Origin of the sequence: Desulfovibrio aminophilus DSM 12254, assembly GCF_000422565.1 — a bacterium.
Taxonomy (GTDB): Bacteria; Desulfobacterota; Desulfovibrionia; order Desulfovibrionales; family Desulfovibrionaceae; genus Aminidesulfovibrio; species Aminidesulfovibrio aminophilus.
Window position 1 is genome coordinate 1 of the sequence record NZ_AUMA01000007.1, and the last position, 55949, is coordinate 55949.

Sequence of the window (55949 nt, forward strand, 5' to 3'; positions counted from 1 at the left end):
GGTTCGATTTCTACAACAACCGCCGCCCGCATAAGACCTTTGACGGCAGAAAGCCGATGGAGATATATCAAGTGCTCAAGCCAGAGGGGGTACCCCCTCTGGCTTGCCCAGAAAAGGCGGCATAGCCCATGAACCTGTCCACCTTAGTTTTGCCGCCGAGTGGTCCAAAAACCGGACCCACTTCTCCTGACTCCGGGCAAGTTCCCCCTGAGCAGCGTGCTTGAGCTGCCGGGCGTGGCCCCCAGCGCCGAGTGCGGTTCCATGGTCATGTGGGAGCTGTACAAGACCCACCCCGAGATCCAGGCCGAATACAAGGACATCCAGCTGCTCTGGCTCTGGGCCAGCGCCACTTACCAGATTCACACCACCAAGAAGCAGGTGAAGACCCTGGAGGATCTCAAGGGCCTGAAGATCATCGCCTGGAACCGCGCCGCCGCCGACATCATCAAGGCCTTGGGCGCCAATTCCGTGCAGATCAGCCCCACGGACAGTTATCTGGCCCTGGAGCGCGGCATGGCCGACGGCGTGCTCTGCCCCCTGGCTCCCCTGGTTTCCTTCAAGATCAGCGATGCGGTCAAGAACACCACGGTCTGCGACATCCTGCTCACTTCCTTCTGGGCCGGCATGAGCCACGACGCCTGGAAGAGCTTGAGCGACAAGGACCGGGACGCCTTCGGGAAGACCACCGGCGAGGTCATGGCCAAGCGCAGCGGCGTGAGCCTGGACAAGGGGGCCGTGTCTGACGCGGCCAAGCTGCGGGCCCAAGGGCACAACTTCTATCTCCTGCCCGACGCCGAGCGCGATCGCTGGGTGGCCGCCACCGCGCCGTTGCGCGAGGCCTGGGTCAAGGACATGGAGTCCAAGGGCTTCAAGGACGCGCGCAAGCTTCTGGACGAAACCATGGGCCTGAGCGCCAAGTTCGCCAAGACCACCGGCCGGGGCTACGAGAAGTAAAATAACGGACCCGGGGGACGGCTCCGCCGCCCCCCGGGGTTCTTTCGAGGGAACCTGTCAATGAGCAATGCCACCGAGTTGCAAATGCCGCCGCACAGCTGCGTGGCCGAGGGTGCCCCCCAAGAGGGGAGGAACATCTTCGACGCGCTCGCCGACGGCCTGGACGCCCTGTTGGAGCCCGTGCTGAACAAGGCGTTCCTGGTGAGCTTCATCGCCGCGGGCATCATGGCCATCCCCATCTTCTGCGACGTTCTGGCCCGCTTCATCTTCTCGGACTCCCTGGAGGGCATCATCGAGACGGAGGAGTACTTCATGGTGCTCATCGTCTTCCTCGCCCTGGGTTGGGTTCAGAAGAAGGGCGGCGGGCACATCAAGATCGATCTCATCACCTGCAAGATGCCTCAGAGATTCGTCCGACTGTTGGATACGTTTCACAACGTGGTCAGCACCGCCTTCTTCGGGCTGGTCTTCTGGCGCACCTGCGTCACGGCCATGCTCAAGATGGGCGAGCACAGCATCATGCTCAAGATTCCCTTGAGCATCTTCATCACCGTGGCCGCCGCCGGCCTGCTGCTTCTGGTCTTCACGCTTCTGAGCCAGACCCTGCGCGGCATCTCGGACAACCTGAAGGACAAGGCAGTGATCGGCCTGCTGGTGGCCGTCGCCCTGGCAGTGGCCTTCCTGGCCTTCCCGTTCTGGTACAAGATGCTGCCGGACCAGCTGAGCCGCCTGGGGCTCGGCATGGTCGGCATGACCACCATGATCTCCCTGCTGCTCCTGGGAATGCCCATCGGTTTCGCCATGGCCGTGGTCGGCTTCCTGGGACTTTCGGCGATCGGCTTCAACATGACCCCGGCGCTGAACACTCTGGGCGTCGGTCCCTATTCCACCACGGCGAGTTTCATCCTGGCCGTGGCGCCTCTGTTCATCTGCATGGGCCTGCTTTGTTCGGAGTCGGGCATCAGCAAGGATCTCTTCGACTCCGCCGACAAGTGGATGGGCCACCTTCCCGGCGGACTGGTCATGGCGGCGCTCTCGGGCTGCGCGGGCTTCGCCGCGGTCTGCGGCGACTCCATGGCCACGGCCGTGACCATGGGCTCCGTGGCCTTGCCCGAGATGCAGCGCAAGAAGTACAACGCCAGCCTGGCCTGCGGCGCGCTGGCCGCCGGCGGCACGCTGGGCATTCTCATTCCCCCGAGCATGGGCTTCATCTTCTACGCCCTGGTCACCGAGGAGTCGGTGGGCAAGCTGTTCGTGGCCGGCATCGTGCCGGGCGTGGTGCTGACGCTCATGTACATCCTGAGCGTATACGTCATCGCCAAGGCTCGCCCCGAATGGGCCCCGCGCGGCGAGCGCGCGTCCCTGAGCGTCCGCCTGCTCTCGCTCAAGGGCATTGTCTGGATGATCCTGCTCTTCGTGCTCATCCTCGGCGGCATCCTGGTGGGCGTTTTCAGCCCCACCGAGGGCGCGGCCGTAGGCGTGGTCGGGGCCTTCGGCATCCTGGTCCTGCGCGGGCGGGTGACCCGCAAGGTGATGAAGGACGTGCTCACCCAGACGGCCAACATCACCACCAAGCTGCTCATGATCCTCATCGGCGTGGGCATCCTGGGCTACTTCCTGGCCGCCAGCCGCCTGCCGGACGAGATGGCCGCGCTCATCACCGGGCACGGCTACAACCGTTACGTGGTGCTCGTGGGCATCCTTGGCCTTTACGCCATCCTCGGCTGTCTCATGAACGTGATTCCCATGATCCTCCTGACCCTGCCGACCATCTTCCCCACGGTCAAGGCCCTGGGCTTCGACCCGATCTGGTTCGGCGTGATCACGGTCATCATGATGGAGATGGGGCAGATCACCCCGCCGGTGGGCGTGAACGTCTTCGCCATGTCCAGCGTGGCGCCGGACGTGCCTATGGGGGCGATCTTCAAGGGCATCCTGCCCTTCATGTTCTGCATGGTGCTCATGCTGGCCCTGCTCATCTTCTTCCCGGGCATGGCCACCTGGCTCGTGGGCATGCTGTTCTAGGGAGGTGTGGTCGCCCCGTTCCGAGGGGCAAGTTCGACAGTTCCAAAACCCGGGCGCAAACGCTTGCTGCTTGAGTGAATTTGTAATTATTACAAGATATTACAAATTCTCAACGGGGAGTCTTGCGCCCAAAACCTGGAGGGAGAAATGAAACGTCTGAGGCTAGGAATCACTGTACTGGCCGTGCTGGGGCTCCTGGCGTCGGCCGCCTGGGCGGCCGACGAGGCGGCGCAGAAACCGGCGCCCGCGCCGAGGCCGTGGGCGCCGATGGCGGCCAACTTCGGCCCGTCCGGTTCGGCCATCCCCGCAGGCTTGCTGGCCGTGGGAGGCAACTTCCAGTACGGCGAGAGCGAACACGTGCGCAAGTATGGCGACGAGCTGAACCGCAACGCCGAGACGCAGAAGTACCTGGAAGTGGTCAAGGTGCGGTACGGCATTCTGCCGGGCTTCGACATCCGTACCGCCACGCCGGTCTACAACATCCACATCGACAGCAAGACGGGGCCGGATCGGACCAACTACGGCATCGGCGACACCACGGTCCTGCTGCACAGCGTGATCCTGAACCAGGACAAGGGTGATCCCTTCTACCTGGCGGTGGACTACGGCGGGGTCGTGCCCACGGCTTCCGTCGGCGACCATTCCGTGAACGCCATCGGCAACGACGCCTGGGGCCTGGTCGGCGGCATCGGCGCCACCTACTTCCTGGATTCCCACCGCTTCGACATGGAGGCCAACTACTCGACCTTCACCGAGGGCGCCCACAACTTCACCAAGGGCGACCGTGTGCGTTGGAACGCCGGTTACGCTTACGCCATCAACAAGATGTGGGACATCGGCGTTGAGTCCTGCTTCGAGTGGAACGACGAGACCGAGCTGAACGGCGCCAAACAGAAGGACGCCAGCTACGAGTGGTATGCCGGACCCAAGGCCGTGTTCAAGTACCAGCCCTGGGGCGTGAATGTCGCCGTGGCCGGCATGCTCCCCGTGGACCGCTGGTATCAGAACACCAAGGTCGGCTCCGACGACTACCGTTTCGAACTGAAGATCATGAAGTTCTTTGACGTGGGAACGTTCTTCGACTAGAGGACCGCTTTCCCGGCGGCCGGCCCCATGGGGACCGGCCGCCTTCATTTCCGACCATCGCTTGACCGTGGCTGTGAATCGGTCGAGAATATTCGCCCAGGAGGGAGGATGACGGCCCTGCCACCAGTGATTCGGCCGAAACCGGAAAGGATCATGGAGACGTTTCTCGGTGACATGAGCCTCGGGCAGATCGCCCTGGACAAGGCGCACGTGATCGTCCGTTGGAATGCGGGCGCCGAGCGCATGACCGGACTCGCGGCTGCCGACATGCTCGGCACCCGCAAGCATTGGCGCGCCTTCCTTCCCAAGCAGCAGCCCGTGCTGGCCGACTGGTTCCTGAGCGGCGACTTCGACGCCGCCGTGGCCTACCATGGCTCAGCGAACCTGCGGCGCATGGAGCCTGGCGGCGAGTGGGTGGCCGTCTGCAACTATCTGGATACTTCTGGGGAGTTGCGCCCCCTGCTCACGCGCGTGGCCGCCGATCCTCACGGTGACGGCGTGATCCAGGATCTCTACGACCTGGAGCGCATCGCCAACTGGATGCAGGCCAGCACCTCCATTCTCGACGGCATGAGCGTTCTGGCCGAGCACGTGCCCGCCGGTGTCTGCCTCTTCGTGGACAGCATCATCGTCATGGCCAACAAGACGTTCTGCAACATGTTCGGCTATGAATCCCTCGGCGAGTTGCTGAACAATCCGGCCTCGTCCCTGCTCGTGGAGCAGGAGCGCGAACGTCACGCCGCCTTGCTCAAGAGCCTGAACAAGCAGAACGCCGGAGCCCGCTACCAGTGGACCGGCCTGGACAAGAACGGCCGCAAGGTCTGGTTCGAAGGCCGCCCAACGCCCATTGAGCTGGGTGGCCGTCCGGCCGTGCTCTCCTTCGTCATGGACGTCACCGAGTACAAGCTCCGCGAGGAGTTGATGGAGCGGGAGTCGCGGGAACTGCGGGTGGAGCGCGACCGGCTCAAGGCCTCGGTCGACTGCCGCATGCGGCTCAGCAACATCATCGGCCGGAGCCAGAAGATGCAGGATGTCTACGAGTCCATCCTGCGGGCCGCGGCCTCGGATTCCGGCACGGTCGTCTACGGTGAAACCGGCACGGGCAAGGAATTGGTGGCCCGCGCCGTGCATGGCTTGAGCGCCCAGAGCACCAAGCCCTTCGTGCCGGTGAGCTGCGGGGCCATCCCCGAGGAACTTTTCGAAAGCGAATTCTTCGGCCACCGCAAGGGATCCTTCACCGGGGCCTACGCGGACAAGCCTGGTCTGCTGGACAAGGCCAAGGGCGGCACCCTGTTTCTGGACGAATTGGGGGAGATCGGCCTGGGTTGTCAGGCCAAGCTGCTGCGGGCCCTGGGTTCCCGCGAATACACACCCGTGGGCGGAGTGTCGCCCGTGCGGGCGGATTTCCGAATCATCGCGGCCACCAACCGGAACCTGCGCGAGATGGTTCAGAAGGGGCAGTTCCGCGAGGATCTCTTCTACCGCGTCCATATCATCCCCATCTATCTGCCGCCGTTGCGCGACCGAAAGGAGGACATCCCTTATTTGGTCGAGCACATCCTGGGCAAACTCGGAGCGTCCCGACGGCTTATGAGCAAGGAAATGGCCCTGCTTCTGGAATACGACTGGCCGGGCAACGTGCGTGAACTGCATAATGTGTTGGAGCGGTTCGTGGCTTTCGGTCATCTGGATTTCCTCAAGGTCCACGAACGCGACCGACGGGCGATGCCGGAAATCAAGGTCTACGATCTGCCTGCCGAGGGCACCCTGCGCGAAGGGTTGGCCCACTATGAACGAAAGATCATCTCGGATGCCCTGGAGAAGTATGGTTGGAATCGTTCTCAGGTCGCGGCGGCCTTGGGACTGCCGCGCAAGACCTTGTTCCGCAAGATGAAGAAATTGGAGATTTCGGAGTCGTAGCATCGGGGAGAACGGTACTGTCCGGGGCATTTATGGCCGCATGCGCGAAAGTGACCCGGTAGCCTTTTAGGAAAAAAACTCAATAAAACGCGCACTTCCGTAAAAACGGAGGTGCGCGTTTTTGTCTCATAAATTAGGCGAGCCTTTTGTTGCGACTAATAAATATATTTATTTCAAGCTAGTACAAGTTCCAGGCGGTTTGGCACAAACTGTGCTTTCTTTCACACATCCCGCTTGTCCGTTCTCCGCAAAAAAACAAATGGGAGACGGGCATAGACATCCTCCCTGCCGGCCGGGGGCGGCGAACCGCCCCCGACCCAATGGAGAAAGCCGCGGACATCCCAATCCAACGGCTGATGCGAGCAACATGTGAAACAACGAACGGAGAACACGGAATGGGTGCGGAAGTTCGCCTGACCCGGGCGGAAAACGGGGAATTCATCATCGATCTCGGATCGGCGGCGCTGCCCCAGATCCGCTTCAACCCCTTGGAGCTGGACGAGGCGACGCGGGCCAACGAACACATGGGCGCGCGCCTGCTCATGGCAGCGGCGCTGACCTGCTTCGTGAACACGATGGCCAACGACCTGAAGGCCCGCAACGTGTCGCGCGTGGCGCCCATCGAGGCCCACGCCGAGATCACCAAGGAGAAGGACGACCACCTGCGGACCCGCTACACGCACATCGAGCTGAACGTGGAGAGCGAAGTGGCCGAGGTCGACCGCGCGGCCTACGAGGCCGTCCGCAGCGTGCTCCTGCGCGGTTCGCTCCTGACCTACTCCTTGGAGAACGGCATGGAGCTCGACTACAACATCGAGGCCAAGTGAGGACGACATGCTCTTTCTTCTGGACAAGGCCGAGGCGGGAGCCCTGCGCGTGGTGCCGTTTCTGGCCGGTGACGCGGACAAGGAACTGCTGCTCATAGGCGACGGCGTCTACCTGGCCCGCGAGGCCATGGCTTCGAAGCTGGCGGAGTGGAACTTCGACGGCATCCATGCCGAGGCCAAGGCCCTGGCCGAGCGCGGCATCGAGCCGGGCGGCCACTGCGAGGCCACCGAGATGTCGGACATCGTGGATCTGGTCCTGGAACACGGCAAGATCCTGAGCCTGTAGGAGGAACCATGTCCACCATCACCATCACCATGCTCTCGGGCGCGCTGGAGAACGAGAACGCGGATTTCATGATCCGCTTCGCCGAGGCGGCCTTGGACCAGGGCCACGGCGTGAACGTGTTCCTCTACGGCAACGGCTGCAACATGGCCAACAAGGAGGTCGCCTGGACCGGTGAGCGGGGCATGAACGATGCCCTGACCGCCTTCATGGACGGCTTCCGCGTGGCCGATCGCCTGGAGGCCCTGGCCGCCAAAGGCGCGGTGCTGCATACCTGCCACACCACGGAATACGGACGGGGAACCGAGGGATGCGCCTATCTGGACGGCGTCCAACGCGGCAACGTCGGCTCTTCGCTGACCAAGTTCTGGATGACGTCCGATGTGGGCTTCACCCTGGGCGGCTGAGAGCGGAGGAAGATGAAATATGATCAGCACCGTGAGCATCATCATCCGTCATGCCCTGGGCGACGAGCGCATGGCCCTGGGCGTTCGGGCCGCCTATGCCGCACAGGCGGGCGGCTACGAGACGACCCTCGTGCTCTTCGGCGAGGGCGTCTACGCGTTGACCGGCCGCCTGCCGGAGTATCTGCGCAACATGATCACCTCCTTCCAGGAGAACGACGGCCGGTTGGCCTGCCTGGGCTATTGCGCCGAACAGCGCGGCATCGCTCCCTCCGAGTTCGGCTTCGAGGGGGTGGATGTGCTGGGCAATGGAGAACTAGCTGAAATTCTGGAGGATTCCGACAGCGTCAACGTCTTCTGACGAAGGCGCACCTTCCGGCGCGGCCCTCCGGCAGGGGCCGCGCCGGTTGTTCATGGATCACGCCGCCCCGCCTGCCGACGAGGAAACGACATGTCCACCAACGTCTTCTGTCCTGTTTACGATGACGAATCCCCCTTGGTTCCGCCGAGCCTCACCGCGCACTCCCGCAAGATGAAGCCCGGGATCCATCAGGTCACGGAGCGGGTTTTTCTGGCTTACGGCTACGCCGACGCCAACTCCATCCTCCTGGTGGGCGACGACGGGGTCGTGGTGGTGGACACCACCGAGGACGAGATCAAGGCCCGGAGCATCCTGGCCGAGTTCCGCAAGATCACCGACAAGCCGATCAAGGCCCTGATCTACACGCATTTCCACCCGGATCACATCGGTGGAGCACGGGGCTTCGTGGACCAGCGCGACGTGGACGGCGGGGAGATCCAAATCATCTCCCACGAGACCCTGCCGGATTTCGTCAGCCTGACCATGGCCGCGGGCGCGGCCCCCATCCTTTCCCTGCGCAACGCATACTGTTTCGGCGCTTTTCTGCCGGTCGGGGCCGAGGGCCGGATCAACTGCGGCATCGGCCCGGACGTGGTGGTCCGCAAGGCGTCCTATCTGGCCCCCACGCGGACCTTCCGGGAGAGCCTGGACCTCACTGTGGCCGGGGTGCGCATGCATCTGCTCTGGGTGCCCAGCGAATGCGAGGACGAGATCGTGGTCTGGTTGCCGGACTGGAAGGTTCTGTGCAGCGCCGAGGTGGTCCAGGGGGAATGCTATCCCAATCTCTACGCCATCCGGGGGACGCGCTACCGCGATCCGCGCCGTTGGTACAAGAGTCTGGATGTGCTGCGGGAGTTTCCGGCGGAGTATCTGGCCCCCTCCCACGGCAGGCCGGTCTTCGGCCGCAAGGCCGTGAGCGAGTTGCTCACCGCCTACCGCGACGGCATCCAGTATGTTTATGATCAGACCCTGCGGCTCATGAACCGGGGCCACACGCCGGACGAACTGGCCGGACTGGTCAAGCTGCCGCCGCATCTTGCGAATCATCCCTGGCTTGGCGAGTTTTACGGGAGCATCGCCAACCATGTGCGCGAGATATACCAGGGCGAACTGGGTTTCTTCCAGGGCGATCCGACCAGCCTGCGGGCCACGCCTCCCTCCCTGGCTGCGGCGCGTCTGGTGGCCCTCATGGGCGGCCGGGAGACCGTGTTGACCGCCGCGCGGCAGGCCCTGGACAGCGGCGACCCGCAATGGGCCGCCGAGTTGGCCACCCTGACCATCCGGTTGAATGTCCTGGATATGGAGTCGCGACGGCTCAAGGCCCGAGCCCTGCGCGAGGTGGGACATTCGGAAACCGCGATCCAGCCCCGGCATTGGTACATGACCGCCGCCTTGGAGCTGGAGGGCAAACTGGAGAAGGGCGCCGGCGACCGTAACCCGGACATCGCCGGCCTGCGTCCCGAAGTCCTGCTGGAATCCCTGGGGCCGCGCCTGGCCGCCGAGCGGACCCTGGACCTGCATCTGGTGGGAGCCTTCGAGTTCACGGACGTTCCCGCGACCTGCGGCCTGGAGATACGGCGCGGCGTGGCCCAGTTTCTTCCGCGCCGTCCCGAACGGCCGAATTTCGCCGTGCGCCTGGATCGCGGTTTCCTTGCCGATCTGCTGCTCGGGAAGCTCGACCCCGAGCGTCAGCTGGATGGCTTGGCTCTTGTGGAAGGCCGGGAGGAGGACATGCGGCGTTTCTTCTCGTCCTTCGAGATCCCGGACATGACGAGGGTCCGGCTGGCCCTGCGCTAGAGGGGGCGACCCTCCTCCGCCATTCCGCCCCCTCGGCGCCTCTCCCCACCCTGATCTCCCCCGGCGGCGGTTCCGCTTCCGGGGGAGATCGCATTTCAGGCGCGAGACTGTCGCTTCAGGCGTCCACCCGCAACATGTGCCGTCCGAACACGGCGGTCACGACCAGGATAGCCGCGCCACAGAGCCCCACGGCCGGCGGTGTGCCCAAAAGGTGGGCCAGGGCCCCGGCCAGCAGGGAGCCGAAGGGGGCCATTCCGATGAGCATCATGGAGAAGAGCGACATGACCCGCCCGCGCAGGGCGTCGGGCGTGCGCAGTTGGAGCAGGGTGTTGGTGCCGGCCATGAAGACGATCATGGAGTAGCCCACCGGAGCCAGGAGTAGGGCCGAGAGCGTGAAGTTCCGGGACAGGGAGAAGAGCAGGAGACTCACGCCGAAACCTCCGGCCGCGCCGAGCACGAGCTTCTCCAGTCCCGCCCCTCCACGCCGGGCGGCCAGCGTCAGAGCGGCGGCCAGGGAGCCCACTCCGGCCGAGGCCAGCAGGATGCCCAGACCACGAGCGCCGGAATGCAGCACCTCCCCGGCGAAGACCGGCATGAGGGTGGCGTAGGACACGCCGAGCATGCTGCCCGTGCCGAGCAGGAGCAGGGCCGAGCGCACGAAGGGTGTGCTCCAGGCGAAGCGGCAGCCCTCAAGCATGTTCGCCAGAAGCGAGACCGGGGATTTGGCCGGGGTGCGGCGGGGCAGGCGGATGGCCAGGAGGCCCAGGATGACCGCCACGAAGCTCAGGGCGTTGACCAGGAAGCACCAGCCTTCGCCGATGGCGGCCACGAGAATGCCCGCCACTGACGGCCCGACCACGCGCGCGGCGTTGAACACCGAGGAGTTCAGCGCGATGGCGTTGTGCAGATCCTCCTTGACCACCAGCTCGATGACGAAGGATTGGCGGGTGGGCATGTCCAGGGCGTTGATGCAGCCGAGCAGGGCGGCCAGGGCGTAGAGGTGCCATACTTCCACATGTCCGGTGAGGGTCAGCGCGGCCAGCACTCCGGCCTGGATCATCGAGGCGGCCTGGGTGCCCACCAGGATGCGTCGCCGGTCCAGCCGGTCGGCCAGGGCTCCGCCCAGCAGGGGCAGGAGGAACATGGGCAGTTGGGAGGTGAAGCCCAGGAGTCCCAGGTCCAGGCTGGAGCCGGTGAGCCGGTAGACGAGCCAGGAGAGGGCCACGCCCTGCATCCAGGTGCCCACCAGGGAGATCATCTGTCCCAGGAAGTAGAGTCGGAAGTTGCGATGCCGAAAGGAGCGTCCCAGGGCGGCCAGACGGCCGACGCTTTCCGGCGGGGGAATCATGTCGCCGGGCATGTGAAACCTTGCCCGCTTGAGCGGGTCACTGGTTGGCGGCCAGACCCCAGACGCGCGCGCCCTCGTTTCCGGGCAAGGGAGGCAGGCAGGACAGGCAGGCGTCCACTTGGAAGCGGAGCGGCAGGGCGTCCTGCTGGAACGCCGGCTTGCGGGACAGGCGGCGGGCCATTTCCAGGTTGCGGCTGCCGATGGGGTCCAAGGCCAGGGCCGGGGATGCCTGGGGCAGGCGGAAGAAGTCCACGACCACGCGCAGGCTCAGGTCGAGCATGTCGGCGAGGTGGGCCGAGGAGTCGGCCCAGGGCAGGGTCCGCTGGATGAGGTCCAGGGAGGAGCCCAGTGTCTTGCGGCCGCAGACCCGCAGACTGTTCAGGAAAACCTGTTTCCTGAAGAGAAATGGCAGGCGGTTCTTGTGCAGGGTCTCCAGGAGAATGCCGTCGGCGGCGCGGGCCGCGCCGGAGAACAGCCGCCGCGCTCGGCGGGGATTCCAGTCGACGGCGCGGTCGGCCTGCATTTCGAGGTAGACGTGGCCGAGCTTGCCGCGCTGGGGGGCGGCGGCCAGGATGTTCGGCACGTAATAGTTGTGGGCCACGGTGTCGGCGGCCAGATGCGAAAGATAGCCGTAGGCGTAGGCCCGCAACCCGGGGTCGCGCGCCGAGTGCAGCAGGGCGAAACCGGTGTCCCAGTTGTGGCTGTGACCGTCGTGGATGCGCGAGCCTTTGCCGATGAAGATGTCGGCGCTGATGCAGCCGTAGAGGAAGAGGTCGCGGTGCCTGGCCAGGATGTCGGCGATGAACGGCGACACCAGCCCGAGGTTTTCCAGGATGGTCCCGCCCACGGCCAAGTGGACTCCGGGTCCCCAGGCCAGGGCGTCCCCGGGCAGGGCGAGGAGCGTTATGACGAGGCCGATGAAGGCCGTGAGTGTTTTGCTCATCGTTTGTGGCGGGCGGTGCCCGCTGATTTGGAAATCTAAGTCGTTCCCGCGCGTTGTCAATGCCCGGCCGGTGCTAGAGGTATGGGGAAAAGAGCCAGCAGAAGGCGTCGCGCAGTCGCGCGGGCAGGCTCCGGTCGGCCAGGTCGGCGTGCGTCAGTTCGCGCGACACATGGCGGATTTTTTCGAAATGCGCAATGAGTTTTTGCGCCAGTTCGGGCGCGAACAGCTCCAGGACCATTTCGAAGTTGAGTCGCAGGCTGCGGGGATCCAGGTTGGCCGAGCCGACCACTGCGTAGGACTCGTCGATGATCATGTGTTTGGTGTGGGCGAAAGGCGGCGGTTGGTAGGCGACCCGCACCCCGAGGTTCAGGATGTGCGGCAGGATGTGCCGCGCGGCCCAATGCACCACGGCGGTGTCGTTGCGCTCAGGCAGGATGATCGCGACCTCCACCCCGCGCTTCACGGCCAGTTGCAGGGCCGCGACGATTTCCCTCGGCGGCAGGAAATAGGGGGTCATGATCCGGATGTGGCGTCGGGCCGAGGCGATGGCCGCGCAGTAGACCTCCACCAGGCGGTTGCCCGGGTCGTTCGGGCCGTCCAGCACGCAACGGCAGACCGTGGACCCCGCTGGAAGGATGTCTTCGTGTTCGGGAGGAGTAGTGTCCGCGCCGGTGGCGAAGCCCCAGTCCCAGAGGAATATCTCCTCCATCTCGGCCACCACGGGTCCGCGCAGGAGGAAGTGGGTGTCCGTGACCCGGGTCTTGAGCCATTTGCGTCCGGCCAGGTAGCGGTCGCCGATGTTCATGCCGCCGGTGAAGCCGATCTCACCGTCCACGGCCAGGATCTTGCGGTGACAGCGCAGATTGATGTGCATGCTCGGCGGCAGGAGCCGGGGCGGCAGGAAGCGGGCCAGGGGAACGTTCCGGCGTTTGAGCAGGGTTCCGGCCAGGGGCAGCTGGGTCCATTCGCCCACTCCGTCCACCAGGACGCGCACGTCCACGCCGCGCCGGGCGGCCGCCTCCAGGGCCTTGATGAAGCGGCGGCCCGCGGCGTTGGCCTCGAAGATGTAGGTGGAGAGATAGACCCGCTCCTTGGCGCGCTCGATGGCCCCGAGCATGCGTGGATAGGCCTCCTCTCCGTTTTCAAGGAATTCCAGTGCGTTGCCTCCGGTCAGCGAGCGGCCGGTGATGGAGTAGGTCAGGGCTGCCAGATCGTCCAGGTCGTCCGGCAGGCGCGAGATAGGGCAGGCGGGCCGGAGCCGCCCGTCCGGGGCCTGGAGGTCGAAGGGGGAACGCCGCCGGAGCTTGCGGCCCCGGGCCTCGATGCGGTTGATGCCGAAAAGGAAGTAGAACACCGGCCCCAGGCCGGGCAGGAGCAGGGTGGCCGCGATCCAACCCCAGGCCGCGCGGGGGTCGCGCTGGGTGAGCAGGGCGTGGCAGGCGGCCCAGACATCGGCGGCCGTGGCCAGGGTCAGGAATACCCAGTGCAGGGCGGTCATGCCGGCGACGGCTCCACTTCGACACGGTCGCGGCCGTTGTCCTTGGCCCGCTTCAAGGCCTGCGTCGCCCGCCGCAGGAGGTTCTCGCGGTCGTCCTGGGCGGCGACGGCCGTGATGCCCAGGCTGAGGGTCAGGGGTTGGGAGCCGAAGGCGCAGCCCTTGATCACCCGGCGCAGCTTTTCGGCCAAGGCCAGAGCCCCATCCACCGGGGTCTGGGTGGCCACCACGGCGAAGGCTTCGCCCTCGTAGCGGAAGACGTGGTCCGTGAGGCGCAGGTTGTTCTTGAGCAGAAGGGCCACCTCGGCCAGGAGCCGGTCGCCGCTCTCCAGCCCGTAGATCGTGTTGAAGCGGGAGAAATGGTCGATGTCCAGAAGCAGGATGCTCAGGGCGTTGCCGTAGCGTCGGGCGGCCGACAGCTCACGCTCCAGGATTTCGTTCATGCAGGCCCGGTTGGGCAGACAGGTCAGGCTGTCGGTGCGGGAGGCTTCCTCCATCTTGCGGGCCAGCTCGGTCAGGTTCCTGTCCGCCTCGGACACCCGCCGCGAGAGGGGGCGGAAAATCAGGAAGAGCTCCAGGAGAAGCAGGCCGAGGGTCAGGGCCAGGATGCCCAGGCCGAGGGTGCGCAGAAGCTCGGCCCGCTCGTGGGCTTCGTCGCGGTAGAGCCGGGCGGCCTGGCGCAGGGCCTCGGGCAGGCGTTCGCGTGCGGCCAGGAGCAGGGAGTCGCGCAGGGACGCGCGGCGCGCCGGGTCGGGTTCCTCCAACAGTTCCCGGACCGTCTGGAGATAGCGGCGCACCTGCTGGTCCAGGAACAGGGGCGGCTTGTGGTAGACGGCCCGCAGCGCCTCGGAGGAGCGGTAGATATCCGGGAGCCGGGTGGCCTCGCCGGTGAGCATGTCATGGCTGTTGGCCATGAACTCGGTGTTCTTGCGCAGGTTTTCGGCCAGGAGCCCACGCTGTTCCTGGCCGGCGGCCAGGTCCAGGCGCGCCGCGTCGGCGGCCAGGCGTTGGGCCAGGGCCATCTGTCGGGCGGACAGGTCGATGAAGTAGACCGACTCCTGGTGCAGGGTCGAGAGGGTGCGGATGTTCCAGAAGGCCAGCGCGGCGAGAAGGGCGATGAACCCCAGCAGTGCGGCGTAGCGCAACGTGAAAAAACGCTCCATGGTCCGATCCTTTTTCCGTGTCCTTGTTGTATAGTATAGGAAAGACTTCCGGCGCAAGGAAGCCCAAGGGGGCTTGGCTGGAAGCCCGGGAAAGGATAGGAGGGGGCATGGATCGCCTCCCGCGCATGTGGCGGGCGGGGTCCGGGAAGGAGGGCCCATGCTTCGTCGCTGGCTTGTTCTGGTCGTGGCGGCCGTCATTTTGGCCGGTTGCGCGGCCAAATCCCCGGTTTCGCGCGAAACCTTGCGCGAGGAGATCCGCAAGACCTTGCGCGAAAACCCCGATCTGGTCCTGGACGTCGTGCGCGAACATCGCGAGGACGTGTTGCGGGCGGTGGAGGATGGAGCCAGGGAGCGTCGTTCCCAGGAGCAGGCCGAGCGTTACGCCAAGGCCCTGGCCAATCCCCTCAAGCCCGAGATCGACGCTGGGCGGCCTATGCTCGGGGCGCCGGACGCGCCCGTGACCATCGTGGTCTACTCCGACTTCCTCTGCCCCTATTGCGGCCGGGGCGCCGCCAACGTGCGCCGATTGCTGGAAAAACGTCCGCGCGACATCCGTTTCTTCTTCAAGCATCTGCCGCTGCACCCCATGTCCATGGAGCTGGCCGAAACCTTCGAGGCCCTGGCCTTGCGGGATGAGGCCCAGGCCTGGGCCTTCCATGACCGGGCCTTCGCCCAACGGGAAAAATTGGAGTCCGGTGGCGAGGACGCGCTCAGGGCCCTGCTCCGCGAGATCGGGGCCGACCCCGCCCGGGTGGCCCGCGACCGCGGGGACCGCAGGGTGGCTGACCGCATCGCCCGGGACGTGCAGGAAGCCTCGTCCTTCAATGTGGACGGGACACCGACGTTTCTGATCAACGGGGTGCTGGTGGCCGGGGCCGTGCCCGTGGAGGAGATGGACGCCGTGGTCGCCGCCGCGCTCAGGGCGGCGGCCTCCGGGACCATCTGCCGGGACTGCCCGAACCAGTAGGCGCGGCGGTCAGCCGCCGAGCAGGTCGGCCAGCGTCGGGCGGACCTGGAACATGGACGAAAAACCGGAGACTGAGAAGACTTCCTGGACCATGCCGGTCAGGCCGCAGAAGCGGATTTCCCCCTGGCGGGCCTTGAGCCGCTTGGCGGTGGCCAGGATGCTGCGCAACCCCGCGCTGCTCAGATATTCCACCCCGCCCAGGTCCACGGCCAGGAGCGTTTCCCCCTGATCGATGAATCGGCCGCATTCGGCCTCGAATTCCGGGGCCGAGGCCGCGTCCATGCGCCCCTTGGCCTTGATGACCACGGCCTTGCCTTGCTTGGCGCTTTCGAACTGCATTCCGTTCTCCTTGTCTGCGTTGGGCCTTGGGAAGCCGGAGGGCATCATAGCCGCGCGGCCTCCTTTCGCCAAGCCCCCAATTACTCGAAATCGGACGCCTCGAACCAGCAGCCGCGCACGTGGGAGCTGTAGCCCGGCCGGTAGTCCGGGGACTCGCTCCCGCCGTGGTGGAAGACGCAGAAGAAACGTCCGTCGGGCAGTTCGCACCACCCGGAGTAGCCGTAATCCGGCGGGGCCGCCTTGCGGTCGTTGGCCAGTTCCAGCACCCGGGTCTTGGCCAGGGCGTCGGGCAATCCCCGCTCCGCGTTCCAGTCCCAGGAATAGCTCCGGTCGTAGCGCGGTTCCGTGATGCGCAACCGCAGGCTTCGCCAGACGTGTTCCCCGCCGTTTTCCTCGGAGGCGTGGCGTGTGCCGAAGACCATGGGACGGGTGTCCACCGAGCGGGCGTCCACGGGCAGTTCCTGGCGCCGTCTGCCGTTGACGAAAAGGGAAACCGTGCCCGCCGCGTAGACCAGACGGATGTTCTGGAACCGGCCCCGGCGCAGGCGCACCGGCTCGGCGTCGGGCCTTTCGGCCACGATGCGGTCCGGGAAGATCTTCCACCAGACGCCGAAACGCAGGCCGCAGCCCTTGTCTTCTGCGGCCCGGCAGATCACACGCGCCTCCAGTTCGGCCATGGCTCGCGATGGGTCGGTCATGGGCCGCAGGGCGTAGCGCGCCGGAGCCTCGGGCCCGCTTTCGTTGCGGATGAGCAGCCCCTCCTCGGTGAGCGTCGGGTTGTCCGGAGAGGGCGTCAGGCCATGCACGGCGAAGTCCGAGAGAAGTTCTTCCGGTTCACCGATCCAGGCCGCCGTGCCGCCGTCCGGCCCCAGGTTGCGGTAGGTGACCAGCAGGCGGCCGCCGGAAGTCAGGCCCAGGGTGGGGCGATGGCCGATGAGCGGCGTGGGCCGCGGCTCGGACCAAGTGTCCCCCCCGTCCGGGGAGACGCAGACGTACATGGGCTCGTAGACGAAGCTGTTCTCGCGCATGAGCGCCAGGATGGCTCCCTCGGGCAGGCGGACCATGCTCGCTTCGCAGAGCATGAGGTTCGGGTCGCGGGCCAGGACCGTCCGGGGGGACCAGCTGCGGCCTCGATCCGTGGAGCGGTAGAGCATCTGCTCGATGAGCGGCTGGCGCGTCTGGGGCAGGGGAACGCCGCCGCGGGCCATGTGCCCCGTGAGCAGGAGGTTTTCGCTGTCCAGCTCCAGGATGCGGTCCAGCAGGCCGTGGGAAACCCCGGTCAGGGGTTGGGAGCACCATGCGCGGCCCTGGTTCGTGCTCCAGAAAAGTTGCGGCCCCGCGTCGTCTGAAAGTGTCAACTGGCCGCCGGAGAGCCGGGAGAAGCGCGGGCAGTGGCTGTTGTCCGCGCGCAACATGCGGGCCTCGGACCAGGATCGGCCGTCGTCGTCGCTTTCCTTGAGGAGCAGGCGGCGGCGCGCGCCCACGTGCTTGTCGAATTCGTTGTAGGCCACGAGCAGGCGGCCGTCGTCCGCGCGGCAGACGTCCGGGAAGCAGAGGTAGTGCCCTTGGCGGCGGTCGATCACCACATGGCGCTCAGGGCGCCGGGAGAGCGTGGGCACGGCGGCCTCCTCGCCTGGGGCTGTTTCGGGCGCGCCGGGGCGGCGCTACTCCTTGTCCCGGTCGTCGACGACCCGCTTGGTCTTGGAGAAGCTGCGCGGCAGGGTGCCCGGCGGCAGGATCTCCACCTCGCCGCGCACCAGGATCTGCCGCCGGATTTCGTCGGCCACGGCCTTGGCCAGGGCGGCGGATTCATCGGTCGCGCCGGGCAGGCGTTCCAGACGCACCTTCATGTGGTCCAGGCCCTCCTCGCGGCGCAGGCAGATCTGATATTCCGAGGAGAATTCCCGGAACTTCTCCAGCACCGCCGCGATCTGGCCGGGGTAGATGTTCACGCCCCGGAAGATGAACATGTCGTCGGAGCGGCCCTGGATACGGTCGTGGCGCGGCATGCACAGGCCGCAGGAACAGGCCCCGGGCAGGAGCCTGGTCAGGTCGCGGGTGCGGTAGCGGATGAGCGGCGAGGCCTCCTTGCGCAGGGAGGTGACGACCATCTCGCCCACCTGGCCGGGCTCCACCGGTTCGAGCGTGGCCGGGTCGAGGATTTCCACGACGTACAGGTCGGCCCAGTAGTGGATGCCGTTGCGGGCCTCGCATTCCAGGCCCGCCCCCGGGCCGTAGAGTTCGGTCATGCCGGAGATGTCGAAGCTGGCCTCCAGGCCCAGGGCGCGCTCGAACTGGCGGCGCATCTTGGGCGTGTGGGCCTCGGAGCCGAAGATGCAGCGCTTGAGCGCCAGCTTGTCACGCAGACCGTGGCGCTCAACCTCCTCGCCCATGAGCAGGGCCATGGAGGCCGTGGAACAGAGGCAGGTGGTCCGGAGGTCCACGAGCATCTGAAGCTGGATGTCCAGCATGCCGGGGCCCACGGGCACGGCCATGGCCCCGAAGTGCTCGCAGCCGAGCTGGAAGCCGACGCCGGCGGTCCACAGGCCGTAGCCGGTGCAGACCTGCACGCGGTCCTTGGTCGTCAGCCCGGCCAGCTCGTAGCAGCGGGCGAACATGTGCTTCCAGGTGTCCACGTCGTTCTGGGTGTAGGTGAGCACCTTGCGTTTGCCGGTGGTGCCGCTGGAGGCGTGGATGCGCACCACCTGCTCCTCGGGCACGGAGAGCAGCGGCAGGGGGTAGCCCGCCTGGAGATCCTGGGCCGTGGTGAAGGGCAGGGCGCGCAGGTCGTCCAGGCCCCTGAACGCGGCAGGGTCGACCCCGGCCTCCTTGAACTTCTTGCGGTAGTATGGGCTGCCCTTGGCCGCATGGGCCACGGTCCAGCGCAGGCCCTCGTCCTGGATGCGGGCGATCTGGTCAGGCTGAAGGTGGGGCAGAAAACGGTATTTCTTGGGCATGGGACGCGCGCTCCTTGGCGAGGGGCCTTGCCGGGCCCCGGGAATTGAGATACCCGCCTCTTCATGCAGCAAAAAGCGGCGCAGTTCAAGAGACATGGAGGGCCCCGGCCATGATCGCCGGAAGCTGGCTCTCCGTGGCCGCGGCGGCGCTCCTGGGCCTGGCCCTGGGCAGTTTCGCCGGTTGCGTCGCGCACCGCTGGCTGGCCGAGGTCTCGATCCTTTTTCCGACGCGTTCCTTCTGCGCGTCCTGCGGCCGGACCCTGACCTGGAGCGAGAACATTCCGGTGGTGAGCTACCTTCTCCAGCGCGGGCGCTGTCGGGGCTGCGGCGCGGCCATCGGCGCACGCACTCTGCTGATCGAGCTGGCCTGCGGCCTGTGGTTCGGAATCGTGGCCTGGCGCTTCGGCCCGTCCTGGGCCTTCGCGGTGTACGCGGCCTTCGGCTGGGCCTGCATCACGGCGGCGTTCATCGACCTGGACAGCTTCCTGCTGCCCGACTTCCTGACCCTTCCGGCGGCGGCCCTGGCCTATCCGGCCGCGGCTTGGCTCCTCGGCCGGGGCTGGCTGGAGCCGCTCATCGGGGCCCTGGCGGGCGCGGGGTTTCTCTGGATTCTGCGTTTCGCGCACATGCGCCTGCGCAAGGTCGAGGGCCTGGGCCTGGGGGACGTGAAGCTCATGCTCTCCATCGGCGCGTTGGTGGGGCCGATGGGTCTGCCCCTGGTCCTCGTCCTGGCCGGACTCACGGCCCTGGCGGCAAGCGTGTTCTATCTCCGCCGCCCGGACGCCGAAGGACTCAAAACGGCCGTGCCCTTCGGGCCGTTCCTGGCCCTGGGCGCGCTCATCCTGATCGTCTGGAAAGGCTAGCCCAGCCGCGTCTCCACCCTGGCCGCCTCCTCATCCTTGCCCTGGGCCAGCAGGGCCTGGGCCAGCGTCCGCCAGTACTCCTCATGGTCCGGGGTCAGGGCCGCGCTTTGGCGGGCCAGAACCTCGGCGATCTGGGGATCTTCGCCGGATTCCAGGTAGAGACGCGCCAGCAGGTGCATGGCCTGGGCGTCGTTGTGGTTGGCGTTGAGCGCCAAGTGCAAGTATTCGCGGGCGCGGTCGCGTTCGCCCCGGGCCAGACAGACCCGGGCCAGGTGGCGCAGGACCAGTTCCTGTCCGCCGGGCAGGTCGGCGGCCTGGGCGTAGAGCTTCTCGGCCTGGGCCAGTTTGTTTTCCCGTTCGGCCAGAGTGCCCAGGCGCACCAGGCTGAAGACGTGGCGCGGGTCCAGTTTGAGGCAGCGGCGGTAGGCCTCGCGGGCCTTGCGGGAGTCCCCCAGCCGCTGGCAGGCCCAGCCCAAGTTGTAGTGGGCCATGATGTCGCCCTTGTCCCGGGCGATGACCTGCTCGAAGTGACTCCGGGCCTGGTCGAAGCGGCCCAGCTGGGCCAGGCAGATGCCCAGGGAGTTGCGGGCCGTGACGTTGTTCTCGTCGGCCAGCAGGGCGCGCTTGAATTCGTCCACGGCCCCGAAGATGTCGCCATCCATGTAGAGCTTGTCGGCCGCGATGTTCAGGGACACGGAGTCGAACAGGGCGGCCCGGGGCGGGGGCAGGAGCAGGGCGTGGTCCAGGGCCTTGCGGGCGTTGTCCAGGATGTCCGCCCGGGAGAAATTGAGATAGGGGTGGCAGGCCGTGCCCACGGCCAGGTTCAGGGAGAGACGTTCGGCGGCCTGGGCGCAGAGCGCGCGCATGGCCGCCAAGACCTCGGCGGGGTCGCGGTCGGGCAGAAAGTAGGCCAACCCGCCCAGGCCGAAACGGCCACCCGCCGGTGAGCCTCCGAGGATTTCGGCGGCCAGCTCGGCGGTTTGGCGCACGAGCCCGTCCATATGCTTCTGGAAATTGGGCGAACGGTCGCCGGGCTGATCCTGGATGCGCGCCAGGGCCAGACAGAAATGCTCGGGCTTCAGCCGGGCGCGGGCGAAAAATGTCAGGAAGTCGCGGTAGGAGTAGAGTCCGGTGAGCATGTCCCTCTGCGCGGTCGTGCCGTCGGCGGCGGTTTCGTTTTCGAAGAAGCTTTCGCTGTCCTGGATGAGGGTCAGGCGGTCGCCCGCCTCCACGGTCCAGGACGGGTCCGAGGTGTGCAGCACCTCGGCGAAGCTCATCTCGTCCTGCACCACGGTGAGCACCACCTCGCCCTTGTACAGCGTGGGATAGCGGCCCAGCAGACGGTCGTCCTCGCTGAGCCGGGCCTCGGCGGTCTTCTGGTACTTTGGGGACCAGACCAGGAAGCGCTGTCCTTCCTGGGCGTCCACGGAGCGACCCAGGCTGGTTGAGAGGCGGTTCATGGGCAGGATCTCCAGCACTCGGCCGCCGGCCTTGAGCACGTCGGCGTAGGCGAAGACTCGGTCGCGGCCGTGGTCCTTGGCCGTGGCCACGGCCTTGCGCGCCTTGCGGAGGAGGATGCGGGCCTGCTCGGCGTCGGAGCGCTTGAGCTGGGCCCCGGAAAGTCCCTGGGGGTAGTTGATGGCGCCCAGGCTGGCCGAAACCTGCAGGCGGTCGCCGGAGAGGTCGTCGGTCACGGACAGCTTGCCGACCTCTTCGCGGATCACTTCGGCCAGTTGGAAACAGACACGGGGCGTGGCGTCGGGCAGGAGCAAGGCGAAGGCGTCGTCCTGGAGCCTCGCCGCCACCACGTGCTTGGGGCAGACCCGGGCGAGGACCGCGCCGACCTCGGCCACCATGCGGTCGCCGGTGGCGTAGCCGTAATTCTCGTTGATGCGCTGGAAGCAGTCCAGGTCCATGAGCACGAGGCCCAGGCAACCGGAGAAGCTCGGCAGGTCGGCGTCCAGGCGCTGGCCCGAGGCGGGCATGAGGCAGCTTTTGATGCGCCCGATCTCCAGGATCAGATTCTGCTGGAAGCGCTGGCGGTTGGCCAGCCCGGTGAGCGGGTCGGTGATGCCCTGCTTGTAGAGCCGCAGCCGTTCGAGCACCGAGGAGGCCAGGGCCTGGAGATAGCGCAGGGAGGACTTGGGCGCGGCCAGCTTCACCCCTCGGGCCATGAACCAGGCCAGCAGCCGTCCCCGCAGGACCAGGGGCAGCAGCAGTTCGCCGTCGGCCGCGCGGTACTCGGGCTCGAAGACGCCTGCCTCCTCTCCCTGCCGGGGGAAGAAGAGGCTGTAGGAAGTGAAGGGAAGGAACCGGCGCAGGGCGTCCTTCAGCGCGTGCTCGTATTCCACGAGATCGCGCCGGTCCAGGAGCAGGGGGCCGTCGGCGAAGGGGTCTTTATGGGCGTGCATAACCCGTGTCTTTATCTTGACAAACCCGTTTGCTCAAGAGGATTCAGGGGCTCCTCGCGCGGTGGTGTGGACAAGGCCGCCAAAAGGGGTTAGCTGCTGGCCCAGTTATGAACATCATCAATGATCCCCTCGCGCTCCAGCGGACCTGTCTGAATTGGCGGTCCGAGGGGCTTGTCGTCGGCCTGGTTCCCACCATGGGCTATTTCCATGCCGGGCACCTCTCACTTATGGACTACGCCCGGTCCCGCGCGGACCGGCTGGTGGTCTCCCTGTTCGTCAACCCCACGCAGTTCGGCCCCAACGAGGATCTGTCGCGTTATCCGCGCGATCCCGAGCGTGACGCGGCCCTGGCCCGTGAGCACGGCGTCGATCTGCTCTTCACCCCCGAGCCCGGGGTCATGTACGCCCCGGACCACGCCACCTGGGTCGAGGTGCCGACCTTGGCCCGGGGCCTGTGCGCGGCCTCGCGGCCGGTGCACTTCCGGGGCGTGGCCACGGTGGTGAGCAAGCTTTTCCTGCTGACCCTGCCGGGATTCGCCGTGTTCGGCGAGAAGGACTTCCAACAGTTGGCCCTGATCCGGCGCATGGTCCGCGATCTGAATTTCCCACTGGAGGTGGTCGGGCGGCCCATCGTGCGCGAAGCCGACGGCTTGGCCCTGAGTTCGCGCAACGTCAATCTCACGCCCGAGGAACGCCGGGCTGCGCCGGCCATCCGCCAGGGCCTGCTGGCTGCGGCCGATTGGGTGCGCGGCGGAGTGCGGACCTCCGGCGAATTGACGACCCGGTTGCGGGCCTTCTACGCCGAGCGGCTGCCCATGTCCCGACTGGACTACGCCGAGATCGTGGACCCCGATTCCATGGAGCCCCTGGCGGAAATCCCCGGACGGGCGCTGCTCGCCGTGGCCTTGCATATGAGCAGGGCCCGCCTTATAGACAATATTCTTCTGGGAGATTAAGTTCAGATGTCTTCCCGATGCTTTTTGAGCGGCAAGATCCACGGCGCGGTGATAACCGAGGCCAACGTGGAGTACAGGGGCAGCTTGTCCGTGGACCCGGAACTCTTGCGGGCCTCGGGCATCCTGCCCTTCGAGCGCATCGACGTGTACAATGTGGATAACGGGGAGCGTCTGACCACCTACGCCATCCCCGGAGGGCCGGGCGAGATCTGCCTGAACGGGGCGGCCGCCCGCAAGGGGCGGGTGGGCCAGCGCGTCATCGTGGCGTCGTACGTCTGGCTGACCCGTGAGGAAATGGACGGATTCCGGCCGAAAACGGTTCTTGTGGACCGCGGCAACCGCGTGACCGAAATCCTCGAGGGGCACATCGGTGAAGTCCCCGAGGAGAGCAATTCCCTCAAGGAGGAACCCGCATGATCAGACCCAAGGGCAAATACCTGTTCACCTCCGAGTCCGTGACCGAGGGGCACCCGGACAAGGTGGCCGACAAGATTTCCGACTCGGTCCTGGACGCCATCCTGGCCCAGGACCCCGACGCCCACGTGGCCTGCGAGACCCTGGTGACCACCGGCATGGCCTTCATCGCCGGCGAGATCAGCACCAAGGCCTACGCCGACCTGCCGCAGATCGTGCGCGAGACGGTCAAGGACATCGGCTACACGAGTTCGGAGATGGGCTTCGACGCGGAAACCTGCGCGGTCATCTCCTCCATCGACAAGCAGTCCGTGGACATCGCCCAGGGCGTGAGCCGCCAGAAGCCCGAGGAGCAGGGCGCGGGCGACCAGGGCATGATGTTCGGCTTCGCCACCACCGAGACGGACGCTCTCATGCCCATGCCCATCTACCTGGCCCACAAGCTTTCCCGGCGTCTGACCTATGTGCGCAAGGAGGGCATTCTCGATTTCCTGCGTCCCGACGGCAAGACCCAGGTGGCCGTGCAGTACGAGGACGGCAAGCCGGTGCGCATCGACAACGTGGTGGTCTCGGCCCAGCACGACAAGCACATCGCCCACGCCGACCTGGTGGAGGCCATCAAGAAGGAAGTCATCTTCCACACGCTGCCGCAGAACCTGATCGACGACAAGCTGAAGATCTACGTGAACCCCACCGGCCGCTTCGTCATCGGCGGTCCCGTGGGCGATTGCGGCCTCACCGGCCGCAAGATCATCCAGGACACCTACGGCGGCGCGGGCGCCCACGGCGGCGGCGCGTTCTCCGGCAAGGATCCCTCCAAGGTGGACCGCTCCGGCGCGTACATGGCCCGTTATGTGGCCAAGAACGTCGTGGCCGCCGGGCTGGCCGAGGTGGCCGAGGTTCAGATCGCCTACGCCATCGGCATGGCCGAGCCCGTGTCCGTGCTCTGCACCTCCCACGGCACCGGGCCGGTGTCCGACGACGTGCTGACCAAGGCCGTGCGCGAGGTTTTCGACCTCCGCCCGTACTACATCATCCAGCGCCTGAACCTGAAGCGGCCCATCTACCGTGAAACCACCAACTACGGCCACTTCGGCCGTGAGCGGCCGGAGTTCATCTGGGAGCAGACCGACGCGGCGGCCGATCTGCGCACCGCCTGCAAGTTGTAACCGGCTGATCGAAGCGATGAACCAAAAGGCGGGGGCGACCCCGCCTTTTTTCATGCCCTCCCCGGACGCGAAAAAAAGGGCGGCCGGAGCCGCCCATTCGTTGTCCGGATCAGGGAGTTAGAGGATGCCGTCCTCGCCGGTGCGGATGCGCAGAGCCCGGGCCAGATCCAGGACGAAGATCACGCCGTCGCCCTCCTTGCCGGTCTGGCCACCCTTCATGACGGCCTCGATGGCCTTGTCCTGGAAGTCGTCGTTGACGCCGATCTCCAAGCGCACCTTCTTAAGCAGGTTCACTTCCATGACGACGCCGCGGTAAGTCTCGGTGAATCCCTTCTGGCGCCCGGCTCCCAACACGTTGGTCACGGAGAGGGAGTAGATTTCCTTGGCGTACAGTTCCTGCTTGACCGCGTTCAGGCGATCGGGCCGGATGTAGGCGATGATGAGCTTCATTGGTGTTTTCCTCCTTGTATTGCGGGCTTCCGGCTACTCGGTGGTGAAGATCTGGAAGCCGCTGTAAGCTTCCTGGCCGTGTTCGGTGATGTCCAGGCCCTTGATCTCCTCCTCGGCGGGCACGCGGATGCCGACCGTCAGCTTGAGGATGGTGAAGACCACCAAGCCGGAGCCGAAGGCCCAGGCGAACACGCTGCCCACGCCGAGGGCCTGGCTCACGAACTGGGTCAGGCCGCCGCCGTAGAACAGTCCCGCGATCCCGCCGTAGTCCGGACTGGCGAACAGGCCCACGCAGAGCGTGCCGAGCGCGCCGCAGACGCCGTGTACGGAGATGGCGCCCACCGGGTCGTCGATCTTGAGCACCTTGTCGATGAAGTCCACGGAGAGGACCACCACCACGCCCGCGATGAGGCCGATGATCATGGCCCCGTCCGGGCTCACGTTGGCGCAGCCGGCGGTGATGGCCACCAGCCCGGCCAGTGCGCCGTTGAAGCTCATGGACACGTCCGGCTTGCCGTAGCGCACCCAGGCGGTGAGCATGGCGCCGAGAGCGCCGGTGCAGGCGGCCAGGTTGGTGGTCACGGCGATGAGGGCGATGTTGGCCTGGGCGGCCACGGTGCTGCCCGGGTTGAAGCCGAACCAGCCGAACCAGAGGATGAACACGCCCAGGGCCACCAGGGCCATGTTGTGGCCGGGAATGGCGCGGGACTTGCCGTCCGGTGTGTACTTGCCGATGCGCGGGCCCATGAGCAGGGCTCCGGCCAGGGCGACCCAGCCGCCCACGGAGTGGACAACGGTGGAGCCGGCGAAGTCGATCACGGGCGCGTCGAGCTTGGAGAGCCAGCCGCCGCCCCAGATCCAGTGGCCGGAGATGGGGTAGATCAGGCCGGTGATGACCACGGACAGAATGAGGTAGGAGATGAACTTGGTGCGTTCGGCGATGGCCCCGGACACGATGGTCGTCGCCGTGGCCGCGAAGACGCACTGGAAAAACCAGAAGGTGAAACCCCAGAGCCCTTCGGGAGTGGCCGGGGTCCATTCGGAGAGGTTGAAGTTGGAGAGGCCGAAGAGCCCGGCGTGATCCGCGCCCATCATCAGCCCGAATCCGATGATGTAGAAGGTCACGGAACCGGCGGCGAAGTCGAACATGTTCTTCATGAGAATGTTGCCGGCGTTCTTGGCTCGGGTCAGACCGACCTCGACCATGGCGAAGCCCGCCTGCATGAACATGACCAGGATCGCGGCGATCAGGGTCCACATGATGTTGGCGTTGGTCTGCGTGAGATACTCCACGGCGGCTTCAGCTGCCGAGGCGGCCTCGGCGGGCTGGTCCTGGGCCAGGGCCAGGGCGGGAGCCAGGGCGAGACCGAAGAGGGCCGCCCCCCCGAGGGCCCCTCTCAGGCATGATCCGGTGGACGACTTGATGAACGACATACGTTTCCTCCTTGAAAGGTGCGGGATGGTTGGGCTGGGGGAAAGCAATCGCCGGGCCAATGCTGTATTTGTTTGAATTAATTGATCTAAACTTATAAACACCCGCCTGGAGCATTCAAAAATGTAAAAATAATAACAATCGTGTTAGGCTTTATATTAAATAAATGCTAAAAATGTAAAAAAATAATGAAACAATTTCTGTTATGAGGCGATGGAGGTCGATAAAAGGCAAAAAAGTACGAATACAATATTTTTTCGATGGATTTTGAGAAAAGTGTTGACACCCCGCCCGAAGCTGGGATAGCCCATTGCGTATGAACTTCTCCAAGCCGCAAGCCAACAGCTTTTTTACCTATTGGTATTATTGGCGCACCCGCGCTTGCGGTCACGGGAGAGGTGCACTGTAGACAAGGGTTTTCTACAGACAACCAAGCCTCTTCAGACAGGGCCGCGGGCGCAAGCCGGCGGCCCTTTTTTGTTCGGCCGCCGGGGCTCCCGCTCCCGAAAGGGGCGAGAAACAGGAGGGACAGGGGTATGCATCTGGGCAAATCCATCCGATTGGAACGCATTTTCGACCGTGAGACCCAACGGACCATCGTGGTGCCCATGGATCACGGCGTCACCGTGGGCCCCATCAAGGGCCTGGTGGACATGCGCTCGGCCGTCTCGGCCGTGGCCGACGGCGGGGCCAACGCCGTGCTCATGCACAAAGGCCTGGTCCGTTGCGGCCACCGCAACCGCGGCCGCGATATCGGCCTCATCGTGCACATCTCCGCCAGCACCACGCTTTCGCCTTTCCCCAACGCCAAGGCCCTCTGCGCCAGCGTGGAGGACGCAATCCGCCTGGGCGCGGACGGCGTGTCCGTGCACGTGAACCTGGGTGACGAGACCGAGCCGACCATGCTCCACGACCTGGGCATGATCGCCTCCCGGGCCAACGAGTGGGGCATTCCCCTGCTGGCCATGGTCTACGCCCGGGGACCGAAGATCACCGACGAGTTCGACCCCGAGGTGGTGGCCCACTGCGCCCGCGTGGGCATGGAGCTGGGCGCGGACGTGGTCAAGGTGCCCTACACCGGCGACCCCGAAACCTTCTCCCGGGTGGTGGCCTCCTGCTGCATCCCGGTGGTCATCGCGGGCGGTCCCAAGCTCGACAGCACCCGCTCTTTCCTCGAGATGGTCCGCGACTCCGTGGCAGCGGGCGGCGCCGGACTCTCGGTGGGCCGCAACGTCTTCCAGCACAAGGATCCGGGAGCCTTGACCCGCGCGCTGCGCGGCGTGGTCCACGAGAACATGCCCGTGGACGAGGCCCTGGCCATCGCGGGCGAGGCGTAGCATGAAAACCATCGTCTTCAAGGCCCTGCCGTTCGACAAGACGCTGCTGACCCTGGCCCTGGAGTCCGGCGTGGACGCGGTGCTCGCCGACGCCGACAAGGTCGAGGACGTGCGCGCCCTGGGCCGTGTGCGGGTGCTGACGCCCGAGGAGCTGCCCTCCCTGGCGCTCGACTCCAAGACCGACGAGGAGGAGGCCGTGCGCCGCCTCAAGGCCGGAGAGCAGTTGGCCCTGGCCAAGGGATGGGAGATCATCCCCGTGGAGAACATCCTGGCCCAGGTTCCGGACGTGGCCCTGGAGGTGGAGTCCCTGGACCGGGCGCGGCTGGCCGCCGGCATCCTGGAGCGCGGCGCGGACGTGCTCGTGGTCCTGCCCGAGGCGGCCAGGGAGCTGAAGGCCATCGTGCGCGAGGTCAAACTGTCCCAGGGCACGATCCCCTTGGTTCCGGCCGTGGTCACGGAGATTCGTCACGCCGGGCTCGGCCACCGGGTCTGCGTGGACACCATCTCCATGCTGAAGCGGGGTCAGGGCATGCTGGTGGGCGACTCCAGCGCCTTCACCTTCCTGGTGCATGCCGAGACCGAATCCAACCCCTACGTGGCGGCCCGGCCCTTCCGGGTCAACGCCGGGGCCGTGCATGCCTATTGCTCCCTGCCCGGGGACAAGACCTGCTACCTGGAGGAGCTTGCCGCCGGGCGCGACGTGCTCGTGGTGGACGCCTCGGGCGAGACGAGCATCGCCACCGTGGGACGCCTCAAGGTCGAGGTCCGGCCCATGCTGCTCATCACGGCCAAGGCCGGGGAGCGGACCGGGCACGTCTTTCTGCAGAACGCCGAGACCATCCGCTTGACCAAGCCCGGCGGCGAGCCCGTGAGCGTGGTCACGTTGCGCGAGGGCGACGAGGTGCTCGTGCGCACGGACGAGGCGGGACGGCATTTCGGCATGCGCATCCGCGAAGACATCAAGGAAGGCTGACATGGACCAGGCCACGGACAAGAACGCCGGCGGACTGGCCGACCTGCGCGAACGCATCGACGCCCTGGACGGGCGGATAGTGGACCTGCTCAACCAGCGGGCGGCCATCAGCTTGGCCGTGGGCCGCGTCAAGTCCGACGCCCAGGAGCAGATATTCAAGCCCTTCCGCGAGAAGGATCTCTTGACCCGTCTGGTGCGCGACAATCCCGGGCCGCTGCCCGAAAAGCACCTGCGGGCCATCTATCGCGAAATTCTTTCCTCCTCGCGGACCCTGCAACGCCCCGAGCGGGTGGTCTTCCTCGGACCCGAGGGCACGTTTTCGCACCTGGCCGCCCAGGAATACCTGGGACATTCGGCCCAGCTCACACCCAAGACCACGTTCGAGGAAATCTTCCGGGCCGTGAGCGAGGGCGCGGCCGAGTTGGGCGTCATCCCCCTGGAGAACTCGCTCCAAGGCACCGTGGGCCAGAACGTGGACCTTTTCATGCAGTACCCGGTCCACATCCAGGCCGAGCTGTATTGCCGCATCAGCCATTCCCTCATGAGTCGGGCCGTTTCCCTGGACAAGGTCACCAGCGTCTCCTCGCATCCCAAGGCCCTGGAGCAATGCATGCATTGGCTCACCGAGCATCTGCCCAAGGCCCGCCTCGTGCCCGAGAACAGCACGGCGGCCGCCGCCGAACAGGCCGCCCGCGACGACTCCGGCGCGGCCGTGGTGGGCAGCGCCCAACTGGCCGCCATGCACGGACTGAACGTCCTGGCCGAGCACATCGAGGACCTGCCCGACAACTGGACGCGCTTCCTGGTCATCGGCAGCGCCCCGAGCCAGGGCGGCAACCGCGACAAGACCTCGATCCTGTTCACCACCCCGGACCGTCCCGGGGCCCTGGCCGAGGTGCTCAACACCCTGGCCGTGCGCGGCATCAACCTGACCAAGCTGGAATCTCGGCCATTTCGGGGCGAACGCTGGAAGTACGTGTTCTTCGCCGACGTGGAATGCGACCTGTCCAAGGCCGAGTACGACTCCGTGCTTGCCCAACTGCGCGACAAGTGTCACACCCTGCGGGTTCTCGGTTCCTATCCGGCCGGGCCCCATCTCGAAACCATGGGCTAGGGGGGGAGATGCGCGACGTCACCGTCCAGGCTCCGGCCTCCAAGTCCATGTCCCACCGAGCGCTCATCGCGGCGGCGCTGGCCCCGGGCGAATCCCTGGTGAGCGGCCTGCTCGACAGTCAGGATATCCGCCGCACCCGGGCCTGTCTCGCGGCCTGCGGCGCGACCTTCGAGGAACGCGCCGGCGGCTTGGCCGTGCGCGGCCTGCCCGACGGCCCCCGGGGCGGCACGGCCGACAGCCCCGCGGACATGAACGTGGGCGAGTCCGGCACCACCTGTCGCCTCCTCGCCGGAGTCCTGGCCGCGGGCAAGGGTTTCTTCCGCGTGCATGGCGAGGGCCGCATGCACGATCGGCCCATCGGCGAGGTCTTCCGGGCCCTTGCCGGTCAGAACGTGAGTGTGCGCTACGAGCGGAAGGAGGGCTATCCGCCCCTGGTGCTCGGCACGGACGGCCTGCCCGGCGGCGCTTTGTCCATCTCCCTGGAGGAGAGCAGCCAGTATCTTTCCGGCCTGCTCCTGGCCGCGCCCCTGGCCAAGGCTCCCTGCCTGCTGGGCGTGATCGGGAGCAAGGTCGTGTCCTGGCCTTATGTTGCCCTGACCCTCCAGGCCATGGAGGACTTCGGGGTTCCGGCGGAGATCGAGCTTCTGACGAACGGGGCCTGGATTCCGGCGGCCCACGGTCGGCCGGTCTCGGCCGAACCGGGGAAAATCCGCTTCCAGGTTCGGCCGGGAACCTACCGCGCGCGTTCCTACGCCGTGGAGGGCGACTGGAGCAACGCCTCCTACTTCCTGGCCGCCGGGGCCCTGGGGCCCAACGCGGTGCGCGTTGCGGGGCTGCGGCCGGACTCGCTCCAGGGCGACCGGGCCATCCTGGACATCCTGGCCCGCATGGGCGCCCGGGTGTCCTGGGACGGCGGCGCGGCGCTCGTGGCCCCGGCCGAGGGCGGGCTGCGCGGAGCGGATCTGGACATGGGCCAGTGCCCGGACCTGGTGCCCACCGTGGCCGTGGCGGCGTCCATGGCCCGGGGCGCGACCACCATCCGCAACGTGGCCCATCTGCGCATCAAGGAGTCCGACCGCTTGGCCGCCCTGGCCACGGAAATCACCCGCGCGGGCGGCGGCGCGGAACTCCTGTCCGACGGCATCCGCGTCACGCCCGGCGCGCTCGCGTCCGGACGTGAGGTCTCTTTCCTCACTTACGGCGACCACCGCATGGCCATGAGCCTCTCGCTTTACGCCCTGGGTGGAATCCGTTCCGTGCTGGACAATCCGGGCTGCGTGGCCAAATCCTTCCCCGGCTTCTTTGGACAGTGGGAGCCGGTGGTGGCAGCCGCCAGGGAGGTTGGCCGTGACTAGGGAAATCCGCAGTCTGGCCCTGATCGGGGCCAGCGGGCAGATGGGCGGGCTGTTCGCGGCCGGGGCTCGCGACGCCGGGATGGACGTGCGGCCACTGGGCCGTCCGCTGACCCCGGACCGGGTGCGCGCGGCCGTGCGCGGCGTGGACCTCGTGCTTCTCTCCGTGCCCATCAACCGAATGAACGCGACCCTGGACGCGGTGGTCCCGGAGATGGACCAGGAGACGATCCTGGCCGACCTCTGCTCGGTCAAGGTCCAGCCCCTGAAGCAGATGCTGGAGGCCCATCGCGGGCCGGTGGTGGGAACCCATCCCCTGTTCGGTCCGGTGCTGCCCGAGGGCTTCGAGCCCCGGGTGGCCGTGGTCCGGGGGCGCGGCGAGGGGGCGGCCGAGGCCGTCACGGCGTTCTTCCGGCGGCTGGGCCACGCGCCCTTCGACTGCACCGCCGAGGAGCATGACCGGGCCCTATCCGTGATCCAGGGGCTCAACTTCACCACCACGGTGGCCTACCTGGCGGTGCTGCGCGAGGTGGACCCGGACCGCCGCTTCCTGACGCCTTCGCTGCGGCGGCGTCTGGACTCGGCACGCAAGATGCTCACCGAAGACCGGGAGCTGTTCGGCGTCATCGCCGAGTCCAATCCCTTCAGCCAGGAAGCGGTGCGCCGCTTCCGCACGTTTCTCTCCCTGGCGGCGGGGGGCGATCTCGATCTGCTGGCCGACCAGGCCGGTTGGTGGTGGCGTGGTACAATGGAAGCGGGGCGAGAGTAAGCGAACACTTACACGGCAATGGAATACAGGCCGCGCCCCGCAAGGGACGCGGCTTTTTTTTTCAGCGAACCGGAGGACACATGGAGAGCATCCGTTTACGACAGCATGGGCAATGGCTCCCGGCGGACGTGCAGACCCCCATCAGCCTCTATCTGAGTCTGGTGGGCGACCGGCCCGGGATTCTGCTGGAGAGCGCCGAGGTGGACGGGCGGCTGGGCCGCTTCAGCCTCATGGCCTGGGATTTCCGCCTGCGCCTGGCTCCCCGGGACGGACGGCTGGCCCTGGAGATCGGCGATCCCCGTCTGGAGGGCCTGCGTGACCTGGAGGGCCTGCCCTACCTGGAGGGCGTGCGCCGAGCCATGTCGCGCCTGGATCTGCTGTCGGACGAGTCCGTTGGCGAACTCCCGGCCCTGACCCGGGGACTGTACGGCTACTTCGGCTACAACACGGCGGGCATGTTCGAGCCCGCCCTGGCCGGGTCCGTGCCTCCGGTCGAGGCCGAGGCCTGCCTCGTGCTGGCCGGGCGGGTGGTGCTCTTCGATCATCTGCGCCATCGTTGCTGTTTCCTGAGCCTGGACGAGGGCGCCCGGCCGGAGGCGTTGCCCGTGAGCCTGGAGAACGGCCTCGGCGGCTGCCCCGACGAGCCGGAAGCCGCGCCGGGACGTGAGGAGTACTGCGCGGCCGTGCGCCGGGCCAAGGAGCTCATCACCGAGGGCGAGGGCATCCAGATCGTGCTCTCCACCCGCTTCTCCGTGCCCGCGCGCGAGGACGGCTTCTCCATCTACCGCCGCCTGCGCCAAGCCAATCCCTCGCCGTTCATGTTCTTCATGCGCTTTCCCGAGGTGGTTCTTCTGGGCTCCTCGCCGGAAATGATGGTACGCTGCGAGAAGGGACGACTGGAGGTCCGGCCCATCGCCGGAACCCGGCCGCGTTCGGCGGACCCGGCGCGGGATGACGCATTGGCCGAAGAGATGCTGGCCGATCCCAAGGAGCGGGCCGAACACGTCATGCTCGTGGACCTGGGCCGCAACGACCTGGGCCGGATCGCCGCCCCGGGCACTGTGCGCGTCGAGCGTTTCATGCAGGTGGAGCGCTTCTCCCACGTCATGCACCTGACTTCCTACGTGGAGGCCCGGCTGCGGGACGGGCTGGACGCCCTGGACGTGCTCGCCTCCACCTTTCCGGCGGGCACGGTTTCCGGCGCGCCCAAGATCTGGGCCATGCGCACCATCGCGGCGATGGAGCGCCGTAATCGCGGACCCTACGCCGGGTGCATCGGCTGGCTCGGCCTGGACAAGGACGCGGTGAGCCTGGACACGGGCATCACCATCCGCAGCCTGTGGATCCGCGACGGCAAGGTCTGCTGGCAGGCCGGGGCCGGACTGGTCTACGACTCCGTGCCGGAAAAGGAATGGGAGGAGTGCAACAACAAGGCCCGGGTTCTGCGCGAGGTCATCCGGGGCAAGGAGGGCGGCGATGTTTTTGCTCATCGATAATTTCGACTCCTTCACCTTCAACCTCGTGCAGGCGTTTCAGCAGCAAGGGGCCGACCCCGTGGTGCTGCGCAACGACCGGCCCGAGCTGTTGGAACTGGCGGGGAGCGGCACGCTTTCCCGGGTCTGCATCTCGCCCGGGCCGAGCCGTCCGGAAAACGCCGGGTTCTGCCTGGAGTTCCTGGGCCGCCTGCCCGCGAGCGTGCCGGTGCTCGGCGTCTGCCTGGGCCACCAGATCCTGGGGCATTTCGCCGGGGCTCCGGTGGTGCGGGCCGAACGGATCATGCACGGCAAGACCTCCCTGGTGACTCACGACGGGGAAGGACTTTTCCGGGGCGTGCCCAACCCCCTGGAGGTTTGTCGCTACCATTCCCTGCTGGTCCTGGCCGAGCAGGCCCCGGAACGGGTGCGGATCACGGCCCGGGCGGACGAGAACGAGGTCATGGGGCTGGCCTATCTGGACCGGCCCTGGGCCGGGGTGCAGTTCCACCCCGAGTCCATCCTGACCCCCCAGGGGCCCATGCTCCTGGCCAACTTCCTGAATATCCCGGCCGCCGTGGCGGCCTGAGGAGGAACGCATGGACGGTCTGCGCGACATCTTGGAATCCCTGGCCCTGGGCCGCGATCTGAGCGGGGAACAGACCACGCTGGTTTTCGACGCGCTCATGGGCGGACAGCTGACCCCCTCCCAGGCCGGAGCCCTGCTCATGGGCCTGCGGGCCAAGGGCGAGACGCCGATCGAACTGGCCGCGGCCGTGAGCGGGGCCCTACGCCACGCCAAACTGCTGGAGGGTCTTGCCGGGCCGTGCATCGACACCTGCGGCACGGGCGGCGACGGCACATGCAGCTTCAACTGCTCCACGGCCGTGGCCCTGTTTCTGGCCGACATGGGATATCAGGTGGTCAAACACGGCAACCGGGCAGTGTCCTCCTCCTGCGGCAGCGCCGACGCGGTGGAGGCCGTGGGCCTGCCCCTGCCCAAGGAGCCCGGAGAAGCCGCGGCGGAACTGGCCCGGCGCAACTTCGTCTTCCTCTTCGCGCCGTTCTACCACCCGGCTTTCGCCAACGTGGCCCCGACCCGTCGGGAACTGGGCATCCGCACCATGTTCAACTTCATGGGACCGCTGCTCAATCCGGCCCGGCCCACGCACCAGCTCCTTGGCGTGGGCGTGGCCGGAGCGTTGGACCTCATGGCCCAGGCCCTGGCCCTGACCGGAGTGGATGAGGCCCTGGTGGTTCACGGCTTCGGCGGCTTCGACGAGCTGACCACCTTCGGCCCGGCCCAGGTGCGGCGGGTGCGGCGGGGTCGGGCGGAGCCCCTGGTGATCGATCCCCAGGTCCTGGGCCTGCCCCGGCACCGGCCCGAGGACGTGCGGGTGGACGGCAAGGAACAGGCCATCGCGGTGCTCAAGGATGTCCTTTCGGGGCGGGGAAATCCGGCCATGCGGGACATGACCGCCCTGAACCTGGCGGCTTGCCTTTCCCTGCTCACGGACAGCCCGCTGGGCGACTGCCTGCCTCGCGCGCGGGAGAAGGTCTCGGCCGGACTCTCCGGGGAGGTGCTCCATGCTTGAGCGTTTTCGCCAGGCCAAGCAGGCCGAGCTGGCCCGCTTGCGTTCGGCGGCCGAGGCCGGAGCCCTGCCCGAGCCCCTGGCCGGAGCGCGGCCCGGCTTCCAGGCGGCCTTGGCCGCCGGGGGGCCCTGCGCGGTCATCGCCGAGTACAAACGGGCCTCGCCCTCGCGGGGGACGATCAACCTCTCCCTGGAGCCAGGCGACGTGGCCCGGATGTATGCCCGGGCCGGGGCCTCGGCCCTGTCCGTGCTCACCGAGGAGGCCCATTTCCAGGGACGTCTGGAATACCTCGCGGCCATGACCGGCCCAGGGCTGCCGCTGTTGCGCAAGGACTTCCTCTTCCACCCGCTCCAGGTGCTGGAAACCGCGACCACCCCGGCCTCGGCCTTGTTGCTCATCGCGCGCATGTTCCGGGAGGCCCGTGAATTGCGCGATCTGCGGGAGATGACCGAGGGCCTGGGGCTGGAGGCCGTGGTCGAGGTCTTCGACGCGGCCGATCTGGAACTGGCCCGGGAGTCCGGGGCCGCGCTCATCCAGGTGAACAACCGCGACCTTGAGCGGCTCAGCGTGAGCCTGGACGTCTCGCGCGGCCTGGCCGGACAGCGCCGGGAGGGCGAGTTCTGGATCAGCGCCAGCGGCGTGGAGCGGCCGGAGCAGGTGCGCGAGCTGGCCTCCCTCGGTTTCGGGGCCGTGCTGGTGGGCACCTCGCTCATGTCCAGCGAGGACCCCGGCGCGACCCTGGCCGCCCTCGCGGCGGCGGGGAGGCGGCCGTGAGCGGCCCGCTGGTCAAGGTCTGCGGCATGACTCGCAGCGTGGATGTGCGCGCCTGCCGCGATCTCGGCGTGGACCTCATCGGCTTCATCTTCCACCCCAAGAGTCCCCGTTGCGTGGAGCCGTCCTTCGCGGCGGGCGTGCCCCGGGGCGGACCGCTCAAGGTCGGGGTCTTCGTGGACCAGAGCGCGGACGAGGTGAACCGGATCATGGACTTGGCCGGGCTGGACCTGGCCCAACTCCATGGCGGCCAGGATGCGGAGTTCTGCAGGGCCGTGGGACCGGAACGGGTGCTCAAGGCCCTCTGGCCCGAATCACTGGGCTCGGCCCGGGCCCTGGAGGCCGAGGCCGCCCGCTTCGCGGGCTGCTGCCGGGCCCTGCTTTTGGACGCCGGGAAGAGTGGCGGAGGGCATGGCCGTCCGATGGATTTTACGATTTTGCAACATGCTGTTTTAAAAAAAGATTGGTTCCTTGCTGGTGGTCTCGGGCCGGAGACGCTTTCGGCCGCCCTGGCGGCCTGCTCGCCCTCGGGCCTGGACTGCAACTCCGGCGTGGAGGACGCGCCGGGGATCAAGAACCGGAACAAGATCGCGGCCGTGCTGCGGCTCGTCGGTCGCAACGTGTAACGACTGGGGATGAGGTCATGAAGAAAGGCTACTTCGGAGACTTCGGCGGGCAGTTCGTGCCTGAGCTGCTCATGCCGCCGCTGCTGGAACTGGAGACGGTCCTCAACGAGGTGGTGCGCACCGACGCGTTCCGCGACCGCCTGGCCGAGGAACTGCGGGACTACGTCGGCCGTCCCTCGGCCCTGACCCGCTGCCCCACGCTCTCGGAGCGCACGGGCGTGGACATCTGGCTCAAGCGCGAGGACCTGAACCACTCGGGTTCGCACAAGATCAACAACACCATCGGCCAGGGCCTGCTGACCAAGATGATTGGCAAGGAGGTGCTCATGGCCGAGACCGGCGCGGGCCAGCACGGCGTGGCCACGGCCACGGCCGCCGCCCGCTTCGGCCTGTCCTGCGTGGTCTTCATGGGTGCGCTGGACGTGGAGCGCCAGTCGCACAACGTGCACCGCATGAAGCTCCTGGGGGCCGAGGTGGTGGCCGTGGAGTCCGGCACGCGCACGCTCAAGGACGCCATCAACGCGGCCCTGCGCTACTGGATCGCGGAGCAGCGCTCGGCGCACTACTGCTTCGGCACGGCCGCCGGACCGCATCCCTTCCCGGAGTTGGTGCATGAGTTCCAGGCCGTGATCAGCCGCGAGGCCCGGGCCCAGTTCCTGGAGCGCGCCGGGCGTCTGCCGCATGCCGTGGTGGCCTGCGTGGGCGGCGGCTCCAACGCCATCGGCATGTTCCACGAGTTCCTCCCGGACCGCGAGGTGCGGCTCATCGGCGTGGAGGCCGGAGGCTCGGGCGAGCCGGGCTGCTTCAACTCCGCGCCGCTCAACCTGGGCACCCCCGGCGTGCTCCACGGCATGCACACCCAGCTGCTCCAGACCAAGGAGGGCCAGATTCTGCCCTCGCATTCCATCGCCCCGGGCCTGGACTATCCGGGCGTGGGACCGGAGCACTCGGCGCTCCAGGCCTCGGGCCGGGCCGAGTACGGCCTGGTCAACGACGCCCAGGCCCTGGCCGCGTTCCAGGCCCTGACCCTGAGCGAGGGCATCCTCCCGGCTTTGGAATCCTGCCACGCCCTGGCCTGGGTGCTGGAGAACGCCGCCTCCCTCAAGGGCCAGAGCGTCATCGTCTGCCTCTCCGGCAGAGGCGACAAGGACCTGGACATCGTGGAGCAGAACCTCGGCTGAAACCGGAACCATACGGAGACGCACCCATGAATTCGCTTCTCACCGAGAAAATCACGGCGGCCAAGGCCGCCGGACGGCTGGGCCTCATCCCCTTCCTGCCCGGAGGCTACCCGGACAAGGCGGGCTTCTGGGACGCCCTGGCGGCCCTGGACGCGGGCGGGGCCGACATCATCGAGATCGGCATGCCCTTCTCCGACCCCGTGGCCGACGGTCCCGTGGTCGAGGCGGCCTCGCTCCAGGCCCTGGAGCAGGGCGTGAACCTGACCTGGATTCTCTCCGGGCTGGCCGAGCAACGGTCCCGGCTGAGCGCGGGCATCGTGCTCATGGGCTACTTCAACCCCGTGCTCCAGTACGGCCTGGAGCGTTTCGCCGAAGACGCGGCCAAGGCCGGGGTCAACGGCCTGATTCTTGCCGACGTGCCCTTCGAGGAGGCCGGGGAAATCCGCGCCCTCCTGGCCGCCCGGAACATCGACCTCATCCCCTTGGTGGGCCTGAATACCTCCCGGGAACGCATGAAGCTCTATGCCGGGAACGCCCGGGGCTTCGTCTACTTCGTCTCGGTGCTGGGCACCACGGGCGAGCGGACCAGCCTGCCGGACGAGGTGCGCCAGGGCCTGGCCCTGGCCCGGGAGTGTTTCGACATTCCCCTGGCCCTGGGCTTCGGCATCAAGTCCCCGGAACAGCTCAAGGAGCTGAGCGGGCTGATCGACGCGGCCGTGTTCGGGTCGAGCCTCATCCGGCACCTGGACGCGGGTGGCGACTCGGCGGGCTTCATGGCCCGCTGGACGAAATAGCGGAGTCGGCTGCCCAGAAGTCGCGCCATGCGATTTTCAGAGACCGTCGATTTTGAATCAATTTGTTTATATTTCGGAATGTTTTGATGTCTTGCCGGAAATCGTTTCGAGATCAGCAAAAGGCGGATTCCCCTGAAGGGCACCCGCCTTTTGCATTTCTGGTCGAGCGGTTCAGGCCCCGGCAGCGGCGAAAGCCTTGCGCACCATGTCCTTGGCCTCGCCCTGGAGGCGCTTGAGGTGCTCAGGGCCGAGGAAGCTCTCGGCGTAGATCTTGTAGACGTCCTCGGTACCCGAGGGCCGGGCCGCGAACCAGCCGTTGTCCGTGGTCACCTTGAGCCCGCCGAAGGGCTTGCCGTTGCCCGGGGCCCGGGTGAGCCGCGAGCGGATGGGCTCCCCGGCCAGCTCCGAGGCCGCGACCATCTCCGGCGTCAGCGAGGCGAAGGCCGCCTTCTGCTCCGGGGTGCAGGCCACATCCATGCGCTCGTAGAGCGGCGCGCCCAGGTCGCGGGTCAGGTCGCCGTATATTTCGCCGGGGTCGCGGCCGGTGGCGGCGGTGATCTCCACGGCCAGGAGGTCCATGATGATGCCGTCCTTGTCCGTGGTCCAGACCGTGCCGTCCTTGCGCAGGAACGAAGCCCCGGCCGACTCCTCGCCCCCGAAGCCCAGGGAGCCGTCCAGCAATCCGTCCACGAACCACTTGAAGCCCACGGGCACTTCGCACAGGCTCCGGCCCAGGCGCGCGGCCACGCGGTCGATGAGCGAACTGGAGACCAGGGTCTTGCCCACGGCCGCCGTGGCGCTCCAACCGGTGCGGCCGCGGAAGAGGTAGTCCACGGCCACGGCCAGGTAGTGGTTGGGGTTGAGCAACCCCGAGCCGCGCGTGACGATGCCGTGGCGGTCGAAGTCCGGGTCGTTGCCGAAGGCCACGTCGAAGCGGTCGCGGTGGGCGATGAGCGAGGCCATGGCCTGGGGCGAGGAGCAGTCCATGCGGATCTTGCCGTCCTTGTCCACGGTCATGAAGGAGAAGGTCGGGTCCACGTTCCGATTGACCACCTCAAGCTTGAGCCCGTAGCGCTCCGCGATGGGATCCCAGAAGGCCACGCCCGAGCCGCCCAGGGGGTCCACGCCGATGGACAGGCCCGCCGAGGCCGCCGGGCCCAGGTCCAGAATGTTTCCCAGGTCGGCCACGTAGGGCCCGACATAATCATACTCACGCGTGGTCGCCGCCTTCAGGGCGCGGGCGAATGGCACACGCCGCACGCCCGCGAGCCCGCCGCGCAGCAGTTCGTTGGCCCGGTCCTGAATGGCCTTGGTGCTGGCCGCGTCGGCCGGTCCGCCCTCGGGCGGGTTGTACTTGAAGCCGCCGTCCTCGGGCGGGTTGTGCGAGGGAGTGATGACGATCCCGTCGGCCAGACCGGCGGTCCGGCCCCGGTTGTGGGTCAGGATGGCGTGAGAGATCACCGGTGTCGGGGTGTAGCCGCGCCCGGCCTGGATGCGCGTCTCCACGCCTCCGGCCGCCAGAACCTCCAGGGCGGTCATCAGCGCGGGCTCGGACAGGGCGTGGGTGTCCATGCCCAGGAACAGGGGGCCCGTGACGCCCCGGGCCGCGCGCTGCTCCACGATGGCCTGGGCGATGGCCAGGATGTGCGCCTCGTTGAAGGACTGGCGCAGGGACGAGCCCCGGTGGCCGGAGGTGCCGAAGGACACGGCGTGGGACGGCTCGGCCGGGTCCGGGGCCAGGGCATAGTAAGCCGCCACCAGACGGGGGATGTTGGCCAGCAGTTCGCGCGGGGCCGGTTTCCCGGCCAGGGGGTGCAGGGGCATGGAACCCTCCCTTTTGCCGGAGAATAGCAGGGAGCGGGGGGACGGACAAGGAGGCCTTGAGCCGGAACGCCTTTTGGGGCTAGGGTCGGGAGTGATGGAAAAGACGGACGACGTGCGCGTGGAATGTTCCGGCGATCTGGCCTCCCTGGTTCGGCGGCCCGGCGGCGGAATCGCGCGCTACACGCTGGAGCGCCGCGCCTCGGTCAAGGACGTGCTGGAGGCCCTGGGCGTGCCCCACACCGAGGTCTACGGGATCAAAGTGGATGGCGGGACCGTGGATTTCGGGCACGTCCTGGAGCCGGGCCAAATCGTGCGTGCTGAACCCGCCGCGCCGCCGGTGGACGTGACCGTGCCCACGCCGTTGCGGCCTCGCGCCCTGCCCGGACTGCGCTTTCTGGTGGATGAGAACGTGGCCAAGCTGGCGCCCCTGTTGCGGGCGCTGGGATTTGACGCGGTCCATGACCGCCGCTCGGGAGATGCGCGCATCGCCCGCCTGGCCGCCGACGAGGGCCGGGTTGTGCTTTCCCGGGACCGAGCCCTGCTCAAACGCTCCGCGATCACTTGGGGGCGCCTGATCCGGGCGGCCATGCCCCTGGAACAGCTGGTCGAGGTGCTCGACCTGTTCGGGGCGCGCAAGGCCCCCGCGCCCTTCAGCCGCTGCCTGCGCTGCAACGCGGAGTTGGCGGCGGTGGACAAGCGGGAGGTTCTGCACCGGCTGGAGCCGAAGACCCGCCTGTACTACGACGAGTTCCGCCTTTGCCCGGTCTGCCGCAGGATTTATTGGCGCGGTTCGCACCAGGAGCACATGCGCGGCTCCCTGCTGCGCGCGGGGGTGATCCTGGCTGACTGACGCCCGCCGCGCGCAGGGTTGAAAGCGCGCCCGGGCTGTATTAAGAATCGTGAAGATTATCCGCGCCCTGTCGCGCCGGGCCATCCCTCTGCCACCGGAGATCGTATGTCGGCCAGCTCCAAGACGGTCAAGGAATTCATCGCCAGGGCCAAGTCCTATATCCAGCGCAACGATTATCTTCGTACGCTCAAGGCCCTCTGCCAGGCCCTGGAGCTGCTCCAGGGCAGCCAGATCTTCGGCCGCGAACGCTTCGAGGTGAACGTGCTTCTGGACGAGGCCCTGCGCGACCTCTCCGGCATGAAGCAGATCAAGCGCGTCTTCCCCCAGGGAATCCACTACGAGAAGGGCCAGGAAAAGACCCTCTGGCGTACGCTCACGCGCATGCACGACAAGCTCGAGGCGGCCATCGAGAAGGTCCGCGTGGAGAAGATCCGGGCCCAGAAGCTGGAACTGGACGAGATGCTCATGAAGGCCCAGGACTTCCTGTCCAAGAAGGAACCCCTGGAAGCGCGCAAGCTGTTCCGCAAGGCCTCCGAGTTGTACCCGGAGGAGAAGAACCTGCCCGTGGACATCGGCAACCGCCTGATGATGGCCGGGCTCTTCGTGGAGGCCCTGGAGTACTTCAAGCGCGGCATGGAAGTCGACTCCTCCGATCCCCGGCCCTATCAGTTCTCGATCCTCTGCCACGAGGCGACGGGTGAGTTGGACAAGGCCGAGGAGGTTGTCAAGGAGACCTTGCGCCGCTTCGGCGGCAACGAGAGCATCTACCTGCGCATGGCCAAGTTGGCCCTGCAGAAGCGCCAATGGTCCGAGGCCTATGACGCCGTGGCCCAGGCGCTCCAACTCAATCCCACCAACCAGGAAGGCCTCAAGATTCTCAAGCAGGTGGGACCGCGCATCTTCGGCGCGGGCTTCGACCCTACCAAAAGCCTGCCCTCCAAGGCTCCGAAGGGCGCCGGCGAAGACGCGGCCAAGGCCCCGACCCGGGCTCCGGGCGCACCCATCAAGCTCGATCTGTAGCCTCTTCCGCCTGACGGGAACGTCCGTCTGCAGGACTCATTTCCGTTCGCTTTTCCATTATCATTGTGTCTTTTCTTGAAAGTCTGCTACAGGAAAAGATGCGTTCCCGGATCGCGTCCGAGCGCCGGGAAGGGAGAGCGGATGACCGGATTGCCGGGCAAGTGGTTCCCCTGGGCGGCGGCGACCGTCCTGGTCGTGATCGCCGCCGCGGTCTGGCTGGGGCGGGGCGACTCCTCCCTGGACCGCGCGCGCGAGGCGGGCATGATTCACGTGGGCTACGCCGTGGAGGCGCCCTACGCCTTTCTTTCCTCCCATGGCGAGGTCACGGGTGAATCCCCGGAAGTGGCGCGGGTCATCGCTGGACGACTGGGCATCGGCCGCATCGAGTGGCGTCAGGCCGAATTCGGAGTGCTCATTGACGAATTGTTGAGCGGCCGGGTGGACGTGATCGCGGCGGGCATGTTCATCACCCCGGAACGAGCCCGGCGGGTGGCCTTTTCCGAGCCGACCTTCCATGTGCAACCCGCGCTGCTTGTTCCCCGGGGCAATCCGCGCGGCATCCATTCCTACTCCCAGGCCCTGGCAACGAAGGATGTCCGCGTGGCGGTGCTCTCCGGCGCGATCGAGGAATCCCTCCTCAAGGGGTTGGGCGCAAGGGAATCCCAACTGGCCTCGGTTCCCGACGCGCTCACCGGTAGGGTGGCCGTGGAGTCGGGCTATGCCGCCGGACTGGCCCTGTCCTCGCCCACGATCCACTGGATGGAACTGTGCGACGAGTTGGGCCGGACCGAGGCGGCGCAGCCGTTCACAGCGCCCGAGGCCTACCAAACCGCCGGATTGGGATACGGAGCCTTCGTCTTCCGCAAGGATGACCGGGCCTTGTTGGCGGCCTGGAATCGTGAGCTGAAGACCTTCGTCGGCGGCCCGGAGCACCGGGCCCTGGTGTCCCGTTTCGGCTTCGGCGAGGCCGAGCTTCCCGGGGCCACGACCACGGAGGATATCCTCGGGCGATGAGTGGGGCGATGTCATCGGCGTTCAGCGGGCACTTGCTGGCCCGCACACGGGCCTGGATATGGTCTTCCATCGCCTTGTCGGTCCTGGTCTGCGGTTCCATCGCCTGGCTCCATGGGCGACAGGGACGGGATATGGCCCGCGCGCTGGATGCCTTGGACAAGATCCGTATCGCCCGCGTGGAGCTGTCCAAGGGGTTTCTCTTCGCTTCCCTGGGAAACGACCCGAACCTTCCGTTCAGCCGGGAACAGGGACTGGCCCTGCTGCGCCAGGCCTTGCACGTCCTGGAGGAGGGCGGCGGGGCGCTCAAACCGGACGACCAGACCTCGGTGCATATCCTCAAGCGGAGCATGGACCGCTTCCAGGCCAGTTTGGAGAAATGGCGCGAGACGGGAGGCCGCACTCCGGAGGCGGAGACGGATCTGCGCATCGCCTTTCACGACCTGGAGCGCACGGCGAACCGGATGGACACGGCGAGCCGGGCCGAACTCAAACGACGCATGGCCCGCGCCGATTCAATGTTTCTGGTGGCTCTGGCTGTGGCGGCCGGACTTCTCCTGGCCGCGAGCTGGGCGGTGTTCCTCGTCCTGCGCGCCAGGGACCGAGCGGACGCCGCGCTCCAGGACAGTGAACGCCGCTTCCGGGCCACCTTCGAGCAGGCGGCGGTGGGCATCGCTCATGTTTCCCTGGAAGGCCGCTGGCTGCGGGTCAACGAGACGCTTTGCCGCATTACGGGGTATTCTCGCGAGGAACTGCTGGCGCGCAGCTTCCAGGACATCACGCATCCCGACGACTTGGACACGGATATGGAGCATGCGGCGCTGCTTCTGGAAGGCAGGATCAGCACCTACACCCTGGAGAAACGATACATCCGCAAGAGCGGCCGGACCGTCTGGGTGAACCTCACCGTGGCCCTTGCGCACGGCGATTCCGACGAGCCGCGCTATTTCATCTCGGCCGTCCAAGATATCGAGGCGCGCAAGCGGGCCGAGGAGGCCCTGCGCCGGAGCGAGGCCCGCTTCCGCCACCTCTTTGACGCGGTGGGAGCCATCGCCGTGCGCGGCTATGATGAAAACCTGCGGGTCGTGTACTGGAACGCGGCTGGGGAACAGCTTTACGGCTATTCCGCGGCCGAGGCGTTGGGCCAGACCCTGGGGGAGCTGCTCCAGCCGACCGGACCGGCGGCGCTGGACGCGGCCGCGGTGCGCCGCCGCATCGCCGCCGGGGAGCTCTTGCCATCGGGCGAACAGACCTTGCGCCGCAAGGACGGCGCCAGAGTGACCGTATTCACCAGCGCGGTGGCGCAGGACCGGGGCGAGGGCGGGTTCGACCTGTTCTGCCTGGACGTGGATCTCACCGAGCTGAACAAGGTCAAGGAGGAACTGATCCGCTCCAAGGAGGCGGCGGAGGCCGCCAGCACGGCCAAATCCCAGTTCCTGGCCACCATGAGCCACGAGATACGGACTCCGCTCAACGGCGTTCTCGGTATGCTCCAGCTGGCCCGGACCACGGAGCTGGACGGGGAACAACGGGAATATGTGGAAACCGCCATGACCTCCGCGCGGGGCTTGTTGCGACTGCTTTCGGACATCCTGGACATCTCGCGGATCGAATCCGGCCGCATGCCGCTGGAGGTTGCCGACTTCGACCTGGGCGAGGTGCTCCAGCCCATCGCCGCCGCATTCCAGCGCGAGGCCGAGATCAAGGGGCTGCGCTTCGCCTGCGTCGCCGATCCGGCGGGCGCGGCGCGGTTGGCGGGCGACGCCGGAAGAATCCGCCAGGTGCTCTACAACCTCGTCGGCAACGCCATCAAGTATACCGAGCGCGGCGAGGTTGAACTGGAGCTGTTCCTCCTGCCTTCGCGCACCGCTCCTGGAATCATGGACCTACATCTGTATGTGGCGGATACCGGCATCGGCATCCCCGCCGACCGCCTTCGGGACGTGTTCGAAATCTTCACCCAGGTGGACGGCTCCTTCGCCCGGCGTTTCGGCGGCGCGGGCCTGGGCCTGAGCATCGTCCGCCACCTGGTACGGCTCATGGACGGGGGCCTGAGCCTCTGCAGCGAGGAAGGCGTGGGCACCGAGGCGCACGTGGTCCTTCCCTTGCCCCAGGCGTCCGCCTCCGCCGCGCAGGCGGACGCGGAGGAGGGCGAACACGCCCCGGTCGGCCCGGCCTGGCGCATCCTCGTGGTCGAGGACGACCGCGTCAACCTCCTCACCTCCACGAGTTTTCTGCGCAAGCAGGGGCATGCCCCGACGGGCGTCTGCAATGGCCAGGAGGCTCTGGCCGCGCTGGAGCGGGAACGTTTCGACTGCGTGCTCATGGACGTCCAGATGCCGGTCATGGATGGCTTGGAGGCCACGCGTCGCATCCGCTCCTCTATCGGAGGAAACTTCGATCCGAAGATTCCGGTGGTGGCGCTCACGGCCTACGCCATGCCCAGCGACCGTGAGCTGTTTCTCCAGGCCGGGATGAACGATTACGTCTCCAAGCCCGTGGAGATGGATGACCTGCGGCGCGTCCTGGAGCGGGTCATGCGCCGCAGGCCCCGGCGGGGCTGATGGCATGAAAAAAGCCCCGGCCGGAGCCGGGGCTTTTCATTTTCAGCGTCTGATCGGAGGCTGGGGCTAGTACATGCCGCCCATGCCACCCATGCCGCCCATGCCGCCGGGCATGGCCGGAGCGGCGCTCTTGGGCTCCGGCTTCTCGGCGATGGCGCACTCGGTGGTCAGCAGCAGACCGGCCACGGAGGCGGCGTTCTGCAGGGCGATGCGGGTCACCTTCTTGGGGTCGATGACGCCGGCCTTGATGAGATCCTCGTACTCGGCGGTGGCGGCGTTGAAGCCGAAGCCGTCCTTGCCGCCCTCGCGGACCTTCTCCACGACCACGGAGCCTTCGAAACCGGCGTTGCCGGAGATCTGGCGCAGGGGCTCCTCGATGGCGCGGCGGATGATGGCCACACCGGCGGCCTCGTCGTCGTCCACGGGCTTGACCTTGTCCAGCACCTTGGCGCAGCGGACCAGGGCCACTCCGCCGCCGGGCACGATGCCCTCCTCGACAGCCGCGCGGGTGGCGTTCAGGGCGTCCTCGACGCGGGCCTTCTTCTCCTTCATCTCGGTCTCGGTGGCCGCGCCGACGTTGATCACGGCAACGCCGCCCACGAGCTTGGCCAGGCGCTCCTGGAGCTTCTCGCGGTCGTAGTCGGAGCTGGTCTCCTTGATCTCGGCCTGGATCTGGGCCACGCGGGCCTTGATGTCGGCGTTCTTGCCGGCGCCGTCCACGATGGTGGTGTTTTCCTTGTCCACCACGATGCGCTTGGCCGTGCCGAGGTCGGAGAGGGTGATGTTCTCAAGCTTGATGCCCAGATCCTCGGAGACGACCTTGCCGCCGGTGAGGATGGCGATGTCCTGGAGCATGGCCTTGCGGCGGTCGCCGAAGCCCGGGGCCTTCACGGCCACCACGTTCAGGGTGCCGCGCAGCTTGTTGACCACCAGGGTGGCCAGGGCCTCGCCGTCCACGTCCTCAGCCACGATCATGAGCGGCTTGGACATCTTGGCGACCTGCTCGAGCACGGGCAGGAGATCCTTCATGTTGGAGACCTTCTTCTCGTTGATGAGAATGAGGCAGTTCTCCAGCTCGCAGGTCATCTTCTCGGGATTGGTGACGAAATAGGGGGAGAGGTAGCCGCGGTCGAACTGCATGCCTTCGACCACGTCCAGGGTGGTCTCCATGCTCTTGGCTTCCTCCACCGTGATGACGCCTTCCTTGCCGACCTTGTTCATGGCCTCGGCGATGATGGTGCCGATGGTGGCGTCGTTGTTGGCGGAGATGGTGCCGACCTGGGCGATTTCCTTCTGGTCGCGGGTGGGCTTGGCGACCTTGGTCAGCTCGGCGACGATGGCGTCCACGGCCTTGTCGATGCCGCGCTTGATGGCCATGGGGTTGCGGCCGGCGGCCACCAGCTTGACGCCCTCGCTGAACACGGCCTGCGCCAGAACCGTCGCCGTCGTGGTGCCGTCACCGGCCACGTCGGAGGTCTTGGAGGCGACTTCCTTGACCATCTGGGCGCCCATGTTCTCGAACTTGTCCTCAAGCTCGATTTCCTTGGCCACGGTCACGCCGTCCTTGGTGATGACCGGGGAGCCGAAGCTCTTCTCGATGACCACGTTGCGGCCCTTGGGGCCCAGGGTGACCTTCACGGCGTTGGCCAGCTTGTCCAGACCTTTTTTCAGCTTCTCGCGAGCCTTGGCGTCGAAGATGATTTCCTTGGCGGGCATATCGTCTCTCCTGTTGTGATGAAATGTTTCGGGTGGGGTGGAATCGGGCTCTACTTCTCGAAAACGGCCAGGATGTCGTCCTCACGCATGATGAGGTGTTCCTCGCCGTCGATCTTGATTTCGGTGCCGGCGTACTTGCTGAAGAGGACCACGTCGCCCTTCTTCACCGACATCTTCACTTCCTTGCCGTCCTCGTCGACCTTGCCGGGACCGGCGGCGATGACCTTGCCCTTCTGGGGCTTCTCCTGGGCGGTGTCGGGGATGATGATGCCTCCGGCGGTCTTCTCCTCCGTCTCCAGGCGCTTGACCAGGACGCGATCGTTGAGCGGTTTGAGCTTCATTCGAAATCCTCCGTGATCGATCATTTTTTTTGTATTGATCGGCGTCATTCGCCGAGGGCCGGGACGTCGACGGGGACGCCCCCTGAATTCCAGCGGGAAAATAATCACCCCCACCGGGGTGTCAACACTGCCCTGGGATTTTTTTTACCGTTTCCGCGCCCGGATGGGTCACCCCCAGGCCGCTCCCGCGCCCAATCCGGCCGCCGAACGCTCGTAGGAGTCGTTGCGCAGGATCTCCACGCCGTCGCGGCCGTAAAAAGCCGAAAGTTCGCCCAGCCGGGACAGGGCGGACTCGTCCAGCTGGCCGGGCAGCAGCCGCCAGGACCAGTTGCCGTTGGCCAGCCCCGGGGTGTTCATGCGTCCGCGTTCGTCCAGGGAGAGCAGATCCTGGGCCGTGACGATGGCGGTGTTCGCCGGACAGGACTGGGCCAGGCGGATGAGCGCCCAGGAGACGTCCTCCTCGCGGACTTCCGCGCCGAGGTAGCGCGCCAGCCGCGCCTTGTCGCCCGGTCCGGCGTCGGTGCGCAGCCAACCCCGGGCCGTGTTGTTGTCGTGGGTTCCCACGTAGACCACGCTGTTCTGTTCCTGGTTGTGCGGCGCGTCCGGGTTGTGGGCCAAGTCCGGGCCGAAGCAGAACTGGAGTATGTGCATGCCCGGGAATCCGAAGGAGTTCTTCAACTCCACCACGTCCGGGGTGATCACGCCCAGATCCTCGGCGATGATCGGAATCTCCCCGGCCTCCTCGCGCAGCCGTGAGAAGAGCGTTTCACCCGGGGCGAAGACCCATTTGCCGCGCACGGCGGTGGCCTCGGCCGCGTCGATCTCCCAGTAGGCCGCGAAGCCCCGGAAGTGGTCCAGGCGCACCCGACCGAAGAGCCCGAAGTTGTGCCGCAGCCGGGCGATCCACCAGGAGAAGCCCTGGGCCTCGGCGGTCCGCCAGTCGTAGACCGGGTTGCCCCAGCGCTGACCCGTGGCGCTGAAATAGTCCGGCGGCACCCCGGCCACCACCAGGGGGTCGCCCCGCTCGTCCAGGCGGAACAGCTCCTGGCGGCTCCAGACGTCCGCCGAGTCGTAGGTCACGTAGATCGGCGCGTCGCCGACGAGCTCCACTGAGAGTTCCCGGGCCCGATCCTTGAGCCGTCCCCACTGGCGGAAGAACTGTCTCTGGCAGAACTTTTCGAACAGGATGTCGCGGGCCAGTTCCTGGCCCCAATGGCGCAGGGCCTCCTCGCGCCGGGCGCGCAGATCTTCGGGCCAGAGGTTCCAGGCCGCGCCATTGAAACGGCGCTTGGCGGCCATGAACAGGGCGAAGTCGTTGAGCCAGTGGGCGTTGTCCTCCAGGAAGCGTTGGAACGCGGTATCGTCCAGGAGCCCGGCTTCGGCCCGTTCGAAGGCGCGCCAGAGCAGTCCCCGGCGAGCCAATGTGGCGGTTTCGAAGTCCGCGTGGGGCGTCGCCGGCAGGCGCGCGCCATCCAGCTCCTGGCCACTGAGCAGGCCATCCTCGCGCAGAAAGTCCGGGCTGATGAGCAGGGTGTGCCCGGCGAAGGCCGAATAGGAGGAGTAGGGCGAGTTGCCCAGGCCGGGTTCGGTTGGTCCCAGGGGCAGCATCTGCCAGTGGCGCTGGCCGCCGCGGGCCAGGAGGTCCAGGAAGCGATGGGCCTCGGGCCCCATGTCGCCCACGCCGAAGGGCGAGGGCAGGGAGGTGAGATGCAGGAGAAGACCGCTGCCGCGAATCATGGGGGCCTCCTTGTTCGGCATGAACATTTTTCATTATGCCAAGTCCGAGGGGAAGCTGTAAAGCGCGGCCCGCGACGGGAAAAATTCTTGAAACGGTAACAGGCCCGTCACCCCGGGCCGCATCCGCGATGGTAGTTTCCCCCAACCTCAAAAAAGGGGGATCGCATGGCCGAGAACCGAACCGATCGACTCTTCGAGCTTCCCGCCCTGTTTCACGACCCCGTGCGCCGGGCCCTGTTCTCCTTCGTCAAGCGTCCCGTCTCGCGCATGCTGCGCCTGAAGACCTTGAACCGTCTCTACTCCGTGGCCGTGGACCCGGCCTGCTCCGCCGAGGACGCCCCTCGCTTCGTGAGCCGGGCCTTGGACACCCTGGGCGTGGTCCGCCGCGTGGGCCCCGCCGATCTGGCGCGCATCCCGGCGACCGGCCCGCTGGTGGTGGTGGCCAACCACCCCTACGGCGTGGTCGAGGGGCTGGCCTTGTTGGAGCTGCTGGGGGCCGTGCGGCCGGACGTGAAGGTCATGGCCAACTTCCTGCTGGGCCTTGTGCCGGAAATCCGGGACCAGCTCATCGGCGTGGACCCCTTCGGCGCGCCCGGGGCCGAGGGCCGCAGCTTGGCCGGGCTCAAGCAGGCCATTCGCTGGGTGCGTGACGGCCACGTGCTGGCCGTGTTCCCGGCCGGGGAGGTGGCCAGCCTCAAGCTGACCAAGTTCCTGGTGGCCGACCCGGACTGGCACCCCGGCGTGGCCGGGATCGTGCGCAGCACCAAGGCCCCGGTGCTGCCGGTCTTCTTCCGGGGGCGCAACAGCAATCTCTTCCAGGCCGCCGGGCTGATCCATCCGCGTCTGCGCACGGCCATGCTTCCGCGCGAGACGGTCAAGCTGCGCAAGGGCGAGGTGGAGGCCGCCGTGGGCCGGGTCATTCCCTTCGACAAGCTGGAAGGTTTCGGCTCCAACCGCGAGATGATCGACTACCTGCGTTTCCGGACCTATCTGCTCAAGCGCCGCGCCGGGAAGGCCAAGGGCGGGCGCGCTGGAGCCCCGGCCCGGCTCAAGCCCCTGGCTCGGGCCGGGAACCCGGCGAAACTGCGCCGCGAGGTGGAGAGCCTGCCTCCCTCGGCCTTGTTGGCCGAGTCCGGGGCCTTCCAGGTCTTCGCCGCCGAGGCCCGGGACATTCCCGGGGTGCTGGCCGAGATCGGACGACTTCGCGAACTGACCTTCCGGGGGGTGGGCGAGGGCACGGGCCGGGCCGCCGACCTGGACCGCTTCGACAATTCATACACCCACCTCCTCCTTTGGAACCGCGAGAACTCCGAGGCCGCCGGGGCATATCGCTTCGGCCGCACCGACGCGATCCTGGCCCGGCACGGCGTGGGCGGGCTCTATACGAGCACGCTCTTCCACTATCGCCCGGGTCTGTTGGAGCGGCTCTCCCCGGCCCTGGAACTGGGGCGTTCCTTCGTGGTTCCCTGGCATCAGAAGAGCTACCAGCCGCTGCTGCTCATGTGGAAGGGCCTGGCCGCCTGGATCGCGCGCAATCCGCGCTACCGCACCCTGTTCGGCTGCGTGAGCGTGTCGGGGGAGTATGACGCGGTGTCCCGCGAACTCATCGTGGAGTTCCTCTCGCGCCACGCTCTGCTGCCCGGTCTCTCGGCCCTTGTGAGGCCGCGCCGTCCGCCGCTGCTCAAGGCCGTGCGCCGTCTGGACGGGAGTTTTCCCGAACTGGCCTTCCGCGACCTGGAGGACGTCTCGGCCCTGGTGGAGGACGTGGAGGGCGGCCGGGGCATCCCGGTGCTCCTGCGCCAGTATCTCAAGCTCGGCGGCAAGCTTCTGGGCTTCAATGAAGACCCGGACTTCGGCGACTGCATGGACGGGCTCATCCTGGTGGATCTCCTGGACACGGACCCGCGTGTGCTGACCCGCTTCATGGGCGCGGAGGAGGCCAGGGCCTTCCTGGCCTTCCATCGCGACGGAGGTGGGCTCACTCCCCGCGCCGCTGCCTAAGTGCCCGCGATGGTCAAAAAAAGCCCCCGCCCGGAGAACCGGACGGGGGCTTTTCGTCGCGTCGGTGGGACGTCAGGCGTTCATGGCCTCGCGTACGCTGGCCGCGAACGCGTCCACCTGCTCGTCCGTGGTGTCGAATGAGGTCATCCAGCGCACCTCCAGGGGCTCCTCGCGCCAGATATAGAAGTAGTAGCGTTCCAACAGCCGCTCCACGGCCTGACGGGGCAGGCTGGCGAAGACCGCGTTGGTCTGCACCGCGCGGTTGATGGTCACGCCCGGGATGCGGTCCACCTGCTCGGCCAGGCGGCGGGCCGCCCGGTTGGCGTTCTTCGCGTTCTCCAGCCAGAGGCCGTCGCGCAGGTAGCGCTCGAACTGGGCCGTGACGAAACGCATCTTGGCCACCAGCTGCATGCCCTGCTTGCGCACATAGCGGAAGTCCCGGCCCAGGTCCGGGTTGAGGAAGATCACTGCCTCGCCCATGAGCATGCCGTTCTTGGTCCCGCCGAAGGAGAGCACGTCCACGCCCAGGTCCGTGGTCATCTCCCGGAAGCCCAGGCCCAGGGCCGCGCAGGCGTTGGCCAGGCGCGCGCCGTCCATGTGCAGGATGAGGTCGTTCTTGTGGCAGAAGTCCGCCAGGGTCTTGATTTCCTCTGGGGAGTAGAGAGTCCCCAGCTCGGTGCACTGGGTGATCTGGACCACGCGGGGCTGGCTGTGGTGCACGTAGCCCTTGTGTTGGAGATGGGGCCGCAGGGCCTGCACGTCGATCTTCCCCGAGGCCGAGGGGATGGGCACCACCTTGATGCCGCCGAAGGCTTCCGGCGCACCGCATTCATCCACGTGGATGTGGGCCAGGTCGGAGCAGAGCACGGACTGCCAGGTCTGGGTCACGGAGCGCAGGCCGAGCACGTTGGCGGCCGTGCCCGTGACCACGTAGTGGATGCGGGCGCGTGGGCCGAAGTGCTCCCGGAACAGCTCGTCCACGTGGATGCTCAGGGGGTCGTCGCCGTAGCTCTTGGCCATGCCTTCGTTGGCCTCGGCCAGGGCTTCCAGGATCGCCGGGTGGGCCCCGGAATTGTTGTCGCTGGCGAAGGAGCGCAGGGGCTCGCCGAAACGTCCGGTCATCGTTCGTATCCTTTGAGCCTCGCGGTGGCTTCCTCGATGTCGATGGCCACCACGGCGGTCTGGGCGAGAATTTTTTCGTCGTAGGGAAAGTCGTCCGAACCCGCGTACTTGCGCATGATCAGGCCCAGGCCGCGCCGCTTTTCCCCGGGATCGTCCACGAAGCGCGGCAGGCCTCGGCCATGGACGCCGCGGAAACGCCAGCCCCACTGGCAGGCCCGTTCGCCGCGCTTGATCTCCAGATCCACCTCGGCGGCGAAGGCCACGGGCGCGCCCGTTCCCAGGGCCCGGGCCTTGCGGCCCTCCTTGCCGGAATGGAAATAGATGGTCCGTCCTTCCAGGGCGAAGTTCACCGTCACGCAGTAGGGGCCGTCCCCGTCCACGAGGGCCAGGTGCAGGACTTCGGCGCGGTCCAGGATGTCCGCCACCAGGGCGGGATCGTGCTGCACGCTTTTGCGCATGGAGTCTCCTTCGGCCTTGCAAACCAGCCGGGCGATGCATACCTTCTCCCTTCCGAAAAGGGAACAGCGGCCGCGAGCCTTTTCCAGCCGGGAAACAGCGCGGCCGGGGAGAATGAATCCGCATGAAGTCCTGTGTGTTGCTGCTCGTCGACGATCCCGAAACCGAACCGGCGTCCTCGCGGCTGGCCGCCGAAACCTCGCCGGAGACCGCCGTCGCCCTGCGCCGGGCCATGGTCGAGGACATGCTCGACATGCTCCGCTGGAGCGAGAGCGAGGTCATCGTCTGCCGCGCCCCGGAGTTCGACGAGGCGCGCTGCCGGGCCTGGCTCGGAGACCGTCCGCTGTGGACCCAGAAGGGCAAGGACCGCTCCGCCCGGCGGGCCAACGCCCTGCGCCGGGCCCTGACCATCAAGGATTTCGACCGGGCCCTGGTTCTGGACGCCGACATTCCGCAGCTGGACGACGAAACCGTGCGCCGGGCCCTCAAGGGCCTGGAGTGGAACACCTGCGTTCTGGCTCCCGCCCGGGGCGGCTTTTCCCTGGCGGGCTTCGACCGTGAGGGTTTCCTGCCGGACATGTTCAGCCACGTGCCCGCCGAGGAACCGGACGCCCTGCGCCGCAGCCTCAACGTGCTGGAAATCTACCGCCGACAGCCCACGCTTCTGGACGAGCTGGCCGGGGTGGCCTGTCTGGACGACCTGCGCCGCCTGGCCGACAATCCGCCTCGGCACATGACGAGATCCCGGGCGCTGGCCCTGTTTCGGCGACTGGCCGCTCAGTAGTCCAGCAGGGTCAGGCGCGGGTCGCTTCCCGTGGGGTGCTTGCGACGGAAGCGCACCTCGTCGTGGCCCACGCCGTGGCGGAAGGAGAAGTCCCAGGCCCCTCCCGAGCCGAAGCCGCTGATGATCTCGGCCTTGATGCCCGCGCGGATGCGGAAGACCAGCTCCTCTTCCCCAGTTTCGGCCAGATGCGCGACCATGGCCGGAACCAGGCCGCAGGAAACGTGGCTCAGATCGATTTCACGGGACATACGGCCTCACTTTCCAATGCAGAAGCGGTTGAAGATGGCCTCCAGCACGTCCTGGGCCGCGATTTCGCCGGTGATTTCGGCGAGGATCGCGCAGGCCGCGTCCAGGCGCACCCCGAGCAGGTCGTAGGGCAGCCCCCCGGCGGCGTCGACGGCCAGTTCAGCCAGTTCCGCGCGGGCCCGGCGCAAGGCTTCGGCTTGGCGCAGGTTCGGGGCCACGGTGTCGGGCTCGGGTTCGGGCGTCGAGGCCGCCAGGCGTTCCCGCAACCGCGCGGCCAGGGCCTCCAGGCCCGCGCCGGTCCTGGCCGAAACGGCCGCGACCTCGAAGCGATCGGCCAGTTCCGTTCCGGGCCAGGGCTCGACCCGGGGCAGATCGTCCTTGTTCACCACCACCAGGGTCCGTTCCGCTGAAAGCTCGTCCGCGGCCTGGCGCTCCTCGTCGCTGAGCGGCGCATCGCCGCCGACCACGAAGAGCACGAGGTCCGCCCCCCGGGCCAGCTCTCCGGCCCGCTCCAAACCGGCCCGTTCCACCGGGCTTTCGGTTCGGCGCAGTCCGGCGGTGTCCACCAGGCGCACGGGCAGGCCGTCCAGGTCGAGCAGCTCCTCCAGCCAGTCCCGGGTGGTGCCCGGGATGTCCGTGACGATGGCCCGCTCCCGGCCCGCCAGGGCGTTCAGCAGGCTGGACTTGCCCGCGTTGACCCGGCCGCGCAGGACCGCCAGCGCACCCTCGCGCCAGGCCCGGGTCCGCTCCACCCCGGCCAGCAGCGCGTCCAGGGCGGCCAGCCCGCGTTCCACGACCTCGGCCAGCCGGTCCGGCGGCAGGCAGTCCACGTCCTCCTCGGGAAAGTCCACGGCCAGACAGAGCTGGGCCTTGAGCTCCTCCAACTCCGCGCGCAGGGCGGCCACCCGGCGGCCCAGGACGCCCGAGAGCTTGACCTGGGCCAGCTGCGCGGCGGCCCGAGTGGGCGCGGCGATGGCCTCGGCCACGGCCTCGGCCTGGGTCAGGTCGAGGCGTCCGTTGCGCCAAGCCCGGTAGCTGAACTCCCCGCGCCGCGCCGGGCGCGCCCCCTGGCGGCAGCACTCGGCCAGCACCGCTCCGGGCAGGGCCAGGCCGCCGTGGCAGTGGATTTCTGCCGTGTCCTCGCCGGTGAACGAGCCGGGGCCGGGCATGAATACGGCCAAGACCTCATCCAGAATGACTCCGGCGGCGTCCAGGACATGGCCGTGGTGCAGGGTGGAGGGACGGAAATCCTTGAAATCCGGCCTTGTGGGCCGGAAGAGGCGGCGCAGCACGGCGCGGCTCTCCGGGCCGGAGAGCCGGACGATGGCCACGCCTCCCTGTCCGGGCGGGGTGGCGACGGCGACGATGGTGTCGATGGAGCCGGTGAGCGTCATACAGCCGGAGTCATAAGCCGGGCGCGCCGTCAAGGCAACGGCCGGGCAGGGGAGAGAGGGGGCGGAAAAAGCGGCGCGGGACGTCTGGACATCCCGCGCCGCTTGAAGAGTTTATTTCCCGTTGCGCCGCTTGGGCACGATGAGGACTCGCTTCATGGGGCCCTCGCCCTTGCTGCGGGTGAACACGGTCTCGTTCTCCTGCAGGGTCACGTGGACCACCCGGCGGTGATAGGAACTGAGGGGTTTGGTGCTCTGGGTGCGGCCCGTGGCGTCGGCCTTCTCGGCCAGGTGCAGGGCCATCTGCCGCAGCTTCTCGTCCTGACGCTCGCGGTACTCG

51 protein-coding genes (1 of these 51 running past the window's edge) are annotated in these 55949 nt (G+C 67.2%); 32 read left to right on the forward strand and 19 right to left on the reverse strand.

Going from position 1 to position 55949, the window contains the following annotated elements; genetic code table 11:
- The first annotated feature begins 216 nt into the window (after nt 1-216).
- The 9 genes from dctP to H587_RS17105 all read left to right on the forward strand — a co-directional run bounded on the left by dctP (nt 217) and on the right by H587_RS17105 (nt 9657).
- Nucleotides 217-954, forward strand: coding sequence for a TRAP transporter substrate-binding protein DctP (gene dctP, locus H587_RS0103565; RefSeq protein ID WP_156904441.1), 738 nt, complete (start codon nt 217-219; stop codon nt 952-954).
- Between the two features lie 60 nt (nt 955-1014).
- Nucleotides 1015-2979, forward strand: coding sequence for a TRAP transporter large permease (locus H587_RS0103575; protein ID WP_051202413.1), 1965 nt, complete (start codon nt 1015-1017; stop codon nt 2977-2979).
- A gap of 147 nt (nt 2980-3126) precedes the next feature.
- A complete protein-coding gene (locus H587_RS0103580) occupies nt 3127-4065 on the forward strand; it encodes a transporter (RefSeq protein WP_027175104.1) in 939 nt (312 codons plus the stop codon).
- 153 nt (nt 4066-4218) lie between these two features.
- Nucleotides 4219-5985: a sigma-54-dependent Fis family transcriptional regulator gene (locus H587_RS19505; RefSeq protein ID WP_051202415.1), complete on the forward strand. Its 1767-nt coding sequence runs from the start codon at nt 4219-4221 to the stop codon at nt 5983-5985.
- A 395-nt stretch (nt 5986-6380) separates the two neighbouring features.
- Nucleotides 6381-6812, forward strand: coding sequence for an OsmC family protein (locus H587_RS0103590; protein WP_027175105.1), 432 nt, complete (start codon nt 6381-6383; stop codon nt 6810-6812).
- 7 nt (nt 6813-6819) lie between these two features.
- A complete protein-coding gene (locus tag H587_RS0103595) occupies nt 6820-7098 on the forward strand; it encodes a hypothetical protein (protein WP_027175106.1) in 279 nt (92 codons plus the stop codon).
- 8 nt (nt 7099-7106) lie between these two features.
- The gene (locus H587_RS0103600) at nt 7107-7502 is read left to right on the forward strand and encodes a DsrE family protein (protein ID WP_027175107.1); all 396 of its coding nucleotides are present in this window, start codon (nt 7107-7109) and stop codon (nt 7500-7502) included.
- A 19-nt stretch (nt 7503-7521) separates the two neighbouring features.
- Nucleotides 7522-7860 carry a DsrE family protein gene (locus H587_RS0103605; protein ID WP_027175108.1) on the forward strand — a complete coding sequence of 113 codons (339 nt, stop codon included), beginning with the start codon at nt 7522-7524 and terminating at the stop codon, nt 7858-7860.
- Between the two features lie 90 nt (nt 7861-7950).
- Nucleotides 7951-9657, forward strand: a complete 1707-nt coding sequence (locus H587_RS17105; RefSeq protein WP_051202416.1) for an alkyl sulfatase dimerization domain-containing protein — start codon at nt 7951-7953, stop codon at nt 9655-9657.
- A 115-nt stretch (nt 9658-9772) separates the two neighbouring features.
- Here H587_RS17105 and H587_RS0103615 read toward each other — a convergent pair whose 3' ends face one another.
- The 4 genes from H587_RS0103615 to H587_RS19510 form a co-directional block, all read right to left on the reverse strand.
- The gene (locus H587_RS0103615) at nt 9773-11017 is read right to left on the reverse strand and encodes an MFS transporter (RefSeq protein WP_051202417.1); all 1245 of its coding nucleotides are present in this window, start codon (nt 11015-11017) and stop codon (nt 9773-9775) included.
- Between the two features lie 25 nt (nt 11018-11042).
- Nucleotides 11043-11948, reverse strand: coding sequence for a zinc dependent phospholipase C family protein (locus tag H587_RS0103620; protein ID WP_034608528.1), 906 nt, complete (start codon nt 11946-11948; stop codon nt 11043-11045).
- Nucleotides 11949-12021: 73 nt separating this feature from the next.
- Complete coding sequence (locus tag H587_RS0103625) at nt 12022-13446, reverse strand: phospholipase D-like domain-containing protein (RefSeq protein WP_027175111.1); 1425 nt, start codon at nt 13444-13446, stop codon at nt 12022-12024.
- Nucleotides 13443-14606 carry a GGDEF domain-containing protein gene (locus H587_RS19510; RefSeq protein WP_051202418.1) on the reverse strand — a complete coding sequence of 388 codons (1164 nt, stop codon included), beginning with the start codon at nt 14604-14606 and terminating at the stop codon, nt 13443-13445. Before H587_RS19510 ends, H587_RS0103625 begins: the two co-directional genes overlap by 4 nt.
- A 157-nt stretch (nt 14607-14763) precedes the next feature.
- Here H587_RS19510 and H587_RS17115 point away from each other — a divergent pair, with 157 nt between their 5' ends.
- Nucleotides 14764-15573: a DsbA family protein gene (locus H587_RS17115; protein ID WP_034608529.1), complete on the forward strand. Its 810-nt coding sequence runs from the start codon at nt 14764-14766 to the stop codon at nt 15571-15573.
- Nucleotides 15574-15582: 9 nt separating this feature from the next.
- Here H587_RS17115 and H587_RS0103640 read toward each other — a convergent pair whose 3' ends face one another.
- From H587_RS0103640 to H587_RS0103650, 3 genes are all read right to left on the reverse strand, one after another.
- Nucleotides 15583-15912, reverse strand: coding sequence for an STAS domain-containing protein (locus H587_RS0103640; protein ID WP_027175112.1), 330 nt, complete (start codon nt 15910-15912; stop codon nt 15583-15585).
- Between the two features lie 80 nt (nt 15913-15992).
- Nucleotides 15993-17531, reverse strand: coding sequence for a sialidase family protein (locus tag H587_RS0103645; protein ID WP_027175113.1), 1539 nt, complete (start codon nt 17529-17531; stop codon nt 15993-15995).
- 45 nt (nt 17532-17576) lie between these two features.
- Entirely contained in the window at nt 17577-18869 is a 1293-nt protein-coding gene (locus tag H587_RS0103650; protein WP_027175114.1) for a phenylacetate--CoA ligase family protein, read from the reverse strand.
- A gap of 110 nt (nt 18870-18979) precedes the next feature.
- Between H587_RS0103650 and H587_RS0103655 the strand changes: the two genes are divergently transcribed.
- Nucleotides 18980-19732 carry a prepilin peptidase gene (locus H587_RS0103655; protein ID WP_027175115.1) on the forward strand — a complete coding sequence of 251 codons (753 nt, stop codon included), beginning with the start codon at nt 18980-18982 and terminating at the stop codon, nt 19730-19732.
- Here H587_RS0103655 and H587_RS0103660 read toward each other — a convergent pair.
- On the reverse strand, nt 19729-22143 hold the full coding sequence (locus H587_RS0103660; RefSeq protein WP_027175116.1) for a diguanylate cyclase domain-containing protein: 2415 nt from the start codon (nt 22141-22143) through the stop codon (nt 19729-19731). The genes H587_RS0103655 and H587_RS0103660 overlap by 4 nt on opposite strands.
- A 107-nt stretch (nt 22144-22250) precedes the next feature.
- Here H587_RS0103660 and panC point away from each other — a divergent pair, with 107 nt between their 5' ends.
- The 3 genes from panC to metK are packed head-to-tail and all read left to right on the forward strand — an operon-like array spanning nt 22251 to nt 24682.
- Complete coding sequence (gene panC, locus H587_RS0103665) at nt 22251-23099, forward strand: pantoate--beta-alanine ligase (RefSeq protein ID WP_027175117.1); 849 nt, start codon at nt 22251-22253, stop codon at nt 23097-23099.
- 6 nt (nt 23100-23105) lie between these two features.
- Nucleotides 23106-23516 (forward strand): aspartate 1-decarboxylase, encoded by a 411-nt coding sequence (panD, locus tag H587_RS17120; RefSeq protein ID WP_051202419.1) that lies wholly within the window; start codon nt 23106-23108, stop codon nt 23514-23516.
- Entirely contained in the window at nt 23513-24682 is a 1170-nt protein-coding gene (gene metK, locus H587_RS0103675; RefSeq protein WP_027175118.1) for a methionine adenosyltransferase, read from the forward strand. Before panD ends, metK begins: the two co-directional genes overlap by 4 nt.
- 117 nt (nt 24683-24799) lie before the next feature.
- On the opposite strand, the gene H587_RS0103680 is transcribed toward metK, so the two are convergent.
- Both H587_RS0103680 and H587_RS0103685 read right to left on the reverse strand, forming a co-directional pair.
- The gene (locus H587_RS0103680) at nt 24800-25132 is read right to left on the reverse strand and encodes a P-II family nitrogen regulator (protein WP_027175119.1); all 333 of its coding nucleotides are present in this window, start codon (nt 25130-25132) and stop codon (nt 24800-24802) included.
- Between the two features lie 33 nt (nt 25133-25165).
- A complete protein-coding gene (locus H587_RS0103685; RefSeq protein ID WP_051202420.1) occupies nt 25166-26566 on the reverse strand; it encodes an ammonium transporter in 1401 nt (466 codons plus the stop codon).
- Between the two features lie 534 nt (nt 26567-27100).
- On the opposite strand from H587_RS0103685, the gene H587_RS0103690 reads away from it, so the two are divergent.
- The 12 genes from H587_RS0103690 to trpA all read left to right on the forward strand — a co-directional run bounded on the left by H587_RS0103690 (nt 27101) and on the right by trpA (nt 38546).
- A complete protein-coding gene (locus tag H587_RS0103690; protein ID WP_027175121.1) occupies nt 27101-27901 on the forward strand; it encodes a 2-amino-3,7-dideoxy-D-threo-hept-6-ulosonate synthase in 801 nt (266 codons plus the stop codon).
- Nucleotide 27902: 1 nt separating this feature from the next.
- Entirely contained in the window at nt 27903-28874 is a 972-nt protein-coding gene (locus H587_RS0103695; protein WP_027175122.1) for a 3-dehydroquinate synthase II family protein, read from the forward strand.
- Between the two features lies 1 nt (nt 28875).
- Entirely contained in the window at nt 28876-29988 is a 1113-nt protein-coding gene (pheA, locus tag H587_RS0103700; RefSeq protein WP_027175123.1) for a prephenate dehydratase, read from the forward strand.
- A gap of 8 nt (nt 29989-29996) precedes the next feature.
- Complete coding sequence (aroA, locus tag H587_RS0103705) at nt 29997-31343, forward strand: 3-phosphoshikimate 1-carboxyvinyltransferase (RefSeq protein WP_027175124.1); 1347 nt, start codon at nt 29997-29999, stop codon at nt 31341-31343.
- Nucleotides 31336-32109, forward strand: a complete 774-nt coding sequence (locus H587_RS0103710; RefSeq protein WP_027175125.1) for a prephenate dehydrogenase/arogenate dehydrogenase family protein — start codon at nt 31336-31338, stop codon at nt 32107-32109. The genes aroA and H587_RS0103710 overlap by 8 nt, the downstream gene beginning before the upstream one ends.
- An 80-nt stretch (nt 32110-32189) precedes the next feature.
- Entirely contained in the window at nt 32190-33605 is a 1416-nt protein-coding gene (locus tag H587_RS0103715) for an anthranilate synthase component I family protein (protein ID WP_027175126.1), read from the forward strand.
- Nucleotides 33586-34170: an anthranilate synthase component II gene (locus tag H587_RS0103720; protein ID WP_027175127.1), complete on the forward strand. Its 585-nt coding sequence runs from the start codon at nt 33586-33588 to the stop codon at nt 34168-34170. The genes H587_RS0103715 and H587_RS0103720 overlap by 20 nt, the downstream gene beginning before the upstream one ends.
- Nucleotides 34171-34180: 10 nt before the next feature.
- Nucleotides 34181-35176 (forward strand): anthranilate phosphoribosyltransferase, encoded by a 996-nt coding sequence (gene trpD / locus H587_RS0103725; protein WP_027175128.1) that lies wholly within the window; start codon nt 34181-34183, stop codon nt 35174-35176.
- Nucleotides 35169-35948 carry an indole-3-glycerol-phosphate synthase gene (locus H587_RS0103730; protein ID WP_027175129.1) on the forward strand — a complete coding sequence of 260 codons (780 nt, stop codon included), beginning with the start codon at nt 35169-35171 and terminating at the stop codon, nt 35946-35948. Before trpD ends, H587_RS0103730 begins: the two co-directional genes overlap by 8 nt.
- Complete coding sequence (locus H587_RS0103735) at nt 35945-36571, forward strand: phosphoribosylanthranilate isomerase (protein ID WP_027175130.1); 627 nt, start codon at nt 35945-35947, stop codon at nt 36569-36571. Before H587_RS0103730 ends, H587_RS0103735 begins: the two co-directional genes overlap by 4 nt.
- A 17-nt stretch (nt 36572-36588) precedes the next feature.
- Nucleotides 36589-37752: a tryptophan synthase subunit beta gene (gene trpB, locus H587_RS0103740; RefSeq protein WP_027175131.1), complete on the forward strand. Its 1164-nt coding sequence runs from the start codon at nt 36589-36591 to the stop codon at nt 37750-37752.
- A 26-nt stretch (nt 37753-37778) separates the two neighbouring features.
- On the forward strand, nt 37779-38546 hold the full coding sequence (trpA, locus tag H587_RS0103745) for a tryptophan synthase subunit alpha (protein ID WP_027175132.1): 768 nt from the start codon (nt 37779-37781) through the stop codon (nt 38544-38546).
- A gap of 171 nt (nt 38547-38717) precedes the next feature.
- Here the strand turns inward: trpA and pgm are convergent, their stop codons facing one another.
- Nucleotides 38718-40370, reverse strand: a complete 1653-nt coding sequence (gene pgm, locus H587_RS0103750; protein ID WP_027175133.1) for a phosphoglucomutase (alpha-D-glucose-1,6-bisphosphate-dependent) — start codon at nt 40368-40370, stop codon at nt 38718-38720.
- A 94-nt stretch (nt 40371-40464) separates the two neighbouring features.
- Between pgm and H587_RS0103755 the strand changes: the two genes are divergently transcribed.
- The 4 genes from H587_RS0103755 to H587_RS17135 all read left to right on the forward strand — a co-directional run bounded on the left by H587_RS0103755 (nt 40465) and on the right by H587_RS17135 (nt 45815).
- Nucleotides 40465-41220: a Mut7-C RNAse domain-containing protein gene (locus tag H587_RS0103755; RefSeq protein WP_034608530.1), complete on the forward strand. Its 756-nt coding sequence runs from the start codon at nt 40465-40467 to the stop codon at nt 41218-41220.
- A gap of 105 nt (nt 41221-41325) precedes the next feature.
- Nucleotides 41326-42240, forward strand: coding sequence for a tetratricopeptide repeat protein (locus H587_RS17125; protein ID WP_034608531.1), 915 nt, complete (start codon nt 41326-41328; stop codon nt 42238-42240).
- Between the two features lie 141 nt (nt 42241-42381).
- Nucleotides 42382-43254: a transporter substrate-binding domain-containing protein gene (locus H587_RS17130; RefSeq protein WP_051202421.1), complete on the forward strand. Its 873-nt coding sequence runs from the start codon at nt 42382-42384 to the stop codon at nt 43252-43254.
- 8 nt (nt 43255-43262) lie between these two features.
- Nucleotides 43263-45815 carry a PAS domain-containing hybrid sensor histidine kinase/response regulator gene (locus H587_RS17135; RefSeq protein ID WP_169432744.1) on the forward strand — a complete coding sequence of 851 codons (2553 nt, stop codon included), beginning with the start codon at nt 43263-43265 and terminating at the stop codon, nt 45813-45815.
- Between the two features lie 66 nt (nt 45816-45881).
- On the opposite strand, the gene groL is transcribed toward H587_RS17135, so the two are convergent.
- From groL to malQ, 3 genes are all read right to left on the reverse strand, one after another.
- Entirely contained in the window at nt 45882-47531 is a 1650-nt protein-coding gene (gene groL, locus H587_RS0103775) for a chaperonin GroEL (RefSeq protein ID WP_027175135.1), read from the reverse strand.
- Between the two features lie 50 nt (nt 47532-47581).
- A complete protein-coding gene (groES, locus tag H587_RS0103780) occupies nt 47582-47872 on the reverse strand; it encodes a co-chaperone GroES (RefSeq protein WP_027175136.1) in 291 nt (96 codons plus the stop codon).
- A 168-nt stretch (nt 47873-48040) separates the two neighbouring features.
- Entirely contained in the window at nt 48041-49609 is a 1569-nt protein-coding gene (gene malQ, locus H587_RS17140) for a 4-alpha-glucanotransferase (RefSeq protein WP_084630406.1), read from the reverse strand.
- Nucleotides 49610-49774: 165 nt separating this feature from the next.
- On the opposite strand from malQ, the gene H587_RS0103790 reads away from it, so the two are divergent.
- Nucleotides 49775-51610, forward strand: coding sequence for a bifunctional lysophospholipid acyltransferase family protein/GNAT family N-acetyltransferase (locus H587_RS0103790; RefSeq protein ID WP_027175137.1), 1836 nt, complete (start codon nt 49775-49777; stop codon nt 51608-51610).
- A 72-nt stretch (nt 51611-51682) separates the two neighbouring features.
- Here the strand turns inward: H587_RS0103790 and H587_RS0103795 are convergent, their stop codons facing one another.
- Nucleotides 51683-52732 carry a threonine aldolase family protein gene (locus H587_RS0103795; RefSeq protein WP_034608532.1) on the reverse strand — a complete coding sequence of 350 codons (1050 nt, stop codon included), beginning with the start codon at nt 52730-52732 and terminating at the stop codon, nt 51683-51685.
- Nucleotides 52729-53190: a pyridoxamine 5'-phosphate oxidase family protein gene (locus H587_RS0103800; protein ID WP_027175139.1), complete on the reverse strand. Its 462-nt coding sequence runs from the start codon at nt 53188-53190 to the stop codon at nt 52729-52731. The genes H587_RS0103795 and H587_RS0103800 overlap by 4 nt, the downstream gene beginning before the upstream one ends.
- 122 nt (nt 53191-53312) lie before the next feature.
- Between H587_RS0103800 and H587_RS0103805 the strand changes: the two genes are divergently transcribed.
- Nucleotides 53313-53972 (forward strand): DUF2064 domain-containing protein, encoded by a 660-nt coding sequence (locus H587_RS0103805; RefSeq protein WP_027175140.1) that lies wholly within the window; start codon nt 53313-53315, stop codon nt 53970-53972.
- On the opposite strand, the gene H587_RS0103810 is transcribed toward H587_RS0103805, so the two are convergent.
- The 3 genes from H587_RS0103810 to H587_RS0103820 form a co-directional block, all read right to left on the reverse strand.
- Complete coding sequence (locus H587_RS0103810) at nt 53966-54220, reverse strand: hypothetical protein (protein WP_027175141.1); 255 nt, start codon at nt 54218-54220, stop codon at nt 53966-53968. The two genes, H587_RS0103805 and H587_RS0103810, sit on opposite strands and share 7 nt — an antisense overlap.
- A gap of 6 nt (nt 54221-54226) precedes the next feature.
- The gene (mnmE, locus tag H587_RS0103815) at nt 54227-55612 is read right to left on the reverse strand and encodes a tRNA uridine-5-carboxymethylaminomethyl(34) synthesis GTPase MnmE (protein ID WP_027175142.1); all 1386 of its coding nucleotides are present in this window, start codon (nt 55610-55612) and stop codon (nt 54227-54229) included.
- A gap of 111 nt (nt 55613-55723) precedes the next feature.
- Nucleotides 55724-55949 carry the final stretch of a Jag family protein gene (locus H587_RS0103820; RefSeq protein WP_027175143.1) on the reverse strand. The gene runs 935 nt beyond the window's last position, so only the last 226 of its 1161 coding nucleotides appear in the window; the start codon falls outside the window, past its right edge; its stop codon occupies nt 55724-55726.

What these genes read in the sequence shown, in the direction of transcription:
- H587_RS17115 (WP_034608529.1), top strand. Translation starts at nt 14,764, where the DNA reads ATGCTTCGTCGCTGGCTTGTTCTGGTCGTGGCGGCCGTCATTTTGGCC.
- H587_RS0103615 (WP_051202417.1), bottom strand. Translation starts at nt 11,017, where the DNA reads ATGCCCGGCGACATGATTCCCCCGCCGGAAAGCGTCGGCCGTCTGGCC.
- H587_RS0103805 (WP_027175140.1), top strand. Translation starts at nt 53,313, where the DNA reads ATGAAGTCCTGTGTGTTGCTGCTCGTCGACGATCCCGAAACCGAACCG.
- H587_RS17130 (WP_051202421.1), top strand. Translation starts at nt 42,382, where the DNA reads ATGACCGGATTGCCGGGCAAGTGGTTCCCCTGGGCGGCGGCGACCGTC.
- H587_RS0103580 (WP_027175104.1), top strand. Translation starts at nt 3,127, where the DNA reads ATGAAACGTCTGAGGCTAGGAATCACTGTACTGGCCGTGCTGGGGCTC.
- H587_RS19510 (WP_051202418.1), bottom strand. Translation starts at nt 14,606, where the DNA reads ATGGAGCGTTTTTTCACGTTGCGCTACGCCGCACTGCTGGGGTTCATC.
- H587_RS19505 (WP_051202415.1), top strand. Translation starts at nt 4,219, where the DNA reads ATGGAGACGTTTCTCGGTGACATGAGCCTCGGGCAGATCGCCCTGGAC.
- trpD (WP_027175128.1), top strand. Translation starts at nt 34,181, where the DNA reads ATGGACGGTCTGCGCGACATCTTGGAATCCCTGGCCCTGGGCCGCGAT.
- aroA (WP_027175124.1), top strand. Translation starts at nt 29,997, where the DNA reads ATGCGCGACGTCACCGTCCAGGCTCCGGCCTCCAAGTCCATGTCCCAC.
- malQ (WP_084630406.1), bottom strand. Translation starts at nt 49,609, where the DNA reads ATGATTCGCGGCAGCGGTCTTCTCCTGCATCTCACCTCCCTGCCCTCG.
- H587_RS0103575 (WP_051202413.1), top strand. Translation starts at nt 1,015, where the DNA reads ATGAGCAATGCCACCGAGTTGCAAATGCCGCCGCACAGCTGCGTGGCC.
- H587_RS0103800 (WP_027175139.1), bottom strand. Translation starts at nt 53,190, where the DNA reads ATGCGCAAAAGCGTGCAGCACGATCCCGCCCTGGTGGCGGACATCCTG.
- H587_RS0103730 (WP_027175129.1), top strand. Translation starts at nt 35,169, where the DNA reads ATGCTTGAGCGTTTTCGCCAGGCCAAGCAGGCCGAGCTGGCCCGCTTG.
- H587_RS0103720 (WP_027175127.1), top strand. Translation starts at nt 33,586, where the DNA reads ATGTTTTTGCTCATCGATAATTTCGACTCCTTCACCTTCAACCTCGTG.
- H587_RS0103690 (WP_027175121.1), top strand. Translation starts at nt 27,101, where the DNA reads ATGCATCTGGGCAAATCCATCCGATTGGAACGCATTTTCGACCGTGAG.
- H587_RS17135 (WP_169432744.1), top strand. Translation starts at nt 43,263, where the DNA reads ATGTCATCGGCGTTCAGCGGGCACTTGCTGGCCCGCACACGGGCCTGG.
- panD (WP_051202419.1), top strand. Translation starts at nt 23,106, where the DNA reads ATGTCTTCCCGATGCTTTTTGAGCGGCAAGATCCACGGCGCGGTGATA.
- H587_RS0103680 (WP_027175119.1), bottom strand. Translation starts at nt 25,132, where the DNA reads ATGAAGCTCATCATCGCCTACATCCGGCCCGATCGCCTGAACGCGGTC.
- H587_RS0103600 (WP_027175107.1), top strand. Translation starts at nt 7,107, where the DNA reads ATGTCCACCATCACCATCACCATGCTCTCGGGCGCGCTGGAGAACGAG.
- H587_RS0103810 (WP_027175141.1), bottom strand. Translation starts at nt 54,220, where the DNA reads ATGTCCCGTGAAATCGATCTGAGCCACGTTTCCTGCGGCCTGGTTCCG.
- H587_RS0103655 (WP_027175115.1), top strand. Translation starts at nt 18,980, where the DNA reads ATGATCGCCGGAAGCTGGCTCTCCGTGGCCGCGGCGGCGCTCCTGGGC.
- H587_RS17125 (WP_034608531.1), top strand. Translation starts at nt 41,326, where the DNA reads ATGTCGGCCAGCTCCAAGACGGTCAAGGAATTCATCGCCAGGGCCAAG.
- panC (WP_027175117.1), top strand. Translation starts at nt 22,251, where the DNA reads ATGAACATCATCAATGATCCCCTCGCGCTCCAGCGGACCTGTCTGAAT.
- groL (WP_027175135.1), bottom strand. Translation starts at nt 47,531, where the DNA reads ATGCCCGCCAAGGAAATCATCTTCGACGCCAAGGCTCGCGAGAAGCTG.
- H587_RS17105 (WP_051202416.1), top strand. Translation starts at nt 7,951, where the DNA reads ATGTCCACCAACGTCTTCTGTCCTGTTTACGATGACGAATCCCCCTTG.
- H587_RS0103685 (WP_051202420.1), bottom strand. Translation starts at nt 26,566, where the DNA reads ATGTCGTTCATCAAGTCGTCCACCGGATCATGCCTGAGAGGGGCCCTC.
- H587_RS0103795 (WP_034608532.1), bottom strand. Translation starts at nt 52,732, where the DNA reads ATGACCGGACGTTTCGGCGAGCCCCTGCGCTCCTTCGCCAGCGACAAC.
- H587_RS0103755 (WP_034608530.1), top strand. Translation starts at nt 40,465, where the DNA reads ATGGAAAAGACGGACGACGTGCGCGTGGAATGTTCCGGCGATCTGGCC.
- H587_RS0103605 (WP_027175108.1), top strand. Translation starts at nt 7,522, where the DNA reads ATGATCAGCACCGTGAGCATCATCATCCGTCATGCCCTGGGCGACGAG.
- H587_RS0103640 (WP_027175112.1), bottom strand. Translation starts at nt 15,912, where the DNA reads ATGCAGTTCGAAAGCGCCAAGCAAGGCAAGGCCGTGGTCATCAAGGCC.
- H587_RS0103650 (WP_027175114.1), bottom strand. Translation starts at nt 18,869, where the DNA reads ATGCCCAAGAAATACCGTTTTCTGCCCCACCTTCAGCCTGACCAGATC.
- trpA (WP_027175132.1), top strand. Translation starts at nt 37,779, where the DNA reads ATGAATTCGCTTCTCACCGAGAAAATCACGGCGGCCAAGGCCGCCGGA.
- H587_RS0103595 (WP_027175106.1), top strand. Translation starts at nt 6,820, where the DNA reads ATGCTCTTTCTTCTGGACAAGGCCGAGGCGGGAGCCCTGCGCGTGGTG.
- H587_RS0103660 (WP_027175116.1), bottom strand. Translation starts at nt 22,143, where the DNA reads ATGCACGCCCATAAAGACCCCTTCGCCGACGGCCCCCTGCTCCTGGAC.
- groES (WP_027175136.1), bottom strand. Translation starts at nt 47,872, where the DNA reads ATGAAGCTCAAACCGCTCAACGATCGCGTCCTGGTCAAGCGCCTGGAG.
- H587_RS0103625 (WP_027175111.1), bottom strand. Translation starts at nt 13,446, where the DNA reads ATGACCGCCCTGCACTGGGTATTCCTGACCCTGGCCACGGCCGCCGAT.
- metK (WP_027175118.1), top strand. Translation starts at nt 23,513, where the DNA reads ATGATCAGACCCAAGGGCAAATACCTGTTCACCTCCGAGTCCGTGACC.
- H587_RS0103790 (WP_027175137.1), top strand. Translation starts at nt 49,775, where the DNA reads ATGGCCGAGAACCGAACCGATCGACTCTTCGAGCTTCCCGCCCTGTTT.
- H587_RS0103620 (WP_034608528.1), bottom strand. Translation starts at nt 11,948, where the DNA reads ATGAGCAAAACACTCACGGCCTTCATCGGCCTCGTCATAACGCTCCTC.
- H587_RS0103590 (WP_027175105.1), top strand. Translation starts at nt 6,381, where the DNA reads ATGGGTGCGGAAGTTCGCCTGACCCGGGCGGAAAACGGGGAATTCATC.
- H587_RS0103715 (WP_027175126.1), top strand. Translation starts at nt 32,190, where the DNA reads ATGGAGAGCATCCGTTTACGACAGCATGGGCAATGGCTCCCGGCGGAC.
- pheA (WP_027175123.1), top strand. Translation starts at nt 28,876, where the DNA reads ATGGACCAGGCCACGGACAAGAACGCCGGCGGACTGGCCGACCTGCGC.
- pgm (WP_027175133.1), bottom strand. Translation starts at nt 40,370, where the DNA reads ATGCCCCTGCACCCCCTGGCCGGGAAACCGGCCCCGCGCGAACTGCTG.
- trpB (WP_027175131.1), top strand. Translation starts at nt 36,589, where the DNA reads ATGAAGAAAGGCTACTTCGGAGACTTCGGCGGGCAGTTCGTGCCTGAG.
- H587_RS0103695 (WP_027175122.1), top strand. Translation starts at nt 27,903, where the DNA reads ATGAAAACCATCGTCTTCAAGGCCCTGCCGTTCGACAAGACGCTGCTG.
- mnmE (WP_027175142.1), bottom strand. Translation starts at nt 55,612, where the DNA reads ATGACGCTCACCGGCTCCATCGACACCATCGTCGCCGTCGCCACCCCG.